Source organism: Paenibacillus typhae (genome assembly GCF_900099765.1).
GTDB lineage: Bacteria > Bacillota > Bacilli > Paenibacillales > Paenibacillaceae > Paenibacillus_AQ > Paenibacillus_AQ typhae.
Window position 1 is genome coordinate 56,254 of record NZ_FNDX01000015.1, and the last position, 55,198, is coordinate 111,451.

Annotated in this window: 41 protein-coding genes, 1 rRNA gene, 2 pseudogenes and 3 riboswitches; of the genes and pseudogenes, 32 read left to right on the forward strand and 12 right to left on the reverse strand. The window is 53.6% G+C overall.

Features of this window, described 5'->3' with window-relative positions; translation table 11 throughout:
• Positions 1–582: 582 nt before the first annotated feature.
• Complete coding sequence (locus tag BLR64_RS14520; RefSeq protein WP_090715167.1) at positions 583–1,191, reverse strand: superoxide dismutase; 609 nt, start codon at positions 1,189–1,191, stop codon at positions 583–585.
• A 597-nt stretch (positions 1,192–1,788) separates the two neighbouring features.
• Here BLR64_RS14520 and BLR64_RS14525 point away from each other — a divergent pair.
• The 5 genes and pseudogenes from BLR64_RS14525 (at position 1,789) to folE (ending at position 5,336) form a co-directional block, all read left to right on the forward strand.
• Positions 1,789–2,208: a GNAT family N-acetyltransferase gene (locus BLR64_RS14525; RefSeq protein ID WP_090715169.1), complete on the forward strand. Its 420-nt coding sequence runs from the start codon at positions 1,789–1,791 to the stop codon at positions 2,206–2,208.
• A 205-nt stretch (positions 2,209–2,413) separates the two neighbouring features.
• Positions 2,414–3,031: a signal peptidase I gene (gene lepB / locus BLR64_RS14530; protein WP_090715170.1), complete on the forward strand. Its 618-nt coding sequence runs from the start codon at positions 2,414–2,416 to the stop codon at positions 3,029–3,031.
• Positions 3,032–3,082: 51 nt separating this feature from the next.
• Positions 3,083–4,261 (forward strand): annotated as a pseudogene (queG, locus tag BLR64_RS14535) (tRNA epoxyqueuosine(34) reductase QueG); the annotation flags it as partial.
• A 174-nt stretch (positions 4,262–4,435) separates the two neighbouring features.
• Positions 4,436–4,690 carry a YneF family protein gene (locus BLR64_RS14540; RefSeq protein ID WP_068723224.1) on the forward strand — a complete coding sequence of 85 codons (255 nt, stop codon included), beginning with the start codon at positions 4,436–4,438 and terminating at the stop codon, positions 4,688–4,690.
• Positions 4,691–4,742: 52 nt separating this feature from the next.
• A complete protein-coding gene (gene folE, locus BLR64_RS14545; protein ID WP_068723229.1) occupies positions 4,743–5,336 on the forward strand; it encodes a GTP cyclohydrolase I FolE in 594 nt (197 codons plus the stop codon).
• 132 nt (positions 5,337–5,468) lie between these two features.
• On the opposite strand, the gene BLR64_RS14550 is transcribed toward folE, so the two are convergent.
• Both BLR64_RS14550 and BLR64_RS14555 read right to left on the reverse strand, forming a co-directional pair.
• A complete protein-coding gene (locus tag BLR64_RS14550) occupies positions 5,469–6,653 on the reverse strand; it encodes a Fe-Mn family superoxide dismutase (RefSeq protein ID WP_090715173.1) in 1,185 nt (394 codons plus the stop codon).
• A gap of 158 nt (positions 6,654–6,811) precedes the next feature.
• Positions 6,812–7,852 (reverse strand): alpha/beta hydrolase, encoded by a 1,041-nt coding sequence (locus BLR64_RS14555; RefSeq protein WP_090715174.1) that lies wholly within the window; start codon positions 7,850–7,852, stop codon positions 6,812–6,814.
• Between the two features lie 229 nt (positions 7,853–8,081).
• Here BLR64_RS14555 and BLR64_RS14560 point away from each other — a divergent pair, with 229 nt between their 5' ends.
• Entirely contained in the window at positions 8,082–8,825 is a 744-nt protein-coding gene (locus BLR64_RS14560; protein WP_090715176.1) for an IclR family transcriptional regulator, read from the forward strand.
• Between the two features lie 1,769 nt (positions 8,826–10,594).
• Positions 10,595–10,795, forward strand: a pseudogene (locus BLR64_RS31010) (response regulator transcription factor); the annotation flags it as partial.
• Positions 10,796–10,890: 95 nt separating this feature from the next.
• On the opposite strand, the gene acnA reads toward BLR64_RS31010, so the two are convergent.
• Positions 10,891–13,635, reverse strand: a complete 2,745-nt coding sequence (gene acnA, locus BLR64_RS14570) for an aconitate hydratase AcnA (protein WP_090715177.1) — start codon at positions 13,633–13,635, stop codon at positions 10,891–10,893.
• Between the two features lie 333 nt (positions 13,636–13,968).
• Here acnA and BLR64_RS14575 point away from each other — a divergent pair, with 333 nt between their 5' ends.
• The 8 genes from BLR64_RS14575 (at position 13,969) to def (ending at position 20,876) form a co-directional block, all read left to right on the forward strand.
• A complete protein-coding gene (locus BLR64_RS14575; RefSeq protein ID WP_090715179.1) occupies positions 13,969–14,997 on the forward strand; it encodes an amidase domain-containing protein in 1,029 nt (342 codons plus the stop codon).
• Between the two features lie 19 nt (positions 14,998–15,016).
• On the forward strand, positions 15,017–16,108 hold the full coding sequence (locus tag BLR64_RS14580; protein ID WP_090715181.1) for a D-alanine--D-alanine ligase: 1,092 nt from the start codon (positions 15,017–15,019) through the stop codon (positions 16,106–16,108).
• Positions 16,109–16,164: 56 nt separating this feature from the next.
• The gene (locus BLR64_RS14585; protein ID WP_090715183.1) at positions 16,165–16,482 is read left to right on the forward strand and encodes a hypothetical protein; all 318 of its coding nucleotides are present in this window, start codon (positions 16,165–16,167) and stop codon (positions 16,480–16,482) included.
• On the forward strand, positions 16,479–17,486 hold the full coding sequence (uvsE, locus tag BLR64_RS14590) for a UV DNA damage repair endonuclease UvsE (RefSeq protein WP_090715184.1): 1,008 nt from the start codon (positions 16,479–16,481) through the stop codon (positions 17,484–17,486). Before BLR64_RS14585 ends, uvsE begins: the two co-directional genes overlap by 4 nt.
• A 130-nt stretch (positions 17,487–17,616) precedes the next feature.
• Positions 17,617–18,501, forward strand: coding sequence for an inositol monophosphatase family protein (locus BLR64_RS14595; protein ID WP_090715186.1), 885 nt, complete (start codon positions 17,617–17,619; stop codon positions 18,499–18,501).
• 15 nt (positions 18,502–18,516) lie between these two features.
• The gene (locus BLR64_RS14600; protein WP_090715187.1) at positions 18,517–18,813 is read left to right on the forward strand and encodes a hypothetical protein; all 297 of its coding nucleotides are present in this window, start codon (positions 18,517–18,519) and stop codon (positions 18,811–18,813) included.
• Positions 18,814–18,924: 111 nt separating this feature from the next.
• Positions 18,925–20,220 (forward strand): stalk domain-containing protein, encoded by a 1,296-nt coding sequence (locus BLR64_RS14605; protein ID WP_244157710.1) that lies wholly within the window; start codon positions 18,925–18,927, stop codon positions 20,218–20,220.
• Positions 20,221–20,318: 98 nt separating this feature from the next.
• A complete protein-coding gene (gene def / locus BLR64_RS14610; RefSeq protein WP_090715235.1) occupies positions 20,319–20,876 on the forward strand; it encodes a peptide deformylase in 558 nt (185 codons plus the stop codon).
• A 70-nt stretch (positions 20,877–20,946) separates the two neighbouring features.
• Here the strand turns inward: def and BLR64_RS14615 are convergent, their stop codons facing one another.
• Positions 20,947–22,266, reverse strand: a complete 1,320-nt coding sequence (locus BLR64_RS14615) for a glutamate-1-semialdehyde 2,1-aminomutase (RefSeq protein WP_279615466.1) — start codon at positions 22,264–22,266, stop codon at positions 20,947–20,949.
• Positions 22,267–22,382: 116 nt separating this feature from the next.
• On the reverse strand, positions 22,383–23,435 hold the full coding sequence (locus tag BLR64_RS14620; RefSeq protein ID WP_090715191.1) for an LCP family protein: 1,053 nt from the start codon (positions 23,433–23,435) through the stop codon (positions 22,383–22,385).
• A 130-nt stretch (positions 23,436–23,565) separates the two neighbouring features.
• Between BLR64_RS14620 and bcp the strand changes: the two genes are divergently transcribed.
• Both bcp and BLR64_RS14630 read left to right on the forward strand, forming a co-directional pair.
• Complete coding sequence (gene bcp, locus BLR64_RS14625) at positions 23,566–24,033, forward strand: thioredoxin-dependent thiol peroxidase (RefSeq protein WP_090715192.1); 468 nt, start codon at positions 23,566–23,568, stop codon at positions 24,031–24,033.
• Positions 24,034–24,152: 119 nt separating this feature from the next.
• Positions 24,153–28,436 (forward strand): 2-hydroxyacyl-CoA dehydratase, encoded by a 4,284-nt coding sequence (locus tag BLR64_RS14630; RefSeq protein ID WP_090715193.1) that lies wholly within the window; start codon positions 24,153–24,155, stop codon positions 28,434–28,436.
• A 93-nt stretch (positions 28,437–28,529) separates the two neighbouring features.
• Here the strand turns inward: BLR64_RS14630 and BLR64_RS14635 are convergent, their stop codons facing one another.
• The gene (locus tag BLR64_RS14635; protein WP_279615467.1) at positions 28,530–29,240 is read right to left on the reverse strand and encodes a DinB family protein; all 711 of its coding nucleotides are present in this window, start codon (positions 29,238–29,240) and stop codon (positions 28,530–28,532) included.
• Between the two features lie 219 nt (positions 29,241–29,459).
• On the opposite strand from BLR64_RS14635, the gene BLR64_RS14640 reads away from it, so the two are divergent.
• Both BLR64_RS14640 and BLR64_RS14645 read left to right on the forward strand, forming a co-directional pair.
• Positions 29,460–29,912: a MarR family winged helix-turn-helix transcriptional regulator gene (locus BLR64_RS14640; protein ID WP_167360683.1), complete on the forward strand. Its 453-nt coding sequence runs from the start codon at positions 29,460–29,462 to the stop codon at positions 29,910–29,912.
• The gene (locus BLR64_RS14645) at positions 29,909–31,441 is read left to right on the forward strand and encodes a DHA2 family efflux MFS transporter permease subunit (protein ID WP_090715197.1); all 1,533 of its coding nucleotides are present in this window, start codon (positions 29,909–29,911) and stop codon (positions 31,439–31,441) included. The genes BLR64_RS14640 and BLR64_RS14645 overlap by 4 nt, the downstream gene beginning before the upstream one ends.
• Positions 31,442–31,497: 56 nt before the next feature.
• On the opposite strand, the gene BLR64_RS14650 is transcribed toward BLR64_RS14645, so the two are convergent.
• Entirely contained in the window at positions 31,498–32,454 is a 957-nt protein-coding gene (locus BLR64_RS14650; RefSeq protein ID WP_090715199.1) for a helix-turn-helix transcriptional regulator, read from the reverse strand.
• A gap of 154 nt (positions 32,455–32,608) precedes the next feature.
• On the opposite strand from BLR64_RS14650, the gene BLR64_RS14655 reads away from it, so the two are divergent.
• A complete protein-coding gene (locus BLR64_RS14655; protein WP_090715201.1) occupies positions 32,609–33,946 on the forward strand; it encodes an MFS transporter in 1,338 nt (445 codons plus the stop codon).
• Positions 33,947–34,051: 105 nt separating this feature from the next.
• Here the strand turns inward: BLR64_RS14655 and BLR64_RS14660 are convergent, their stop codons facing one another.
• Positions 34,052–34,720 carry a DedA family protein gene (locus BLR64_RS14660; protein ID WP_090715202.1) on the reverse strand — a complete coding sequence of 223 codons (669 nt, stop codon included), beginning with the start codon at positions 34,718–34,720 and terminating at the stop codon, positions 34,052–34,054.
• Positions 34,721–34,828: 108 nt separating this feature from the next.
• On the opposite strand from BLR64_RS14660, the gene BLR64_RS14665 reads away from it, so the two are divergent.
• The 4 genes from BLR64_RS14665 to guaA all read left to right on the forward strand — a co-directional run bounded on the left by BLR64_RS14665 (position 34,829) and on the right by guaA (position 41,942).
• Positions 34,829–36,220 carry a polysaccharide deacetylase family protein gene (locus BLR64_RS14665; protein ID WP_090715204.1) on the forward strand — a complete coding sequence of 464 codons (1,392 nt, stop codon included), beginning with the start codon at positions 34,829–34,831 and terminating at the stop codon, positions 36,218–36,220.
• Between the two features lie 158 nt (positions 36,221–36,378).
• Positions 36,379–37,737, forward strand: coding sequence for a DUF58 domain-containing protein (locus tag BLR64_RS14670; protein ID WP_167360684.1), 1,359 nt, complete (start codon positions 36,379–36,381; stop codon positions 37,735–37,737).
• On the forward strand, positions 37,706–40,192 hold the full coding sequence (locus BLR64_RS14675) for a transglutaminase-like domain-containing protein (RefSeq protein WP_167360685.1): 2,487 nt from the start codon (positions 37,706–37,708) through the stop codon (positions 40,190–40,192). Before BLR64_RS14670 ends, BLR64_RS14675 begins: the two co-directional genes overlap by 32 nt.
• A gap of 211 nt (positions 40,193–40,403) precedes the next feature.
• Positions 40,404–41,942: a glutamine-hydrolyzing GMP synthase gene (gene guaA, locus BLR64_RS14680; protein WP_090715208.1), complete on the forward strand. Its 1,539-nt coding sequence runs from the start codon at positions 40,404–40,406 to the stop codon at positions 41,940–41,942.
• Between the two features lie 67 nt (positions 41,943–42,009).
• Here guaA and BLR64_RS14685 read toward each other — a convergent pair whose 3' ends face one another.
• From BLR64_RS14685 to BLR64_RS14695, 3 genes are all read right to left on the reverse strand, one after another.
• Positions 42,010–42,345 (reverse strand): RidA family protein, encoded by a 336-nt coding sequence (locus tag BLR64_RS14685; RefSeq protein WP_090715210.1) that lies wholly within the window; start codon positions 42,343–42,345, stop codon positions 42,010–42,012.
• A 105-nt stretch (positions 42,346–42,450) separates the two neighbouring features.
• The gene (locus BLR64_RS14690) at positions 42,451–42,954 is read right to left on the reverse strand and encodes a hypothetical protein (protein WP_090715211.1); all 504 of its coding nucleotides are present in this window, start codon (positions 42,952–42,954) and stop codon (positions 42,451–42,453) included.
• Complete coding sequence (locus tag BLR64_RS14695; protein ID WP_090715213.1) at positions 42,944–43,147, reverse strand: helix-turn-helix transcriptional regulator; 204 nt, start codon at positions 43,145–43,147, stop codon at positions 42,944–42,946. The genes BLR64_RS14690 and BLR64_RS14695 overlap by 11 nt, the downstream gene beginning before the upstream one ends.
• A gap of 247 nt (positions 43,148–43,394) precedes the next feature.
• A riboswitch (purine riboswitch) is annotated at positions 43,395–43,494 on the forward strand.
• A gap of 125 nt (positions 43,495–43,619) precedes the next feature.
• Here BLR64_RS14695 and BLR64_RS14700 point away from each other — a divergent pair.
• The 8 genes from BLR64_RS14700 to BLR64_RS14735 form a co-directional block, all read left to right on the forward strand.
• Complete coding sequence (locus tag BLR64_RS14700) at positions 43,620–45,020, forward strand: NCS2 family permease (RefSeq protein WP_090715215.1); 1,401 nt, start codon at positions 43,620–43,622, stop codon at positions 45,018–45,020.
• A gap of 267 nt (positions 45,021–45,287) precedes the next feature.
• Complete coding sequence (locus BLR64_RS14705) at positions 45,288–47,297, forward strand: glycosyltransferase family 39 protein (protein WP_090715216.1); 2,010 nt, start codon at positions 45,288–45,290, stop codon at positions 47,295–47,297.
• A complete protein-coding gene (locus BLR64_RS14710; RefSeq protein ID WP_090715218.1) occupies positions 47,294–51,112 on the forward strand; it encodes a glycosyltransferase family 39 protein in 3,819 nt (1,272 codons plus the stop codon). The genes BLR64_RS14705 and BLR64_RS14710 overlap by 4 nt, the downstream gene beginning before the upstream one ends.
• 235 nt (positions 51,113–51,347) lie before the next feature.
• Positions 51,348–52,325 carry a glycosyltransferase family 2 protein gene (locus BLR64_RS14715; RefSeq protein WP_090715220.1) on the forward strand — a complete coding sequence of 326 codons (978 nt, stop codon included), beginning with the start codon at positions 51,348–51,350 and terminating at the stop codon, positions 52,323–52,325.
• Positions 52,315–52,716 (forward strand): GtrA family protein, encoded by a 402-nt coding sequence (locus tag BLR64_RS14720; RefSeq protein ID WP_090715222.1) that lies wholly within the window; start codon positions 52,315–52,317, stop codon positions 52,714–52,716. The genes BLR64_RS14715 and BLR64_RS14720 overlap by 11 nt, the downstream gene beginning before the upstream one ends.
• Positions 52,717–52,769: 53 nt before the next feature.
• Positions 52,770–53,417, forward strand: coding sequence for a class D sortase (locus BLR64_RS14725; protein ID WP_090715224.1), 648 nt, complete (start codon positions 52,770–52,772; stop codon positions 53,415–53,417).
• Between the two features lie 120 nt (positions 53,418–53,537).
• Positions 53,538–53,618, forward strand: a riboswitch (cyclic di-GMP riboswitch).
• 74 nt (positions 53,619–53,692) lie between these two features.
• Positions 53,693–53,773: riboswitch (cyclic di-GMP riboswitch) on the forward strand.
• A 13-nt stretch (positions 53,774–53,786) separates the two neighbouring features.
• On the forward strand, positions 53,787–54,596 hold the full coding sequence (locus tag BLR64_RS14730) for a transglutaminase-like domain-containing protein (protein WP_090715226.1): 810 nt from the start codon (positions 53,787–53,789) through the stop codon (positions 54,594–54,596).
• A 463-nt stretch (positions 54,597–55,059) separates the two neighbouring features.
• Positions 55,060–55,198: ribosomal RNA gene (locus BLR64_RS14735) — 16S ribosomal RNA — on the forward strand; the annotation flags it as partial.

The window sequence follows — 55,198 nt, forward strand, 5'->3', positions numbered from 1 at the left end:
GCCTTTATTATTATGAGTATGGGGCCCGGCAGTAGCCATCCTAAAGCTGCCGAAGAGGGTTACAGAGTATACCCCAGGATCCTTTAGGTTACCCCGGAACATCCCGCCCATTTGGGGAACGGTCAAAGGGGCTTCGCAGTTACAAAATATTCAGGTGGATTTCCGCCATCTATTTTTGTAATTTCCCGGAATTTCTGACCATTAGGTGTAAAAACGACACTTAATTTAAGCGGAATGTCCCTTTGGGCAGACAAGTGGCAGATTTAAGTGTCTTTTTTCAAACTAGAATCCCCTATCCCGGCAAATGCCACCTTAATAGGAGGTGATTTTCCACTTAGCGTAATCCGCCCCTCACCTTCGAATTGCATATATTAGTCTGGTCTGGGCCGTCAGAAGGCAAGCTGCTTATCGGGCTCCGAAAGGGATAGCTATTACCGGACTTTTAGCGGGAGGATAATGGAATTGCTGAGGAATATCAGGGCTACTTTCATGAATAGCATGCCTCACCCGAACACAAAAACGGATACCGCCCAGAAGGCAGTATCCGTTATGTTCACTCAAGCCGTTTATGCGGCAGGAGTCTTATTTTGCGCTTTCGTAGCGTTTGCCGACTTCTTCCCAGTTCACTACGTTCCAGAACGCTTTGATGTAATCAGGGCGTTTGTTCTGGTAGTTCAGGTAGTAAGCATGCTCCCATACGTCCAGACCAAGGATCGGTGTAGCACCCTCGCTGATCGGGTTGTCCTGGTTAGGAGTGCTTGTTACAGCCAGCTTGCCGTCTTTAACAACGAGCCATGCCCAGCCGCTGCCGAAACGGGTAGTAGCTGCAGTAGCGAAATCTTCTTTGAATTTATCGAAGCCGCCGAGCTCGCTGTCAATGGCTGCTGCAAGTGCACCAGTAGGAGCGCCGCCGCCGCCAGGCCCGATAACTTCCCAGAACAGGGTGTGGTTCGCGTGGCCGCCGCCGTTGTTGCGTACAGCAGTGCGGATGGCTTCAGGTACTGCGTTCAGGTCAGTGAGCAGCTCTTCGATGCTCTTGTCTTGCAGTTCAGGCGCCTTTTCCAGAGCGGCGTTCAGGTTCGTCACATAAGTGTTGTGATGTCTGTCATGGTGAATTTCCATCGTCAGAGCGTCGATGTGCGGTTCAAGTGCGTTGTTCGGGTAAGGAAGTGCCGGTAATTGAAATGCCATGGAAAAATCCCTCCTGAGTTTTATGAGAATTTGTATGATAAAGAATTTTGGCGGTCTTGACGTCAAAACCCCTTATTTCCAATACGTCTTATAGGGTATGTAACCACTACGATATTATTATTAAACCGTATCTGGAAGAAGAATGCAACATTAAACAAACATAAATGTTTAAAAAGTAACAGCCGTGACAACCTCACGGGAAGTGTAAACACTATGTTAAAGCGATAGAATAACCCGGGGGAGCCCTTTTTATACACGGTATTTTACCTTTATCAAGAAAATGTGTAAATTGTTTTAATGAAAGCGCTTGATATAAAGCGCTTTCTAAAGAAAAATGGTGATATCCCCAGAAAAGTGTGCTTTAATAGAGTTAAAAGCAGGTATTCCTCGTTTTTTGAACATTGAAGATGTGATCAGCCGTTTACATTCGGTTAATACTTCTTTGACCACGAGAAAAGCTTCTACGTTAAGATGGATCCGGCCGCTTCTTCAGATAACATCCATTACTTTTTTTTCATGCTTTTTTTCTGTGTTTATTTTTGCAGGAACTCCTTCTTTTTGTAACATCCAAGCCATAGAAAAGGGAGATTATAAAGAATGCACGTTCGTTCCTTTCAATTAAGCGACGTTACCCCTGTGACTGAATTGCTGCAGACCGCATTGTCGGAAGAATGTTTCGAGAACACGATGGAGCCTTTTTCCAGGCAGCTTTCCTGGGATTCCGATCTCATTGTAGTTGCTGAAGAAGAAGGAGAAATTGTCGGTGCGCTGATTGGTACGATTGAAAAGAATCATGGCTGTTATTTCCGCATCGCCATTCATCCCGAATACCGCCGCAGAGGAATCGGCAGAAGTCTGGTTTCGGCAATGGAGAGCAGATTCCAGGCACGCAAGGTTAGCGGTATTTACGTGGCTGTTGATGAGCACAATTCGTTTGCGTTGCCCCTGTATGAGGCTATGGGCTATAACGAGAATCAGATTTTTAAATCTGTACGCAAGCTTAGCATTGTCGGATAAGAACCTTTGCCATCCGGTATGACGTAAGCGGAAACATTTACTAGAATAGAGAACTTTAACGACTTATATGGTCTGTTCCATTATACTAAAGCATATCTCCCCGTTGTCCGTTGCAAATGGCCGGGAGATATGCTTTTCTATTGTTACGGGCTAAAGCTGCAGCGGCGGCAGTACCCTACTAATTACCGGAGCAAGAGGGTGGCATATGAACGGGGAAACCAAAGAAGAACTCATGCGCAGCCGCAAGCAAAGATACCGCTCAGTTACCCATAACGGCTCCAGAAGGACTCCGGCGCAGAGATGGGCCCGCGAGATACGGGACTGGATGGTTACTGCTGCCATTGTATTTGCTATCATGTCGCTGCTTAATATATTCGTATTCAATGTCTCGACTGTGATCGGACAGTCCATGCAGCCGACGCTGTATGAAGGCGAGAAGTTGATTATTAACAAAATCACCCTCAGCTTTGCGGATCCGGGACGGGGCGATATTGTCGTGCTTCATGATCCCAGTATCGGGCCGGACCGGAAGGAGTATCTGGTCAAGCGCGTGATCGGGGTACCCGGAGATGTTATAGAAGTAAAGGAGCATCAGCTGTATGTCAATGGCGTATTGGCTGAGGAGCCTTATATTGATACGGTAATTCAGGACTCCGATTTCCAGGCGGTAACGGTTGGGGCAGGAACCTATTTCGTAATGGGTGACAACCGCCATGCCGGAGCCAGTAAGGACAGCCGTTATTTTGGTGCTGTTCCAGAGGCCTTCATAGTCGGAAAGGCTGCTTATATCTGGTGGCCTCTTTCCAAGCTGAATGCACTATAAACTGCGCCGGCCAGACCGGCTGAATCATGATTAATAAAGGAGAAGGCGGAAATGAACATCAAAGCCCTGTCAGCATATGCCCCGCCGGCTTCCAGGTGGGAGAAGCTGAAGGCTGAAATTAAAGAGGCTGCCCCGCAGCTGGGTATTGACGATATCGGGTTCACTACGGCTGAACCCTTTCTATATTTAAAGGACATTCTTCAGGATCACCGGGACAAGGGCTATGAGTCCGGCTTTGAGGAGCAGGATCTCGAGAAACGCACCGTCCCGGCCCTGAAGAATGGTGAACCTATGTCTATTATTGCTATTGCTGTAGCGTATCCGTCCAAAATGGAGAACCCGCCCAAGTCGGAGCCCGGAGAACGGCGGGGGATTCTTGCCAGAGCCTCCTGGGGGCGGGATTATCATCTTGTTCTGCGGGAAGCGCTGGCGAAGCTTGAGGGCTTTATCCGTGAGCGCGTTCCTGATGCCGTGCTTGAGAGTATGGTCGATACAGGAGTGCTGGTTGACCGTGCGGTAGCGGAACGGGCGGGAATCGGCTTCAGCGGTAAAAACTGTGCCGTCATCTCCCCGGACTGGGGCTCATGGATTTACCTGGGGGAGATGATCACGAATATTCCCTTTCCGCCGGATACGCCTGTAGAGGACGGCTGCGGAGACTGCACCAAATGTATTGATGCCTGTCCTACGGGGGCGCTGGTCGGACCCGGGCAGCTGAATGCCCAGGCGTGCATTTCGTTTCTTACACAGACCAAAGGGTTTCTGAGTGAGGAATATATGACCAAGATCGGCAACCGCCTGTACGGATGCGATACGTGCCAGATTGTCTGCCCCAAGAACCGGGGAAAGAACTGGAACCACCGTCCGGAGCTGCAGCCTGATCCGGACATTGTCAAGCCGCTGCTGCTGCCGATCCTTGATCTCAGCAACCGGGAATTCAAGGAGAAATTCGGCATGAGCTCGGCAGCCTGGCGCGGCAAGAAGCCGATTCAGCGCAATGCGGTAATTGCATTAGGTAATTTCAAAGAAGCTGCTGCTGTTCCCAAGCTGACCGAGATTGTCCTGCGCGAGACGCGCCCGGAGATGCGCGGTACTGCTGCCTGGGCACTCGGAAAAATCGGCGGCAGGGAGGCATTGGCAGCGGTGGAGCAGGCGCTGCAGCGTGAAGAGAATATCACGGTGCGGGAAATGCTGGACCGGGCACACGGCAGACTGCTGGAGCAGTTACAGTGAAATGCAGTCACTGATCGGTGATTTGAAGTTAATTTATCTTTTTTAAAGGCTCAGCTGGTTCAACCTGGCCTATGGGATTTACCAATTGCTGTCCAGATGTTGAAATGCTATGATAGAATCGCGTGCCCAAGACGGGCAATGCCGACAATTGAGTACAGAGGTGGACTTTAGATGAATATTGCGTTGCCTATTATTACGCTTGTCGTAGGTCTGATCGGCGGATTTGCCATTGGTGTTTTCTATCTGCGCAGACAAATGACAACGATGCAGAATGATCCGGAAATGCTCCAGAAGGTCGCGAAGCAAATGGGTTATAACCTGAACAACAAGCAGATGCAGCGTGCGCAGCAGATGCTGAAGAACAATAACCAGCCGGGACGGCCTGCACCTGCAGCCAGACAGAAGCAGGGCCGCAAAGGCAGATAAAGGGTTCTCGTAATAGATGATTACAGATACGGGGACGAAAGGGGGAGGCTCTATGGGGGGCATCAAGGAATATGTGAACGGCAAGGTATCTGCGAACCGTGAACAGATCGAGTACCACGTTGCCAGAATATTGGAATTAATCGGTGAAGACACCGGCCGTGAAGGCTTGCTGGATACGCCGGCACGCGTCACGCGGATGTATGAGGAGATCTTTGGCGGTTATTCAGTAGATCCCCGCGAGGCGCTCGGCGTAACATTTGATGAGTCTCATGAAGAGCTGGTCATCGTAAAAGATATTGTCTATTACAGCCAGTGTGAGCATCATATGGCCCCTTTCTTCGGCAAGGTCCATATCGGTTACGTGCCAAGCGGACGGATTGCCGGGCTTAGCAAGCTGGCCCGTCTTGTGGAGGCTGTTAGCCGCCGCCTGCAGGTGCAGGAACGTATTACAGCGCAGATTGCAGACATTATGGCCGAAGTGCTTAGTCCGCACGGCGTGATGGTTGTGGTGGAAGGCGAACATCTGTGCATGTGCGCCCGCGGGGTGAAGAAGCCCGGCAGCAAGACGGTGACTATGGCCACAAGAGGCACCTTCCGTGAAGATGCGGCTGCACGTGCAGAATTTCTGGCCCTGATCAAAGAATAGAACGGGGCAGGCTGCAAAGCGCTCCGGATATATTGTAAGCCCGCCCGCACTTCTGTGCCGGACGGGCTTTTTGGTGTGCTTGCCGGACCGATTCTCCGGCAAATAAGCTCTGCTATTACCAGCGGGACCGGATTAAAAGGGTTGCCACATCAGCTTGCGGGCAGCGGCATAACGCTCGGAGACATACGGCCAGTTGACCACCTTCCACCAGTCTTTAATATAATCGGCGCGGTTATTCTGGTGCTTGAGATAGTAGGCATGCTCCCAGACGTCCAGCGCCAGCAGCGGGACAACATCCCATTGCGACAGATTCTGGTGCTTCTCCGCGGTCAGGATCTCCAGCCGGCGGCTGCGCGGGCTCCAGACAAGAAGGGCCCAGCCGCCGCCTTCAACCTTGTTTGCCGCCTCCGTGAACTGGGTCTTGAAGGCATCGTAGCTGCCGAAGCTGCGCTCAATCGCGTCCAGCAAGGCTCCGGTCGGCCGTCCTCCGCCTTGTGGCGACATTACGTTCCAGAAGATAGTGTGCAGATAATGGCCTGCCCCGTTAAAGGCCAGCTCCCGCTCCCAATGCTTGATCAGATCAAAATCGCCGTTCTTGCGGGCTTCTGCCAGCTTGAGCTCGGCTTTGTTCAAGCCGTCTACATAGCTCTGGTGATGCTTGTCGTGGTGGATGACCATTGTTTTCTCATCGATGTAAGGCTCCAGTGCATTATAGGCATAGGGCAGCGGCGGGAGGGTGTGGCCGCCCACCGGCACGGTGCCCGGCTCGCGCAGCTCCGGCGGCGGAGCCCCCGGGAACGATGGTGCTACAGCATGCTCGGGCTCAGCCCTGAACTGCGGCTGATACAGCTCCGGTTGATCTATAGCGGCTTCCCGCATCAGTCCGGCAACCTGTCCCGGCGCGCTCAGCGTTCCGAGTACAGCCAGGAAATACTCAGATTCGCGGATAATGTGCACAATCACAATTCCGGCAAGCGGCTGGGCATTTACCGCCCTGCTGGCTTCCCGCAAAGCGTACAGCTGGCGGATGAACTCACGGGACTGGCCGCAGGCGGTGTGGACCAGCTGCTCTGTATCGGCAGCAAGCCCGGTGTGCCCGGCAGGGCCTGGTCCAAGCGACACCTCCAGCAGACGCCGTGCGGCCTGCTCCGCTGCGCTAAAGACAACAGCCCATTCATCCAGCAGCTTGACGTAAGGGTGCTCCAGGCTGGGAACAATGCCTTTTATAACTTCGGTATGCTCCTTCTCCTGGGTTTTCCAGAAAATAATCTCTTCGAGAATGCGCACAGGCAGCAGCGGCCCGTAAATATACAGCATGGCTGGCAGACCTCCTGACTTGGGCTCAATAACGGTTCATTATATGAGTCCGGAAAAGAGAATATGAGGATTACCGCCGGTCCTGTAAGATTGCGCAAAAAACGTGCAGAGCTGTATAGATACATTTCTGCACGTTCGGTATAGGGGACCTTTGCCTGTTATTTGCTTGCTGTGGAGGTTTCGCTGCCCTCCAGTGACTGGGCCAGCTGCACATTGCCGAGAAAAGCGGAGACACGGCGCAGATACTCGCGCGGATGCTCCCGGAACAGCAGCTCATGGTGACTGTCCTCAATAATCCAGGAATCGGAGTATGGATTGCTCTGATTGGCTGCCAGCTCCTCGGCAATCGGATATGGCGCCTTGTCATCCTTCGTGCCGTGCATGAACAGGATCGGGAACGGGTAATCCTCTTTTTTCACCTTGGCGTAAGGAATCTGGTTGAGTCCGGTTCCGTTCAGCACCGGGAACAGCAGCTCCATGATCTCCAAGGAAGGCTGGCGGGGAAGATCAATATTTTGCTTGATATTATGGTACAGCGTATCCGGCTCCAGCAGGAAGGTGCTGTCCAGTATCATTGCATCGACGTCCTTTGTAACAAGCCCGGCCTGAAGCGCAGTGCCTGCGCCCATCGAGAAGCCCCATACAACAATCTCCCTGGCTCCCCGCTCCTTGGCGAAGTTAATGGCGCCGAGCAGCTGCTGGGATTCTTTTTTGCCGCCTGTAGCAATATCCTTGTTAATCTGAGAAGCGAAGCCGTAGTCGAACATGACGACGTTGAAGTTCAGGCTGTGCGCGTAGTGGGCCAGATCATACATCGGTACCCAGGTCTCCTCGCGGTTGGCGCCGTAGCCGTGGCTGAACACGATCGTCTTGGTCGAGCCTTCAGACGGAATGTACCAGCCCTGCATGGTCCGGCTGCCATCCTGTGCCGGGAAGTTCACATCCTCATATTCCAGTCCCTTGGCAATCATAGGTGTGGAATAGAGGGGGGCTACCGTGGGATTGGACAACACCCAGGCAATATAGCCGTGCAGTGCTATGAAGCAGAAGACAAAAAAGAAAAAGACCGATAATAGCAAAGCCACAATAATATGTTTGACACGGATCATCCGCAGAGAAATCTGATGCGCTGCACCTGGCTTTTGTTTATCAGGCTTGTGTGAGACCGGCGGGCCGGTACGGAGTGTGGCCAGATCCATATTTTCAACTCCCAAAAAAAGAATAATTCATATATTTAATCGTAGGTTGATGACCTTGCAAAGTCAATGAATTAGCCGCTTTTGTAATCTAAATGTAAACTGCGCCCCAGCCTTTTCCGGGCCTGTTATTATGCTGGACTTTCCCTGGAGTTTTGCTCTAAGATAGAGTTGACTATGTAGAATAATGTAACCGGGTTTCATTTAATGAAACAGGTGAGGGGAGAAGACCGTGGAGGACCGGAAACTGACTGTTCGCGCTGTTGAAAGGGCACTGGATATATTACTTTGCTTTACCCAGGAGGGCGATTTAAGCCTGACGGAAATTGCCGGAAAAATCAGCCTGCACAAGAGTACAGTGCACCGTCTGCTGACAACGCTTGAGGAAAAAGGGTTCCTGCTGCGCAATGAAGCGACGGATAAATACAGGCTCGGCATCCGGATCTGGGAGCTGTCTACCCATTTGCCGACTCTAGATGAGCCAGCGGTGCTGCTGCTTCCGGCGATGGAGCGGCTGCGTGACCGGCTCGGCGAGACTGTCAGCCTCTATCTGCGCGATGACCTTGAGCGTGTGCGTATCCAGGCTGTCCAGAGCCATCAGGCTATCCGCCGTGTGGCGCAGATCGGAGCCCGGCTGCCGCTGTCCGTAGGCGCATCCAGCAAGGTTCTTGCCGCCTACGCGCCATCGGAGGTCCAGGTGCGCCTGCTGGCGGACCCTGCCTGGCCGGAGAGCGTTGACCGCAGCCTCTATCTGGAGCAGCTCAGGGAGATCACCCGCTGCGGGTATGCGACCAGCTTTGAAGAGCGGGAGCCCGGTGCGGCCGCAGTAGCGGTGCCGATTATAGGCCGTAGCGGCAAGGTGGTCGCGGCACTGTCCCTTTCGGGACCGGTCAGCCGGCTGTCGCGGGAGACGCTGGAGGAGTATGCGGTCATTCTGGCAGAAAGTGCTGCCGAAATGGGCTTAATGATCGGCTAGCCGGGAATCGGCTCCGATCTCGGATCACCGTTATGAAAGCGGTTTATTTGGTTAAATAAACAGTAAAGCTAAGGTAAAACCGGAGTGAATTGGCAAACAAGGGCAACAGCATGCCGGCCTAAACATAAATAGTAATGAAAAATTGTATCTCCGCCCAAAATGAACTATGATAAAAAGCTATATAGAAAGTAGGAAGTGGCGATAGTTTTGCGTATTTATAAGTTCTTTGAGAATTCCGGGCAGGGGGTGATTCTATGAGCACAGGAGTACCCGATTCTTTGATGGAAGAAATACAGCAGCTGCAGGATATGTTCGCAGCTGCAATGGATCAGGCAATCATGCTCACCGACCAGGAGGGGGGCATGATTACCCGTCCGGCAGCTGCCGGCAGGCATTACAGCGAAAAGCTGGCTTCCCTGCAGGACTCATTCCGGACGAATGGCCAGGTGCTGCAGCACCTGGCAGGATTGAATGATCCAGCCGTTATGGAGTGGGTTCCGGGGCTGAATGTTGTAGTTACCCCGCTGGCAGCGGGCTGCGGGCAGGTGTACTATTTGTGGTCAGGGTTTTATATGGAGCAGGGCACACGGGAGCGGGTACTGGCGGTGTTCGAGGACCGGATGCAGGAGCATCCTGCTTATGGACAGCTGCGTGCCGGCCTTGGTGAACTGCCGGAACTCGGCCGGGAGCAGCTTGCCGGGATCAGGAAGCGCCTCGCAGTGCTCGCCAGCACCATGGGCAAGCTGCTATGCCAGGCACAGCAGGGCATGGAAGGGGCCCTGCGTCTAAAGGAAGCGGCAGCACAGCTGCAGCATGCCGGGTCGCTCCGGGAGCTGGGGACGCTGCTGCTTGATGTGGTGACGGGTCTGCCCGTCCTGTTGTCTTCGGTACTGGTGTATTTCCAGACCGGGGAGCATGCCGCTCATACATACTATGCGAGGGGCTGGGCACCGGAATCCGGAGAGGAGTACGTAAGTGATCTGGAGGCCCGTTATACTCCTCAAGCGTTCCTGTCATCGGCGATAATCCGCGAGGCCGGGACAAAGCAGATTCTGCTCGAATGTCCGCTGCTGTCCGGAAATGAATTCAAGGGAGTTCTCTCTGCCGGATTCAGGCAGCGCGGTGAGGCTGAACAGTGGATGATCCAGCTGGAAACCATCGCGGCGATGGCCGGAGCGGCCATCCGCCTGATCGAAAGGGACAGCAGATACTCCAAACAGTCTGAAGTGTTTCTTACCAATTTCCGCGAATTTCTCCAGAATAGCAATGCACAGCTGTACTATCTTTCACTTGATGCTTCGGAGCTTGCCCGTGATTTCGCACGCTATATGGGGTGCCCGGAAGCTGAGGCTGAGTTGCTGAGGCGCGCGTGTCTGCTTGCCCCGTTCCGCAGCGATCTTTTGAGTGAGTATGGTTTCTTCCACAGGGAGATTGAGCTGATTGAGCAGGTGGGCCGGCTTACTCTACAGCATCCGGCGGGTTATAAGCCGGTGCTGCCGTTAACAGCCGGGCTGCTTCTGCTTGTTCTGCAGCATATAAGCGGACAGGCGGACCGCGGGCAGCTTGCCGGTCAGCCGCATAAGTGGATTGATTCGTCCAGGTTCCTTCTGGAGCCTAATGCGACAGAAGCCGTTGAGGATGAACCGCTGTCCTCGTTCCAGCAGTTTCTGCGAAGCCGTACCGATTCCCGGCCCAAGAAACGGGTTGTAAACGGGTCAAGGCTGCTGGACAGTGCGGCGCTTACGCTTTCCAAGGAGGAATGGGGCATATCCCCGCGTGAGGAAGAGGTGCTGGAACTGATCGTACACGGCAAAACGAACAAAGAGATTGCCAGCGCCCTGTTCATCAGTGAGCATACCGTCAAAAACCATCTGAGCCGGATTTTCAATAAAATGCAGGTGACCGACCGCTCGCAGATCATTGCCCTTATTTATAAACGGATCCTGAATTCGGAACGGATTGAAATCTGACAGGTTCGATAAATAAACAGCCCCCGCTGCTTCTTCCGGAAGCGGCGGGGGCTGTTTTATGTGGTCCGGCTGAAGGGCCGGATTTTTCAAGCTGATTATTCTACAGGCAGAGCAGTTTCCGAAGCGGTAGCATCAGCCAGCATCTGGCGGAGAACCGTCTGCAGAATACCGCCATTGCGGTAGTAGTCGATATCCACAGTGCTGTCCAGGCGGGCAATAACCGGGAACTCGAACTGTGTGCCGTCTTCACGGGTAGCTGTAACAGTCAGCTCCTGCCCCGGAAGCACATAGTTGTCGAGACCGGTGATATTGAAGGTCTCGCGTCCGGTCAGCCCCATGCTGCTCCAGCCGTGGCCTTCCTGGAACTGCAGCGGCAGTACGCCCATGCCGACCAGGTTGCTGCGGTGAATCCGCTCGAAGCTCTCGGCGATAACCGCTTTGACGCCCAGCAGCAGTGTGCCTTTGGCTGCCCAGTCACGCGAGCTGCCTGTGCCGTATTCCTTGCCGGCAATAACAACCAGATTCTGGCCGGCCGACTGGTACAGCATGGAAGCATCGTAGATGGACATGACTTCTTCGCTAGGCAGGAAGGTGGTCACGCCGCCCTCTGTACCCGGAGCAACCGCGTTGCGGATACGGATGTTGGCGAATGTACCGCGCATCATCACCTCATGGTTCCCGCGGCGGGAGCCGTAGGAGTTGAAGTCAGCGCGTTCCACACCGTGGCTGCGCAGGTATTCTCCGGCAGGACCTGATGTAGAGATATTGCCGGCCGGCGAGATGTGGTCAGTAGTGACGGAATCTCCCAGCAATGCGAGAACGCGCGCATTATTAATATCCTTAATATCGCTGACTCCGTCCGCCAGATTCTCGAAGAACGGCGGATTCTGGATGTAGGTGGAGTTGTCATCCCACTCATACAGCTCGCCTTCCGGTACAGGAATCGCATTCCAGCGCTCATTGGCGGTGAACACATTCTCATATTTACGGCGGAACATTTCCGGACTGAGCGATAATCCGATTGCCTCACGGATCTCGGCAGATGTCGGCCAGATGTCTTTCAGGAAGACAGGCTCGCCCTGCGGATCATAGCCAAGCGGCTCTGTCTGCAGGTCAATGTTAACCGTACCGGCCAGGGCGTAAGCCACAACGAGCGGAGGTGAAGCCAGATAGTTGGCTTTGACCTGGGCGTGCACGCGGCCTTCAAAGTTACGGTTACCGGATATAACAGCAGCTACTGTCATATCATTGTCAGTGATGGCCTGGCTGACTTCATCCGGAAGCGGGCCGGAGTTGCCGATACAGGTAGCGCAGCCGTATCCGGCCAGATAGAAGCCCAGCGCTTCCAGCGGCTTCAGCAGATCGGCCTTCTCCAGGTATTCGGTAACGACGAGGGAGCCCGGGGTCAAGCTGCTTTTTACATAACCCGGTTTGGTCAGGCCCCGCTCTACAGCCTTCTTGGCGAGCAGCCCCGCACCGAGCATAACGCTTGGGTTGGAGGTGTTCGTACAGCTGGTAATTGCGGCGATAACAACGGCTCCTGTGCCCATCTTGCTGGTGGTTCCGTTCTTGTGCTGCACTTCAACCACTTCGGCGATCTTCTCATCGCTGAGGCCGTAGCCGCCTTTATCGACAGGCGTACGGATGATGCCTTCGAAATTCTCTTTCATGTGCGTCAGCTCTACACGGTCCTGCGGGCGTTTAGGTCCAGCCAGGGATGGAACAACAGACGCCAGATCAAGCTCGATGACATCGCTGAATTGCGGATCAGGTGTATCTGCAGTACGGAACATGCCTTGAGCCTTATAGTAATCCCCGACCAGCTCAACCAGCTCATCCGGACGCCCAGTGCTGCGCAGATAGGCCAGCGTTTCATCGTCTACAGGGAAGAAGCCGATGGTTGCCCCGTATTCGGGAGCCATATTAGCGACAGTAGCACGGTCAGCGAGGCTGATGTTAGCCAGACCCGGGCCGTAGAATTCTACGAATTTGCCGACAACGCCCTTCTTGCGCAGCATCTGGGTAACTGTCAGCGCCAGGTCGGTTGCCGTAGCACCTTCCACCAGGCTGCCGGTAAGCTTGAAGCCTACAACCTCAGGTGTGACAAAATACAGCGGCTGTCCCAGCATCCCTGCCTCAGCCTCAATCCCGCCGACACCCCAGCCGACGACGCCCAGACCGTTGATCATGGTTGTGTGGGAATCGGTGCCGACAAGGGAATCCGGATAGACTACCGTTTCACCGTCAACGGTCTTGGTGGCCGCTACGGAAGCGAGATATTCCAGATTGACCTGATGCACAATTCCGGTTGCCGGAGGAACGGCACGGAAATTGTTGAACGCGGTCTGCGCCCAGCGCAGGAAACGGTAGCGCTCTTCATTCCGTTCAAATTCAACGTTCATATTATATTCAAGCGCATCGGCTGTGCCGAATGCATCAACCATGACGGAATGGTCAATAACAAGATCTACTGGAACCAGCGGATTAATCTTCTTCGGGTCTCCGCCAGCCTTCTTGACGGTATCGCGCATGGCTGCAAGGTCAACTACCACCGGCACGCCGGTGAAATCCTGCAGCACGATGCGTGCCGGAATAAAAGGAATTTCCTTGTTGCGGTCGATGCCGCCGGACCAGCCGGCCAACTGCTTCACATGATCTTCCGTGATCGCACGCCCGTCATATTGGCGGACAGCAGCCTCCAGCAGCACTTTGATGGAAAAGGGCAGGGAGGAAATGTCGCCCGCACCTTGTTGTTCGAGGGAATTCAGATCATAGTAACGGTAAGTTTTGCCGCCTGATTCCAGGCTCTTGGACAGCGAAAAATGATCCTTGCTTGGCATATATGCGCCTCCTTGTTTCATCTGGTGAAACTCCATTTCAAATTGCTTATATTTAAAGTATAACGGTTACATAGATGAGAGTAAAGTTTTTTTTGCTGTTTTATCTGCCCGGTTTTGCATGGGCTGCAGCTGGTTTTCAGGTATTGCCGCATATGTTTTTTGTACACTATAACGGGATTTGGCCTGACATTGCAAACGGCCTCTGATAGCGTAGGGGGAAGCTGCCTGTCTGGCAGACCATTTTCCCCGCTCCGGCCTGTTTCCGCCTGTATAGCGGCTCCTTTTCGTTCATATACATAGGACAGCAGCCAAATAGGGAGAGGCGGGTATGCAATGGAGCAGGAATGGAAAAAGAGTCTGTATGCTTATGTGGATCTGTTGAATAAAGGTCGGGTCGCACCGGGATATGCGCAGGTTCAGGGCACCGTAAAGGATGCCCGTTTCCACAAAATGCAGGGCGAGCGTTCACGCCGCATTGCGCAGTGGTATGAACATCGCAGCATTACACCGCTTCGCGGTGAGACCGGGGTGCGGACGCTGCGGACTGTGCGGAAAAATCCCAGTGAGCTTGTAGCCGATGTGGCCCTGCATAGTGCACTTTATTATGAAAAGGGCGGAATCACCCACCGAGAGGATAAAATTGAATCTGAACGGCTGACCTTTGTGCGCACAGGGAGCAGCTGGGAGATCGTAAACATTGAGCGCAGCGTGCCTGAGCGCAATTCCCTGCGGAGGGCGGCTGAGGCGGAACCGGCGGTCCGGCTGTCCAAATGGGGTGAGGTGCTGCGGGCGCCGCAGCCGTCACAGCCGCTGCTTAACCGCAAGATCCTGCGCGGTACTCCCGGGGCCAGAGAGGTGAGGTACCGCCGGGAGGAAGCGGTAGCATATGCTGACCGGTGGTGGAAGGACGGCAATGCGGAGTTTGAAATTTTTGAGGTGGACTGCACCAACTATGTCTCCCAATGTCTCTTTGCAGGGGGAGCACCGATCAACTATACTGGTAAAAGAGAAACGGGCTGGTGGTACAAAGGCTACAACGGAACCCAGGAATGGTGGAGCTTCAGCTGGGCTGTGTCGGACAGTCTGGAGCGGTATTTGAGCGGACAGCGCAGCAGCGGACTCCGTGCGGAAGCCGTGGAGCGTCCGGACCAGCTAAGCCTGGGTGACGTCATCCAGTATGACTGGGACGGCAACGGCCATTACCAGCACAGTACAATTGTTACCGCTTTTGATGCGGAAGGCATGCCGCTGGTGAATGCCCGTACGGTCTCAAGCCGCCACCGTTATTGGGATTACCGTGATTCCTATGCATGGACCGACAGAACGGCCTACCGTTTTTTTCATATTAATGACTACTTATAATTCAGAAAGAGGTTAGGGCATGGGGAACACAAAATGTACCGTAGGACTGGTGTACGGGGGCAAATCCGGAGAGCATGAGGTATCGCTGCAGACGGCTTTTGCAGTCATGAACGCTTTTGACTACGATAAATATGAAATTATCCCATTTTACATTTCCAAGCAGGGGCTGTGGAAGGTCGGGGAGACGCTCGGTGCCCCATACAGCAGGATTGAGGAGCTGAAGCTGGAAGGACCGGCGGGAGACATGGGCATGGCGCTGAACACGGTTTTCAGCGGGCTGAACGGGGAAGAGAGCATAGTCGATGTCATGTTCCCGCTGCTGCATGGAACCAACGGGGAGGACGGCACCATTCAGGGGCTGTTCGAAATGGCTAACATTCCGTACATCGGAGCAGGCGTTTTGGCTTCCGCAGCGGGTATGGATAAGGTTGTAATGAAGAAGCTGTTCGGTGAAGCGGGACTTGAGCAATGCAAATATTGTTATTTCAGTGCCTCTGCATGGAAACGGAAAGGCCATGAGCTGATTGTCGGAGTGGAGGATAAACTGGGTTACCCGGTCTTTGTCAAGCCGGCCAATCTCGGTTCAAGCGTAGGTATCTCCAAAGCGTCGGATAAAGAGAGCCTGATTAAGGCTGTTGAATTCGCTCTCCGGTATGATACGAAGGTTATTATCGAGGAATTTGTGGATGCCCGTGAGGTGGAAGTAGCTGTACTTGGCAATGAAGAGCCCGAGGCATCGGTTCCGGGTGAAATCGTCTCTTCCGGTGAATATTATGACTATGCTGCCAAGTACATTGACGGCAAATCGCAGATGCTGATTCCTGCACCGCTGGACCCGGATGTGGCAGACCGCCTGCGTGAAGCGGCGCTGCAGGCTTTCCGGGCCATTGAGGGAAGCGGTATTACCCGGGCAGACTTTTTCCTGCGGAAGTCCGACGGCAAGATTCTGATTAATGAAGTGAACACAATGCCGGGCTTCACCCCTTACAGCATGTATCCGCTGCTGTGGCGGGAGACCGGCGTGTCTTACCAGACGCTTCTGGACCGGATGGTTGAGCTGGCGCTGGAACGGTATCAGCTCAGACAAAGCCTTAAATACGATAATGAATAATTTATATTAAGCGAAGCGGCGGAGGCAATCCGGCCGGGAAGGAGAATCGAATAGCAATGGGATTTCTATCGGAATTCAATTCAGTCTGCAAGTTCAAGAATGAGCAGGAGCTATACGAACTGCTGGAGTACGGGCGTACCAAGATGGTCAAGCAGGGCTTCCGCGTCTACCCGACCGGCCAGAAGGTGATTGCGTACACGCCTGAGAATGTGGCTGTGGCAATCGTGAAGATTTCCGCCTCCATCGCCGAGATTAATTTTCAGGGCAATGAGGTTACCGCAGTGGAGATGGATCTGGTGCGCAGGCTGAATGAGGAAGAATCACGGGTGCAGACTGCGCTTGCCTTCGAGATGTTCTTCGGGGAAGAAAAATGATTGTCCGTTTCGGTTATGTGGCCATGTCGACTGTCATCAAAGACTGCTCACCCTCCAAGACCATGACCATGGCAAGCTTTAACAAGCTGGCTGACCGGGAGGCCGGCCTGCGGCGCCTGGAGCAGATAGCCAGGATGAACCTGCATAACACGCTGCGCCTCCTGAAGCATAATGTCGGCTCGGAGATTAAGGTGTACCGGCTGACCTCCAAGCTGATCCCGCTCTCGACCCATCCCGACTTGCAGGACTGGAACCCTTTTACGGTGCTCGCCGGGGAGTTTGCCGAAGTCGGGGAATATATTATTAAGCACGGACTCCGGGTATCGTTTCACCCGGACCACTTCACGGTGCTGAGCACGCCCCGTCCCGAGGTGCTGGCCAGCTCCGTCCGTGACCTGCAGTATCATACGGACATGCTGGATGCCCTGGGGCTTCCGGCAACGGCCAAGAACAACATCCATATCGGCGGAGCCTACGGGGACAAGCCTGCAGCGGCAGAGCGCTTCAAAACGCATTTCGCCGGCCTGCCCTCCAGGCTGCAGGAGCGGATGACGCTGGAGAATGACGATAAGACCTTCAATGCTCCGGAGACCTTAGCCGTCTGCCGTCAGCTCGGCCTGCCGATGGTGCTTGATATTCACCACCAGTGGGTGAATAACGAAGGCGAGCTGCCATGGGAGCTCTGGCCGGACATTCTCGGCACGTGGAAGAGCAGGCTTGCCCAGACGGATGTGGGTCCGGGAGAGCTGCTCCCGCCGAAGATCCATGTCTCCAGCCCGCGCAGCCCGTCCGATCCCCGCAGCCATGCCGACGGGGTGGAGCCGGCGCCGCTGCTTGCTTTTCTGAAGCGGATTGCCGCGTATACACCTGCTGTAGATGTAATGATTGAAGCAAAACTGAAGGACGGAGCGCTGTTCGGCCTGATGGAGACAATGAAGGAGCTGGCGGAGGCCGGCAACGGAATTACCGTCCTGAACGGAGCCAGCATCAATGTTGAGCCTTAAACAAGGTTAGACTTGATAAGTGCCCTGAAATAGGGTACGTTGAATGAAACTTAAGCGGCAGGGAGTGTGCTTGCTTAACTTGCAGTGTTTCACGGGAGAGCAATCAAGTTCAAGAAAGCGGAGTGAAGAGATGAATCCTTTGAATTCTGATAAACGGAATGAACGGGAGCCCTATGTGGTAACAAGCAAGGGTTATACGGCGGCGGCGATCAACGCTGCAGCCAAAGCGGGGGAATGGATCAAGAGCAGACAGGGACAAGTGAAGGAACTGGGCAGCAAGACGTCGGCGCAGGATCTGGTAACTGAAGTTGATAAAGGTGTGGAGCAGATGATCCGGCGGCTGATCCTGACCCATTATCCCGACCATGCCATCCTCGGGGAAGAAGGGGTGACTCCCGGTGCAGATGCAGTCACTGCCGCCCTCGAAGAAGGACGCAAGCATGAACATCTGTGGATTGTCGATCCGATTGACGGGACAACCAATTTCGTGCACGGTTTTCCTTTCTACTGTGTATCTATTGCCCTGGCGATTAACGGGGAGCTGTCGGTTGGGGTTATTTATGATCCGATCCGTGACGAAATGTTCGTTGCCGAGAAGGGCAAAGGCGCTTATATGCACGGCATCCCGACCGCGGTATCCAAGGAGACGGAGCCTGGCAGCAGCCTGATTGCCATGGGCTTCCCGCCGGACCGCACCTTCGCCCAGCCGGCGAATATGGCTGGCCTGCAGCATATTCTGCCGCAGATCCGCGGCGTCCGTGCCGGAGGCTCGGCGGCCCTGCATCTGGCATATGTTGCAGCAGGCCGGGTGGACGGCTATTGGGAAGTTGGCCTTAGCCCCTGGGACTGCGCTGCAGGCGTGCTGCTGGTGCTTGAATCGGGCGGCAGGGTAACCGATACGCTCGGTAATCCCTATGACATCGGTACTCGTCATATTGTGGCAAGCAACGGGAAGATCCATGAATTTCTGGTCTCCTCGCTGCAGGAAGCGGAAGCCACGGGATTCAAGCTTTAAGGAGGCAGCTGAAAGATGGAAGATTACGATTTGGAGCGCAGGCTGAGTGAAATGCTGAGCGAAATGCTGCAGGAAGGTGAAATGGAGCAGAGTGACCGTACAGCCAGGGAGGTCCGCCAGATTTCGCCCAAATACGAAATCCGGATTCAGACTGCACATGACCCGATTGTGGAAGAAACCCTGCGGTACCGTAAAATTGCCTGTGAGCTGGATGACCGTTACGACAAATATCTGAAGCGTTCCGGCATTAATGATCATGAGCAGGATCAAGAGGGTAAGCCGGCTTCCGGTTCCGGAGGCGGGCAGCAATAGAATGATATTAAGCTATGGAGCGGGTTTCCGGTTAACGGGAACCCGCTCTTTTGCTGCAGGCCGTTCAGATGATAGAATAGAATTATAACAATGTAGAGGGGTACGATGCTGATGGCATGGAAAAAACTATGGGCCGCCGGAACAAGCGGCATGCTTCTGTTCACTCTGCTGCTTGGTGCAGGGGTTGAGCAGGCTGATGCTGCTGATACGGCGGCAGGGCAGGGAACAGGGCAGGATGTCTTTCGCATCGTGGCGTTAGGGGATTCGATCACAGCCGGTTATGAGCCGGGGATGACGGATCCGAATACGAAACCTTACGGATATGCAGAGCGGCTGCTGGAACAGGGCTGGTATCACGGCAGAAGCGCCCTGAACAATTACGGGATTCTTGGTCTGACCTCGGCCGGCTTACTTAACTATACCGGGGCTATCAAGAACGGCACCGTCATCCCGGCTGAAGGGATTCAGGCAGGCCTGCCCGATCCGCGGATCAGCCAGTTTGCACAGCTGACACCGCAGATCAAGACGGAGCTTGCGGATGCGGATCTGATTACCATTACAATCGGCGGCAATGATGTCAGCAGCCTGTTCCTGAAGGTGAAGGAGCTGGCTTCTGCCGATTTCGAAGCCCAACTGGAGCAGCGGCTGACGGCATACACCACCAATGTAAAGGCAGCACTTGAGAATATCCGGGCGGTCAGTCCTGCTGCAACCATATTGCTTGCGGATCAATACCAGCCGGCTCCCAAAATCGCCCTCGGCGCCAATTATGCCACACTGATGGGTGCCGCGGAACGGTTTACGGCAGCTGCGGATAGCGTCACTGCCAGCCTGAATACGGCGGCCGCCCCGGTAGTGACGGCTCATGTTGCTGCCCGTTTCGCCGGAGTTGAGGCATCGCTGACCCATATTATCGGTGCAGGCGCAGCAGATTTTCATCCCACCCAATTGGGCTATGAGAAGATCGCCAGAGTGTTTGCCGAGCTGGAGTGGGGAGAATACCGTACACCTTCCGCTATAGCAATGACAGGTGCAGGTGCCGCGGCGGCTCCCATGTCGATCGTTGTAAAAGGGGTAGAGCTGAATACCCCGAATAAGCCTATATTGAAGAATGGCCAGAACTTCCTGGCTTTGAAGGATATTTTGAATGCGGTAGGCGCCACGGGTAAATGGGACAACAAAACGTCCAGCGCAACCATTGTTTACGGCGGACGCACGGTCGTCATAACGATCGGGTCCAAGTTTATCAAGGTTAACGGCGTGAATCAGGCGATTGATACCCCGGCATTTCTGCAAAAAGTGGGCAAAGAGGACAAAACGTATCTGCCGCTCGCTGCACTCGCTACCGGACTTGGTTTTGATGTGAACTACAGCAGCAAGCTGCGCACGGCATTTATTAATCCATAACCGGAACATTATTCTTAGAGAATTGTTAACCAGCCAAAAGCAAAGGTGGATGAATTGCGTTGTCTAGTACAAAATTCAAGGCAGACTATATCATTACGATGGATGATATTATTCGTGAGGGCGATCCCGTGCTCCGCAGTGTGGCCGCGCCGGTAGAGCTCCCGCTTGGGGCAGAGGACCGTGAGACGCTTGCATGCATGCTGCAGTTTCTCAAGAACAGCCAGGACCCGGAGCTGTCAGCCAAATATAAGCTGCGTTCCGGCGTAGGGCTGTCTGCGAATCAGATTGGCCTGAAGAAGCGGATGTTCGTTATGTACTCGAAGGATGAAAAAGGCAGAATCGTTGAGCACGCCTGGGTTAATCCGCGGATAATCAGCCATTCGGTCTCTATGGTCTATCTGCCTGAGAGTGAAGGCTGCTTGTCCGTAGACCGGCCGGTGCACGGGTTTGTACCCCGTTATGAAACAGTGAAGGTAAAGGGCTTTGACCTGGAGGGGAAGCCGGTTACCCTGAAATTCAAAGGCTACCAGGCCATCATTATCCAGCATGAAATGGATCACCTCGACGGCGTTATGTTCTATGACCGGATTAATCAGGAGAATCCGTTCAAGCTGCCGCAGGATGTGGAAATCCGCAGCCTGTATGACCTGAAATAGGTATACAAATAACCCGCTGCCGGGCAGGCAGCGGGTTATTTGTATGGAGCAGGATATGATGGCGATCAGATTATTTGTTCTCTGCCGCCATAGCCTGGAAGGACGCTTCAGCCGCCTCCAGAGTAGCATCAATATCAGCATCCGTATGTGCCGTGGTCAGGAACCAGGCCTCGTATTTCGACGGGGCGAGGTTGATGCCGCGGTTTAGCATATGGCGGAAAAAGCTGGCGAACAGCTCGCTGTCTGTATCCTGCGCTTCGTCATAATTCGTAATCGGATGCTCGCAGAAATGGGTGGAGAACGCGCCGCGGATGCGGTTGATCGTCAGGGGGATGCCGTGGCGGCCGGCTGAGGCCTGCAGCCCTTCAGTCAGGCGGATGGCCAGGCGTTCCATTTCGTCATAGACGCCCTCTGCACTAAGCACTTCCAGACAGGCGATCCCTGCCGAGATGGAAGCCGGGTTGCCGGCCATCGTTCCGGCCTGATAGGCCGGTCCCAGCGGAGCGACCTGCTCCATTACATGCTTGCGGCCGCCGTAAGCGCCGATCGGCAGCCCGCCGCCGATGATTTTGCCCAGTGCGGTCAGGTCCGGTGTGATGTCCTCATGATTATCAAGACCGGCATAGGTTTGGGTGGAGCCGTAGTGGAAGCGGAAAGCGGTAATGACCTCATCATAAATGACGAGTGAGCCGTTATCGTGAGCCAGCTTGCACAGCCCTTCAAGGAAGCCGGGCTTCGGCATAACCATACCGAAATTGCCGACAATCGGCTCTACCATAACAGCAGCAACATCCTCGCCCCACTTCTCCAGTGCTTCGCGCAGCCCGTCAAGATCATTGAACGGAACAGTGATGACCTCCTGGGCGATGCTTCCAGGTACTCCGGCGCTGTCCGGAATGCCGAGCGTGGAAGGGCCGGAGCCGGCGGCAACCAGCACGAGGTCGGAATGGCCGTGATAGCAGCCGGCGAATTTTACGATTTTGCTGCGTTTGGTGTAGGCACGGGCCACGCGGATGGTGGTCATTACGGCCTCGGTACCGGAGTTGACGAAGCGGACTTTATCCATCGAAGGGATGGCTTCCTTGAGCATCTTGGCCAGCTTGATTTCAAGCTGGGTTGGCGTACCGTACAGAATGCCGTTCTGCGCGGCTTCCGTGATGGCTGCGGTAATATGCGGATGGGCGTGGCCGGTAATGATCGGACCATATGCCGCAAGATAATCAATGTATTCGTTGCCGTCCTCATCCCAGAAGCGGGAGCCGCTGGCGCGCTTCATGAATACAGGGGCGCCGCCGCCGACAGCCTTGAAGGAACGGGACGGGCTGTTAACCCCGCCGACAATATGCTGGAGGGCTTCCTGGTACAACTGCTCTGAATTACTGCGGTTCATTAAAATCATCCTTTCATACTGCTTGTAGGGGTGTCTTATGTAACTCTAGGCATGGGAACGGGCGAACAACGGGGAATTCCGCTGTCCGCCCGTCCTTTGGCCGAGTGGGGAACTGCTTAGTGGGCTTCTGCTGTTGCAGAAGGGCTGCTCTCAGGAGATGCCTCCGGTGTTGCCGTAGGCTCCGGTTCGGCCATTGCATCCTGCACGAACTGCTTCAGCTCTTCTTCGCTCTTGAACCCGATGACCGAAGCGCCGCCGCTGGTTCTTTCTTCGGTCAGCAGGTCCATTGGCGGGATCTGCTCGCTGCCGCCCATGGAGCTGTCATAACCGACGGTGCCCAGCTTCCACATATCATTCATGTCCAGGTTCGTATCAATGAAAGGGGTAACCTGGGACAGGATCGACGGAAGCTTGATAATGGAGGTGGTGCTGATCACCTTGTCTGCTACGGCTTTCAGGAAGCCGCGCTGGCGCTCTGTCCGGGTGAAATCGGAGGTTGCGTCATGACGGAAGCGCACATATTGCAGCGCCATACTGCCGTCGAGATGCTGGAAGCCTTTTTTGAGATCGATATCGTATTCGGGTCCATCGGCAATGGTCTTGTAGACCATGTCCTTCTCGACCTCATAATCCACACCGCCGACTGCATCAACCAGCGCTATGAAGCCCTGGAAATCTGTATAAACATAATATTGAACCGGGATGCCGAGCAGATCGCTTACGGTCTGCATCGCTACCTCGGGACCATGTGTGATTGCTGTGTTAATGCGCTCCTTGCCAAAGCCTGGAATGTCCACATAGGTGTCACGGAGAATGGAAAACACATAAAACTTCTTCTTAACCGGATCAAGAGAGGCGACCAGCATGGTATCCGAACGCGGAACCTCGCCTTTCTTCACGCCGCGTGCATCGACACCCATAAGCAAAATGTTAACAGGCTCGGTGCCTTCCCATTCAGGAGGCTGTGTAATTTCGGCTGAAGGTGTGGGGACAGCTGCGAACGGTGAATCTTCTCCGGTCTTATGCAGATTGTCCAGCTGGGTGTAAAGACTGGTAAAGTAGTAAGCGGCGCCGCCGGCAATCAGGAGAAGTATAATGGCCAGAGTCCAGAGCAGCGGTTTCTTTTTTGACTTGCCGGCTTTTGCGTGCCGGTTCTTTCTTGGAGGCATTTCGTTCTTCCTTTCGCATTCACATTCTCTACATTATAATTTCTTTTAGGAATACAAGCAATTTCGGAATATTCCACCAAAATGTTTAGCACAATCGTAAAGTAAAGCAACTGATAGGAGTGGTATACATATGACAAAACCAATCGAAATCGGACAGCAGGTCCCTGACTTTACGCTTCCAGCATCCACAGGCGGCACTATCAGCCTGAGCCAGTATCTTGGACGCAAGGTGCTGCTTTATTTTTATCCCAAAAATATGACTCCCGCCTGCACCCAGGAGGCCTGCGAATTCCGTGATGCCCATGATGAGATTTCCGCCCGGGGAGCGGTCCTGCTGGGGATCAGCCCGGACAGCCTGGCCTCACACGGCAGGTTCACAGAGAAGAACAGCCTGCCCTTTCCGTTATTGTCGGATGAAGAGCACCGGGTAAGTGAAATGTTCGGCGTGTGGCAGCTCAAAAAGCTGTACGGCAAGGAATTTATGGGGATTGTGCGCTCAACCTTCCTGATTGATGAACAGGGGAAACTGGCGGCAGAGTGGCGCAAAATCCGTGTTAAGGGCCATGTGGAAAAGGCGTTGGATGAGCTTGCGAAATAATTAAGTATGCTGGTAATGATTTGTATTTGTCTGTAACATTTTTAACAGCCTTTATAAGGCGCTCTCATGATATAGTTGCCTCATATTACTTCAAATTTGGAGCAAGGCAAGGGGATGGCATGATGATGCGTATAGGGCTTGATGTCGGATCAACTACGGCCAAATTGGTTGTTATGGAACGGAATACCATTGTTTATCAGGACTATGTCAGACATTTCAGTGATATAAAAAAAGCCGCCCTGTCCCTCCTGTCCGCTGTCCGGGACAGGTTTCCGGACAGGAAGGCGGCACTTGCTGTAAGCGGTTCCTCGGGAATGTCCTTATCCAAGCTTGGCGGAATCCCCTTTGTTCAGGAGGTCATTGCCTGCACCAAAGCGATCAGTGAGCTGATCCCGCAGTGCGACACGGCCATTGAGCTTGGCGGGGAGGATGCCAAGATTATTTATTTAAACGGCGGGATCGAGCAGCGGATGAATACGGCCTGTGCAGGAGGCACAGGGGCGTTCATCGACCAGATGGCTGCGCTGCTGCAGACGGACCCGGGCGGCCTGAATACGCTCGCTGAGAAGCATGAACGGATCTATCCGATTGCTTCCCGCTGCGGGGTGTTCGCCAAAAGTGACGTGCAGCCGCTGCTTAATGAAGGGGCGCAGCGCGAGGATATCGCCGCTTCGATCTTCCAGAGCATTGTGAACCAGACGATCAGCGGACTGGCCTGCGGCCGTCCGATCCGCGGCCGGGTGGCTTTTTTGGGCGGTCCGCTGACCTTCCTGCCTGTACTGCGGGAACTGTTCGCGAAGACGCTTGGCCTTAATGAAGGTGAGGTGCTGTTTCCGGAGCGCTCCCAGTATTTTGTGGCTATCGGCTCGGCGCTCTCGCAGGCGGAGCCGCTTGTCCTGCCGCTGGCAGACTGGATTTCCCGGATTGCCGCAGTCGATTTCAAGGCTGACCGCGCCGAGGATGCCGAGCTGCCGCCTTTGTTCGAAACGGCCGGAGATCTGGCCGAATTCCGGCAGCGCCACGGCAGGGCTGCGGTTAAGCGTGCCGAACTGGCGGATTACAGCGGACCCTGCTACCTGGGCATCGACGCAGGCTCGACAACCACCAAGCTGGTTATCACCGGCAGCGATGATCAGATTCTGTACACCTCATACGGAAGCAACAAGGGCAATCCGCTGCAGTCGGTCAGTGATGCACTGAAGGAGATCTACCGGCTGCTGCCGGCGGACTGTTATATCGCCGGCTCCTATGCGACCGGATACGGTGAAGGCCTGATTAAGGCTGCGCTGCGGACAGACGGCGGCGAGGTGGAGACGGTTGCCCATTATAAGGCAGCTTCTAAATTCATGCCTGAGGTTGATTTCATTCTTGATATCGGCGGACAGGATATGAAGTGCATCAAGATCCGCGGGGGAGCCATCGACAGCCTGATGCTGAATGAGGCCTGCTCGGCGGGCTGCGGCTCTTTTCTGGAGAGCTTCGCTTCCGCTCTGGAGCTGGGCATCGCCGAATTTGCCAAGGCTGCACTGGAATCAAGCAAGCCGGTTAACCTCGGCTCGCGCTGCACCGTATTCATGAACTCCAAAGTGAAGCAGGTACAGAAGGAAGGCGCTTCGCTGGCTGATCTTTCGGCCGGCCTGGCTTACTCGGTGATTAAGAATGCCCTGCAAAAGGTCATTAAAATCCGGAATAGCGAGGATCTGGGGCGCAATATTATTGTGCAGGGCGGAACCTTCTATAATGAGGCTGTGCTGAGGGTATTCGAGCTGCTGACCGGCAGAACAGTGGTGCGGCCGGACATTGCCGGAGTCATGGGTGCCTACGGCTGCGCCCTGCTGGCCAAGGAACAGGCCGTTCCCGGCGGAGTGAGCTCGCTGCTCGGGCCGGAGGAGCTTGAGGCCTTTACCTGTCAGGTTTCCCCGGGCCGCTGCGGATTGTGCGCCAACAACTGCGCACTGACCATCAGCCGCTTCCCGGATAAGAGCTTCCATGTGACCGGCAACCGCTGTGAACGCGGTGCAGGCGGCAAGAAGACCAGGAACACGCTGCCCAATCTGATGCAGTATAAGTATGAACGGTTTTTTGATTATGAAGGGCTGCCTGAAGAGCAGGCAGAACGTGGTGTTGTAGGCCTCCCGCGCACGATGAACATGTTCGAGAACTACCCGTTCTGGCATACCTTTTTCACCAGCTTGCGTTACCGCACGGTCCTGTCCCCCAAATCCGGCAAAAAGCTCTTCGAAAGCGGAATGGACACCATTCCTTCCGAGTCGATCTGCTATCCGGCCAAAATGGCCCATGGTCATGTGCAGAGCCTGGTCGGCAAAGGGGTAGATTTTATCTTTTATCCGGCGGTTGTCTACGAGAAGAAGGAAGACGACGCGGCGACGAACCATTTCAACTGCCCGGTGGTCGCCTCCTATCCCGAGGTCATCCGCAACAATATGGACAGCCTGAAGGAAAAGGGGGTCCCGCTGGTCAGCCCGTTCCTGACCTTTGACGATATTAATGCCCTGACCAAAGGACTGATGAAGACCTTTACCGGCATTCCGCGGGAAGAGATTGCAGCAGCTGTTCAGGCAGGGCTGGCTGAAGCGGAGCAAGCCAAAAGGGATGTGCGCACCAAGGGCGAGGAGACGCTGGTATTCCTCAGCGAGACAGGGACCAAGGGCATTCTACTATGCGGGCATCCCTATCATGCCGATCCGGAGATCAACCACGGCATTGCCGATATGATCACCGGTATGGGGCTTGCTGTGCTTACCGAGGATTCGGTCTGCCATTTGGACCGCAGTGAAGGCGACGTGGCGGTGGTTAATCAATGGACCTATCATGCGCGGATGTACCGCGCCGCCCGGCTCGCCTCGGCCCGCAAGGATCTTGAGCTGGTCCAGCTGACCTCCTTCGGCTGCGGCATCGATGCCATTACCTGCGATGCCGTGCAGGAGATCATGGAGCGGCACAACAAGGTGTATACACTGATCAAGATTGATGAGATCAGCAATCTGGGGGCAGCCCGCATCCGGCTGCGATCGCTACTGGCTGCAATACGTGAACGCGAGAAGAGCGAGGTGCAGCCGCAGCTGCTCTATAAAACTCCGGCCAATATCACCTTTACCAAAGAAATGAAGGATACCTATACCATTCTGTCGCCGCAAATGTCACCGGTGCACTTTGAATTGTTTGAACGCGTCTTCCGGGATGCCGGTTACCGGCTCAAGATACTGGAGACTACCGGACCGCAGGAGACGGAGGAAGGGCTGCGCTATGTGAACAATGACGCCTGCTATCCGGCAATTGTCACCATCGGGCAAATTCTGTCAGCGCTTAAAAGCGGTGATTATGACCTGAACCGCACAGCAGTTATCATGTCACAGACAGGCGGCGGCTGCCGGGCAACCAATTACATCTCGCTGCTGCGCAAGGCCCTCAAGGACTCCGGCCTGGGGCATGTTCCGGTTATCTCGCTCAATGCTTCAGGCATGGAAAACCAGCCCGGCTTCAAGATCAGCCTCAAGCTGGCCAACCGGCTGGTTGCCGCAGCCTGCTACGGCGATCTGATGATGCGGCTGCTGCACCGGTTCCGGCCGTACGAGCAGATTCCGGGTAGCGCCGAAGCGCTATACCGCAAGGGAATGGAGCGCTGTAAGAGCAGCCTGTCGACCTTCTCATTCCGGGAATACAAACGGCTGGTCCGGGAGATTGTCGCTGAGTTCTGCCGCCTGCCTGTGCATGATTACGAAAAGCCGAAGGTGGGCATTGTAGGCGAAATTCTGATCAAATTCCATCCGGATGCCAACAACCGGATCATTGAGATGATAGAAGCGGAGGGCGGCGAAGCGGTGATGCCGGACTTCCTGGACTTTATTTTCTACTGTATCTACAATCCGATTTACAAGGCTGAGCAGTTCGGGAAGAGCAAGAAGCTGGGCTATATCAATCCGATGCTGATCTCTTATCTGGAGATTTACCGCAGGCCGGTGAAGGTGGCGCTGGAGGAGGCGGGCCTGGCGAAGAGCCGCGAGAATATTTACGGGCTGGCCGAGAAGGCAAGCCGGCTTGTATCGGTCGGCAACCAGATGGGCGAGGGCTGGTTCCTGACGGCGGAGATGATGGATCTGCTGGACAACGGGGTGAACAACATTGTCTGCATCCAGCCGTTTGCCTGCCTGCCGAATCATATCACGGGCCGCGGAACCATCAAAGGGCTGAAGGAGCTGTACCCGGGAGCGAATATCGCGGCGATTGATTATGATGCCGGCGTCAGTGTAGTGAACCAGGCGAACCGGATCAAGCTGATGATGTCCATAGCAAGTGAGCTGGCCGGCGGCACGAAGGCCAGACAGGCGGCCGGCCGCCTGGGTAAGCCGGTTAAGCTGGGGACCTTTAGCAGCGGGGTTTGAGCCGGTTCTATGTGAAGCTAAAAGCTCGACAAAATTACACAAAAAGCGGAGCAGGAAGATTCCCTGCCCCGCTTTTTTGCTGCCTTTTTCACTCTATGGGGAAACCGGCTGCTTCTGCAGCTTCAGCTTGGCCTTCATCGCCTTGTTCAGATGCAGGAAGTTATGCCTGGTGGCCGGCATCAGCACCAGACCGGCTGCGGTTTTGCCGCCCCAGTAATCGAGCAGCCATTGCTCTGAAGCTTTGACAGCCTCCTGTTCACTGACCTGTCTAAGCCGTGATGCATCTACTTTAGCCTTCAGCTCAGCAGCGCTTAGTCCGGAAATAAGGGAACGGGTCCGCGCGGCAACGGTCAGCCTGTAGTCTTTTAATGCCTCAAAAGACAGATCCGCACTCAGTTCGGCAATCTCTGCCTCGTTCATCCCGTTGCCCGAATGGCTGGCACGCGTATTCAGTTTCTCCGCAAATCCTCCGCTGTGCAGCACCTGCTCCCTGCCTGCGACGAGAATATTCATCGTGATGTCTTCAATCCGCGCAGCGTGCCACAGATGCCAGGCGATAGAGTTCCTGCTGGCTGTTGTATGTACCGGGTAAGTGCGGAAAGCCTGCTCTGTAAGGCCGCTTAAAATTTCATCTTCATAAGTCCTTTGTCCGGAAGACTCAGCTCCCGAGGCATACAGCCAGCGGTGCTGTTCCAGAAATAACGCCACAGCCTCAAGGTGCTGATCAGGCCGGGCCAGCATTCCCGTTAGCGTCTTGTGCTTCACATTCCACATTTTCCGCTGCTCAAGATTCAACAGATTCACCGTCTTTCCATAAAATCCCTTCCCTCTTGAATTATAAATAAGAACCGGTCACAAGTAATCAAAAAAATGTGAAAGTAAAGAGGATAAATGTGTAAATGTATTCCGACAGCATCAATATTTTCAGAAAATTTCAGCAAAATGTTGACGGAGAAATACGTAAAGAGTAAAATAGTTCGTATACGAAATATTAAACAATGAATGAATAAGCGGGGGATTAGGTTGGAGGAAAAAGAACAGCAGCTGGATCATATTCTGTCTTCTTTCCGCTGCATCACCCATAATTACCAGCAGCTTTTGTGGAAGGATGCAGAAGAGCTCAATGTCACATCCACACAGCTGATGGTGCTGCGCAAGCTGGCGCTGCATCCCGATATCGGCATCACTGAGCTTGCGGATCTGCTGCACTTAGGCAACAGCGCTGCAAGCGGGGTGGTGGACCGGATGGTTAAGGCGGGCCTGCTCACACGGCAGCGCTCGGAAGCCGACAGACGGATTGTGCAGCTGGCGGTAACGGACAAGGGACAGGAAATCAGGGAGCGCAGCAAGCAGTCGATCCGAAAGCATCTGCAGCCCCTGGAGAATATTCCTGCCGAGGATGTCAAAGAACTGCTGCGTCTGCATGGGGAAATCATTAAAATCTTAGTCCAAGGGAGAGAAAATAAGTCATTATGAGTACAATACATGCTAACGCTGCGGGCGGCGCCAAGGCGATCCGCAGGGGCCCTATTATCGCCGCGCTGCTGATCGGTGCTTTTGTCGCGCTGCTGAATCAGACGCTGATGAACGTCGCCCTCCCCAAGATGATGGAGGATCTGAATATTGTGGCCAATACGGCTCAATGGCTGACAACCGGCTTCATGCTGGTGAATGGGGTATTAATCCCGATCAGCGCCTATCTGGTAGAGAAGTTTACCACCAGGCAGCTGTTTATTACGTCAATGATCCTGTTTTCGATAGGTACGCTGATTTGCGCGATCGGAACAGGCTTTGAAATGATTATGGTCGGCCGTGTCGTACAGGCGGTCGGGGCAGGCATTCTGATGCCGCTGATGAATATTGTGTTCCTGCGCATCTTCCCGATTGAAGAGCGCGGTAAGGCGATGGGGCTGATGGCAGTCGCGATGATTTTTGCCCCGGCGGTTGGACCGACACTGTCCGGCTGGGTAGTACAGAACTATTCGTGGCGCGTGCTGTTCTATATCGTACTGCCGCTGGCCATTTTCTCCACTCTGCTGGGGATGAAGGCCATGCAGAATGTAGGGCAGCTGACTTCTCCGAAGCTTGATAAAATCGGGATCATCCTGTCGACGCTCGGGTTTGGCGGACTGCTGTACGGCTTCAGTGATGCCGGAACCGACGGCTGGAAAAGTGCGACGGTTATTATCTGCCTGATTCTTGGGGCAGTGGCGCTGGTGCTGTTTGTATGGCGTGAGCTTACGACCGACAAGCCGCTGCTGGAGTTCCGGATTTTCCGTTACAATATGTATTCCCTGACTACGGTAATCAACATTATTGTAACCATGGCGATGTACGCCGGTATGATTCTGCTGCCGATTTACCTGCAGACAATCCGCGGCTTTACGCCGATGGAATCCGGTCTGATGCTGCTGCCGGGCGCCATCCTGATGGGGATTATGTCTCCGATCACCGGCATTATTTTCGACAAGATCGGGGCAAGATGGCTGGCTGTTATCGGTCTCCTGATTACCACGATTACGACTTGGGAATTCAGCCAAATCTCTGACACAACAACCTATACGCATCTGATCCTGACCTATACTGCCCGGATGTTCGGGATGTCCATGCTGATGATGCCGATTGTGACAGCCGGACTTAACCAGCTGCCGCAGCGGCTCAGCTCCCATGGCACGGCAATGTCGAATACACTGCGCACAGTCGGCGGGGCGCTCGGTATGGCTCTCTTTGTCAGCCTGATGACCAACCGCACGAAGAGCAATATTACAGATGCAATTACCAGCGGTGCTGTATCACAGACCGATAAGGCAGCGATGCTCAAGCTTACACAGGAAGCAACAATCAACGGGATTACTCATGCGTTTACGGTTGCTACCTGGGTAACGGCAGTGGCCCTGGTGCTGGCCTTGTTCATCAAGAAGACTTCACCGCAGGCAGACTTTATCAACACAGAGGAAGCTGAGGCTGGAGCCGCAGGCAGCTTTAAAACTCAAGCGGTAAAATAACCATAAAAAACGGGACACCCCGCAGCCAGCCAGGCCGCTTAGGGTATCCCGTTTTTTTATGTTTTCCCCGAGTCTCCGCATGAGCTATAAACAGCGGCAATGCCGGTGGCTATTTCGCCCAGTCTGCGCCGGATATGCTCGGGCTCCAGTACTTCGGCTAAGGGGCCAAAGCCGAGAAGGAAGCCGTAGAGCCAGTTATCTTCGGGATAATAGACGGTCACCGTATAGCCGCCGTCTCCGTCTGGATGCAGCTCGCTGTAGTCAAAATAGTCTTCCGCAAGATGCCTGCCTGCAGCCGGAAAATGCAGCACAACAGGCGTTGTGCCTGAAGGGTCAGCCCATCCGCTGCTCCAGGGCAGCTCCTTCACAGGAATGTCCTGGCGGACATAACGGCGCTCCTCCTTGACCAGAGATTTCATGCGGAGCAGCTTGAACAGCCTGAAATCACCGCGCTCTGAACAGAAGCCGTACAAGTACCATGACGGGCCTTTCAGCACCAGTGTGTAAGGCTCTACCGAACGCCGGCTTACTGCACCGCTGGCAGCAACATATTCGAATGTGACAGCTACAGATTCCTCAAGCGCCTCCTTAAGCAGCGCCAGCCGCTCTTCCAGCGGCTTCTGCATTCCCCAGGGGGAGAAATCGACAACCAGCTGTGCGGTTTTGCTGCGGAAGGCGGCGGATTGGGAGGGAGGGATGACACTGCTGATTTTTTCCATGAGCAGCGAATGCTCTCCCCCGCCATAAGAGGACACGCTCTGCAGTGCGGTAAAAATATCAGCCAGCTCATGCTCGGTCAGCAGGTTGCGGTCCAGCCGGTACCCTTCCATTAATCCGATTCCGCCGCCTGCGCCCTGGTACGTCACGACCGGGATTCCGGCACCGTTAATGCTTTCAATATCCCGGTAGATGGTGCGAACGGATACCTCGAACATATCGGCAAGCTCCTTCGCCTGGATCAGAGGACGGTTAATCAGAAGGATCACGATGGAGAGCAGGCGGTCTATTTTCACGGAAGGGCACCTCTTTATCGATAAAATTCCGGCACAGCGGTCAACAACCATTCTATATTTTACGCGGGGGAAAGAAAAGAAGGCATTGCCATCACCAATAAATTCGATTAATATCTAATTAGATATTACATTAATTAGATTGTGGGGGTTTGCGATGAACAGAAGGATTGCCGGTCCGGGCATGCGGCAGCTGAAGGGCTACTCCAGATTATTTGCTGCCGGGCTGGTCAACGGAATCGGTGACCGTTTCAGCAGTGTAGCGATGCTGGCACTCGTCCTGCAGCTGACAGGATCGGGAATGGCAGTAGGAATCTCGCTTGGAGTCAGAGTGCTGCCTTATTTGTTTATGGCTCCCCTGGGGGGACTCTTGGCAGCCAGGCTGCCGCGCAAGGCCATTATGATTGCCGTCGATCTGCTGCGTGTACCGGTCGCACTGTCCTTTCTGCTGGTGGACGGGGAGGACCGGCTGTGGCTGCTGTATGCCGGCAGTTTTATTATGGCTGCCGGAGAGGCTGTTTACAGTCCTGTACGCAAATCCTCCATTCCGCTGCTTGCTGATGCCTCCGCACTGCTGCGAATAAACGGTCTGGAGCAGCTGATGAACGGCAGCGTACTGATCCTCGGCGCCTTTATCGGCGGTGTGGTATCGCTGTGGTTTGGTCCCGATATGGCTTTTGTCATGAATGCCTTGTCCTTCCTGGCAGCGGCTATGCTTCTGTGGGGGATTTCGTTTCCGCAGACTGAGGCGGCGGGCAGGACAGGACGGAAGAAGCCTGAGGCTTCCGCAGCGTCTGCGGACAGAGAAAGAGGGAGGACAGGAGCGGCTGGTGAGTCTGTGAAGGGAAAGCAGACTGACAAAGGCCGTCTGCAGACCCTTACATTTGTGGCCCGGGGCAGTCTGGCGCTGCAGATTGTAATCGCCTATGAGCTTCTGGTGCCGGTGATCAACGGGTGGGATAATGTGCTGATCAGTGTGTATGCGGTGCAGGAGTTTCATGCCGGGGATGCCGGAGTGGGCGCGTTCTATGCAGCGCTTGGAATTGGGCTGAGCCTCAGCTTTTTTGCGGGAAGGCTGCTGACCAAGCGGCTGCTGGCAGCAGCGCTCACCGGACTTCTGCTGGAGGGAATCCTGCTGATGGCCATCAGCAGCAGCGGGAATTTCCTGCAGGCATTCTTCCTGTACATTCTGCTCGCTCTGGCCGGCGGTGCCGGCAATGCCTGTCTGGATACTTTAGTCATGCGCGAAACGCCGCCCCGGCTGCAGCCGGTTATCTTTGGCATGCTGTCCGCTGCCAGCGGCACGCTGCTTGGCCTGTCCATGCTCGGGGCAGGCTGGATGCTGGATTATGTGGAGCCAAGAATGCTCGGCTTTGCGGGCGGAGCCGGATTCGCAGCCATCGCGTTGCTGCTGGCCGGATATGCCGCCTTGCGTGCAAGAATGGGCCTTACCGTTAGCGGTACCAATAGAAGAGGGAGGGCAGGTGAAGGGTGAGAACGGTAACCTTTCAGCGGGGAACCGTGCCCGCAGGTCAACAGCCGCTGCGTATCACGGAAGTTTCCGGCGCAGGGCTGTTTTTCATACAGGGTGTGGTGTGGTTTAGCGCTCCTTGGATGTTTCTTTCAGCTTGGTCTTCAGTTCAAGCTCAGGGCTGCGCCGCAATAGCCGGACAGTCAGGATGCGCCGGTAGCGAAGCAGAACAATCAGCGCGGCAAGTAAGGCGACCCCGGAGACAATCCAGAGCGCGTACAGCTCAAACAGGTGGAAGATGCCCATCCACTGCGGGCCGAACACTTTTCCGATACCGAGAAACAGGATGACCCAGATTAGGGCCCCGCCGTAGGCGTACAAAGCGAACTTCCGGAAGGGCAGGGCGATAATGCCGGCAAAATAACCGGTAAAATGCCGGACGCCGGGAATAAAATAGCCGATGGAAATCAGGAAGCTCCCGTAACGCTCGAACCAGCGCTGTGTTTTATCCAGTTTGGCCGGCGAGAACAGGAACCATTTACCGTACCGCTGGATGAAGGGAAGCCCCGCTTTTAGCCCGATGAAATAAGTGATCGTCATGCCTGCAGTCGTCCCTGCAAACGCCACAACGACCAGAGTCAGAAAATCGAGCCTTCCGGTATAAGAGAGGAATCCGGCAAAGGCCATCGTGGTTTCCCCCGGAAAAGGCAGTGCCACAAACTCCAGCAAAAGCCCGAAGAACAATACATTATAGCCATAATTGGCGAACAGCTCCTGAATCCACTTCAGCATTTCCATAATAAAGTCACTCTCCAAAGGCAGCGCGCCTAATTCTATTTCGATGCTTGTCTTCATACAATCTACCAAACAGGTACCAAAGCCAATAGAATGCTGGAGGTAGAGAAGATGAACGGTAGCAAAAGAACTCTGATCCGCCGGATTGCCATCCGCGGGTTAATTGCTATGGCGGTTGTAATATTTGTTTTGACCGGTTGGGGCATACAGTCCTTCCCTGAGCGGAAGCCTGTCTCTATGCAGGCCGGTGTTGCCGTACCTGTTCTCTCTAAGAATAATCTTCCGGCTGCCGTGAAGCAAGATTTGAGCGCGCCGGCTGTAGTCCGTCTGAATCGTGCGGATCTGGAAACAGACGGGAAGGTGCAGGCCTCTGGGGCAGGGACGGTTCCTTCGGTACAGCAAGAGACGGCTGCAGCTGCGGTACAGAAGGTCAATAAAAAGGCAGGGCAAAAGACGGTCTACCTCACCTTCGATGACGGGCCCAGCAATGTCACACCGGCCGTGCTGGAGATTCTGCGGAAGCAGGATGTAAAGGCGACCTTTTTTGTGCTGGGGCAGCAGGCCAAAAGCCATCCTGAGCTGATCAACGCTATCTGGGAGCAGGGGCATGTCATCGGCAATCACACCTATAATCATAATTACCATGAATTATATAGCGGATTCACGGAATTCTGGAGACAGATTAAACAGACTGAAGAGGTAGTACGGGAAATAACAGGCATCCGGCCTCAGCTGGTACGTGCACCAGGCGGTACGTACGGGCATTTTGACGCTACTTATTTCGAGCTGTTAAAAGAGGCGGGATACACCGTCATGGACTGGACCGTGGACAGCGGGGATTCCAAAAGAAAGGGTGTACCGGCGGCGGAAATCCTGCAGGAGTCGGTGTCACTGAAGGGCTCCCGGATTATTCTGCTGCTTCACGACGGAGCGGGACATGGGGAGAGCGCCAAAGCGCTGCCGGACATTATTGCCCGTTATAAGGCTGCAGGCTACAGCTTCGGTGTACTGGATGCAGCTCAGGAGCCGGTACAGTTTAGGGTGTCGGCTACTGCGGCAGCGGCAGGGCGGACCAGACCGTCTGCGGCCTGGATCGCTTCGAATATTGTACCGAATGAGGGGCTGTTTGGGCCCGGAAAGCCGCTTATGCTGGAGGTCGGCAAACTGGAGGTAAAGCTGGATCCGGGGGAATTCAGGATCAGCAATGGCCAGTATATAGTTCCGCTAAGGGCCGTAATTGAGCGGTTGGGAGGCCGTGTCGGCTGGGATACGGTGAGCCGGAGCGGCAGCGTGTACTGGAACGGCCGTGAGGTGAATGCGGATGCTGCGAATAAGCGCCTTACCCTCACTTCGGGTGATGGAACGCTTATAACGAGAAATTCGGATATAGAGCTGATCGGTTCATCCCTGTGGCTTCCGCTGCGTGATCTGCTGGAGGAGGCGGGCCACCCTCTGCTGGAGGTTAGGGTAACGGAGGAGGAGCGGCGGGTAAAGGCCCTTTGAGCATATGACCATCAAAAAAATAACCGCCCCTGATGCCGAATGGGCATCAGGGGTTTGGGCACCCTTTTACGTGGGAAGAATAGATAATAGTAGGCTCTTGTATGCTGCACTGCCGCATTCACCGGAGCTAGTCTATGACCACAAAGGAAGGGTGCCGATTGTCCTCTTCATCACTAATGGAGCCAACCCCCGAAAAGCGTTCATCTGACGTCCAGGGACTGTTGCTTCGCCGGAGCCGCAGTATTGCTGCGGAGTGGCTCCGCATGCTGGCTGTTACCCTTGTTCTCGGAATCCTATATGTTTGGCGGGGCGGAGCCTCGCTTCTGTTTCTGCTCGTTGCCAGCGGACTGCTGATGGGCGGCGGGCTGCTGCTGCAGGCCTTCGGGCCGCGGCGGTTTGAAATTACGCGCAGCATAACCCCGAGCCGTCCGGTAGCCGGGGACAGCCTGCTTGTCGAAGTGCAGGTCAGCTTCTCGACCCGGCTTCCGGTTCCCTGGATGATTCTTACCGATTATTGGGGCGGAGGTTGGCACCGGGAGCTGCTGTTCCCCGGTTTCCGGCGCTCTTTCCGGTATTCCTACAGGCTTAACGAGGTGCCCCGGGGAATTCACCGGTTGTACGGCAGCCGGGTCAGCTGGGGGGATCCGGCAGGCCTGTTCACCGGGGAGACCCGGCTGGAAGCCCGGGAGAGCCTGAAGGTGCTTCCAAAACCGCTCTACATCAGAGCAGGACTGCCGGAGAGCAGCCGCAGCGCCGGAGAAATGCTGCCGAAGCGGGGGCGCAGCAGCGGGGAGTCGGCGGATATCCGCCATTATATACCGGGTGATCCGCTGAACCGGATCCACTGGAAGAGCAGTGCAAGCAAAGGTACGCTCCAGAGCCGGGTGCCGGAGAAAGAAGAAGGGCGGATGTCCTGCATCGTGCTGGCCAATTGTCCGGGGAATTATGAAATACCCTTCAGCGCCTTGTCGCCGCGCAGCCAGCGAGAGAAGGGAAATCCGGCCTTTGAGCGGGCGGTATCCGCAGCGATGGGGCTGATGCTGTCCGCTGAGCGCACCGGGGGGTATGTCCAGCTGTTTACCGGAGGCTGGCCAGAAGGAATGGCCAGATATGAGGGGCTGGGTAAAATCCCCTCCAGGGTACAGGATATGCTTACGGAAATTACGCCCGGCGGAACACGGAGCCTCGCCCGGCTCCTGGAGGATGCTTCGCAGCACTGGATTCCGGGTATGACGGTGGCTGTCATTACCGGCCGGCTGGAGGAGGAAGCCGCCCGGATACTTGCCCGGTTCCTGGTGCAGGGAGTGAAGGTGGAGCTGTATTATGTGTGGGATCAGCCTTCCCCGCAGCCTGAAAGTGCTGCTGCGGGAGACTTCAGGCCGCAAGCGGCAGGAACCATCGGCGGCAGTCTGGTCCGGCTGGGCGCAAGGCTATACTGCCTGGATCCATCGGCTGCGCCTGAATGGAAGAAGGAGGGGGAGACTCATGCATTTCCGGGGAAGCCCACACTGGGGTAGTCCGCTGCAGGGGGGAACCGGGATCACCACGCCTTCCCCTCACGGCTCCGCCTGGGAGGGAGAGGGCCTGAGGGCAGTCCCTGCTCCCGCATACCGCCCGGATGTACAACCAACCGAGAACAGCCAGACCGGTAACGGGGACAGCAATCCTCTCTACTACCGTCTGCTGTTCTCTTTGGCTATTATGGGCATGTTCATCAGCTGGCTGCTGCCGCTGCATCAGTCCATTACGGCAGCGGATACAGTGGAGCTGCTGGAGCTGCTGATGCTGTCCGCGGGGGGACTGCTCCTGTGGGGCAGCTTCCGGGTGCCTGCCATGCTGCAGTTCTGTGTACAATTTATCCTCATTGCCCTGACCTGGTACTCCGCCTGTGACAGACAGGAAGGCCCGAACTGGCTTGGTGCTTACGTATTGGGGATTCCTGCGGATGCTGCGCGGCTCTTTACAGGCAGGGTGTCAGAGCTAAGCGAGGACAGCCGACTGCTTATTCTGGTTCTGGGCTGGGGCCTGCTGGTTGCTTCCGTACAGCAGCTGGCGCTGTACAGAGGGTCCACTATTTTGTTTACAGCCGTCACTGCAGGCTATCTGCTGGTGCTTGATATTATTTTTGGAATTCATACAACAGGCTGCATAGTAGCGGCGGCAGTGCTTACGCTCTGGATGCGGGGACTGGCCGGCCTGCAACAGCTCAAAGAGCAGACGGATCAGCAAGGGCTGCCGTATTCCCGCTGGGCAGGATTTACGCTGCTCGCAGCCTTCCTGCTGGCGGCAGCGGCCTGGACGGGCGGCTGGCTGTACGGGCCCCGCCCGGCTGCACCCGTAACCCTGCAGCCGGTGCTGGAGCAGCTGAGGCATTGGGCTGAAGGGGGGATTTCAAGCCGTACAGGGATGGAAACGTCTTCTGCCGTTACTGCGGGGACTACCGGGTATGGAACCGGTGAAGGTGAGCTTGGCGCGCCGCTGACTCCGGGCACAGCGCCTGTTTTTACAGCAGCCGTCAGCCGTCCGGTATACTGGCGGGGCGAAAGCCTTGCCTATTACGACGGCCGCCACTGGATCCGGGAAGGGATTATGTATGAGCCGCTTAATCTGACGGCACTTCCTTCGGCTGAGATGTCTGCTGCCCTGGCTGCGGATTCCTCATCCGGCAACCGGACGCTGGTTCAGCGGATTGAGCTTGCCGCCCCTGTATCCGGCGGGCTGCCGCTGTTCAGTGCAGGCACGCCGGCTGATGTCGGGCAGGTGGAACTGACGGATGGAAGCAGGCTCGGTTATGTACTGACGAATCCGGAGAAGGACCGCTTCCGTCTGCCGGTAACCTCCGGCGCGGCCGCAATCCAAGCCTATGAGGTTCAATCGCTGCTGCCTGAAAGTGATCCGGAAGCGCTGCGCAGGCTGAACGGACAAGATCCGCCGGCTATTGCCGGCCAATATCTGCAGCTGCCGGCAGAGCTTCCCGGACGGGTCACCGCACTTGCTGCAGAGCTAATGTCCGGGGCGGAGAACCGGTACGATGCCGCCGAAGCGGTGCGCAGCTATCTCAGCAGCAGCTACCCGTACACCCTGGATACCCGGATTCCGCCGGCAGAGGCAGATTTCGTGGATGATTTCCTGTTCACTGCGAAGCAGGGCTACTGCGTTCATTTTGCTTCGGCGATGACGGTCCTGCTCCGCAGCAGCGGAATTCCGGCCCGCTATGTGCAGGGCTACGGGCCCGGCACTCCCGAGCGCGGGCGCTATCTGATCACCCAGGCGGATGCCCATGCCTGGGTTGAAGTGTACTTCCCCGGCGCGGGGTGGGTCGCTTTCGACCCTACGCCGGGGGCTGGGTTGGCCGCCGCTGGTCCGGCGGCGGCTGCTGCAGCGGCGCTGGCCCCCGCGCCGCAGAAAGACCCTGCGTCCGCGCGCAGCCCCGCGGACGGCCTGCCCGCCCTGCCGCAGGCGGGCGGGACCCCGGCGCCGCCCGCTGCATCGGCGGCGCTTGTGCTCGCCGCCGCCTGGCGCTGGCGGCGGAGCCTGGCCCTGCTGCCGGCGCTGCGCCGCGGCAGCAGGGGCCGGGAGCGGCAGCTGCGCGCAGCCGTGCTGGCCTGGCGGGGCCTGGCGGCGCGGTACGGGGCGCCGCCGCCGGGGCTGACGGCCAGGGAGTACGCCGCCTCCCTGGCCATTGAGGACACGCGGCTGCGCGCCGCGGTCCGGCAGTTTGTATGCCAGTGGGAAGCCCTGGCATACAGCGCCGCGCCGCCACCCGTCCCCGCATCCCCTGACACACAGCGTCCCGGTTCCGCATTATCCGCTGGCCCGGCATACCGCAGCCCGCTAACACGCTCCGCCGCCTTACCGGGTAGCGGTCCGGCATGCGAAAGCCTGCATGCTCCCGATCCTTCTGCGCCGCAGGAGGAAGAAGCTGCCGATTTTATCAGCTGGTGTCTGGTGATTACCTTCCGGCTGGCGTAATCTGCAAGCTTCAGCCCTTGGCATTTGAACGCCGGGGGAGTGTGCCTGGACAGCTTTCCCAGCAGGGCGCTTCGGATGTTCCTTATCGGTAAAGCTCCTTGCTGCTGCTGGACTTTACCGCCCAAAAGCATATAAAATGCCTGTCCTCCTTTCCTTGACGGTGAGAATTAACCATGAGTATAATGAATCCAATAATCAAGGGAGGCACGTAATGAACAAGCCAAATGAAATTATCGTCGTTCTCGATTTTGGAGGACAGTATAACCAACTTATCGCGCGCAGAATCCGGGACCTGGGGGTATACAGCGAGCTTCTGCCGTACAATACACCAGTAGAGAAGATTAAGGCACTTTCACCTAAGGGGATTGTTTTCTCCGGTGGGCCAAGCAGTGTATATGCCGAAGATGCGCCGCATGTAGATCCGGCTGTATATGAGCTGGGCCTGCCGATTTTCGGGATTTGCTACGGCATGCAGCTGATGGCACAGCAGCAGGGCGGCAAAGTAGAACGTGCAGCCAAGCGCGAATACGGCAAGGCGGACGTAGACTTCCAGCCTGGCTCGGTGCTTGCTGCAGGTCTTGACGGCAGCCAGACCGTATGGATGAGCCATGGTGACCACGTAGTTGAGCTTCCGGGCGGATTTAAGCTGGATGCCGGTACAGAGAGCGCTCCGATCGCGGCAATGAGCAATGACGAGAAGAAGTTTTATGCCGTGCAGTTCCATCCGGAGGTGCGCCACTCTGTGAACGGTAATGAGATGATCTCGAATTTCCTGTATGAAGTGTGCGGCTGCGAAGGCAACTGGACAATGGAGTCCTTTATCGAGGATGCCGTTAAGGATATCCAGGATAAAGTCGGCGACAAGAAAGTGCTGTGCGCACTAAGCGGCGGTGTAGATTCCTCCGTTGTAGCCATGCTGATTCACCGGGCAATCGGCGATCAGCTGACCTGTATGTTTATCGACCACGGCCTGCTCCGCAAAGGTGAAGCCGAGAGTGTAATGGAAACCTTTGTCGGCAAATTTGATATTAATGTGATCAAGATCGACGCACGCGACCGCTTCCTCGGCAAGCTGGCCGGCGTATCCGATCCTGAGCAGAAGCGCAAGATCATCGGCAACGAGTTCATCTACTGCTTCGACGAAGAATCGGCCAAGCTGGGCGACTTTGCCTTCCTGGCTCAAGGTACGCTGTACACAGATATCGTAGAGAGCGGTACTGCAACTGCCCAGACCATCAAATCGCATCACAATGTCGGCGGTCTGCCGGAAGACATGAAGTTCAGCCTGATCGAGCCGCTGAATACCCTGTTCAAGGACGAGGTCCGCAAGCTGGGTGAAGAGCTGGGTATGCCTCATGCGATTGTATGGCGCCAGCCGTTCCCGGGTCCGGGACTTGCTATCCGTGTACTGGGTGAAGTTACGGAGGAGAAGCTGCAGATCGTTCGTGATTCCGACTACATTCTGCGTGAGGAAATTGCCAAAGCCGGTCTGGACCGCGAAATCTGGCAGTATTTCACTGCACTTCCGAACATGAAGAGCGTGGGTGTTATGGGGGATGAGCGTACTTATTCCTACACCGTAGGTATCCGCGCGGTTACTTCCATCGACGGTATGACTGCAGACTGGGCCCGTATCCCATGGGATGTGCTTGAGAAAATCTCCGTCCGCATCGTTAACGAAGTGGACAACGTGAACCGGATCGTCTACGACGTGACTTCCAAGCCGCCAGCAACCATCGAGTGGGAATAGATCAAAAAGAGCTGAAAGCCCAGGTATTTATTGGGTTTTCAGCTCTTTTTTAAGTTTACTAAGAGATTTATAACGACACTGCAGCATCCATTTCTACCTTGAATAAGGGATCAATTAGACTTGAAACCACAACCAGTGTCATTGCTGGCTTAGTGTCCTTTAAGTAATTGGATAATTTGCTCCTAACGGCATATAAGTATTCTCTATCCGTAATGTAAATGTTCATTTTTGCAATGTTCGATATTTCAGCATTGTTTTCCGTAAGTATTGCATCTATTTTTGCAATTACTATATCTAATTGATCTTCAATCAGGTCAGGAATACTTTCTTCTATTTGAGGAGTTTGACCTGATATTAAAAGTAGCGGCCGATTAACAATAATGCTGTTTTGATATATAGCCATAAAGGGTGCTCCCTTCCAGAAAATATAATATATTTTATCATAAATCTCTTAATTGATATGCTATTCAGATAAGTATGTATGTATTTTCAGGCCGGCTGCGCTAGCTTATTTTTTTAACATTTCTTTTTTGAAAAAGTAGGTAACGACACCAAAGGCTGCACCGCTGATAAACCAGATAAGAGGGGAGAACCAATGGATTTCCAGCTCTTCACCGGCCAAAGCCGGAAGCAGGAACTCCATCAGGATTAACATGGTAAAGCCCCACTGGATACCTGCAAGGGTAAATTTTTTCCGCAATCCTGTAATGATTTTCTTATAATCTGCTTCTATGTCATACTCGGTTTCTGCAATTCCGGTTTTTCGGAGTCTGAACAAGATATTGTAGGATACGAGCTGGTTCACTATAAATAAAGCAATAGTGCCAAAGGTAAAGGTGCGGTTTATCGTATCGACAATCAAACTAATCAGCATAAGACCGGTTGTCAAGTAAAAGGCATGCATACAGGCACCGGCAAGTATCTTATAAATTTCCCCCTGCTGATATTCATCCCTCTCGTCCAGATAGCCGATAAAGGGCTTCAGCATTCTTTTCTCCAAATTACTCAGCATGATGATTAACCTCCCAGAAAAGTGTGTTCAGATCAGTGTCCAGAGCCTTGGCCAGCTTAATGCACAAATCCAGTGACGGATTGTACTTGTCATTTTCGATCAGGTTCACCGTCTGCCTGGCTACTCCGATCTCTTTGGACAGGGCAAGCTGTGACAAGCCGGACAGCTTTCTGTATTCTGCAACCCTGTTCATAAGCCCCTCCTCAGAAGTCATATATATGTGACTTTATTTGTGTTGTCATCTTAGCTGCATTTTTTTAGGATGTCAATTATATATGACAAAAGAAATGGGAAAGATAAATTAGATGTCAGAAAAAACGCAGCTCCACCTTTCACCACATTCATAAAAACGCCTCATTTACGAACAATAACCAAAACATTACGTCCAATGTTCGTATTTACCATTGACAAGTCATGTGAGTTCCACCTAAAATAAATAAGCGTTGAGCAACAAAATTATTCGTATAATTCCGGGAATTGGCCTGGAAGTTTCTACGAGGTCACCGTAATGACCTGGCTACGATTAAAAAGAGCGATTCCATAAGAACCTTCGGCCGTGAGGCTGGAGGGAGATGAGGGACCTTCTCTTTTTTCGGGCCGGTGTCGATCAGATGCCGGCTTTTCTGTGGGCTCATACACAACATACACCTTAGGGGGAGAAACAATTGAACCGCTTTTTCAAATTGAAAGAAAACGGCACTACCGTACGTACAGAGATCATGGCCGGTATAACTACCTTTATGGCAATGGCCTACATCCTGTCGGTTAACCCGGGTACGCTGACTGCTTTTGGCCGCATCGACATGGGCTGGTATTCCGTATTCCTGGCAACAGCGCTGGCAGCAGGTATTTTCACGATTGCCATGGGTTTGTTCATTAACTTCCCGGTTGCGCTGGCACCTGGTATGGGCCTTAATGCATATTTTGCTTCCGTAGTACTCGCTTCACAGACGACCGACCACCCGTTCACCTGGCAGATGGGTCTGACCGCCGTATTCATTTCCGGTCTGATCTTCATTCTCCTTACGGTTACCCGAGTCCGGCAGATATTGCTTACCGCAATTCCGGACAGCCTCAAGCATGCGATTACCGTCGGTATCGGTCTTTTCATCACCATTATCGGCCTCAAGAACAGCGGTCTGATGACAATCGGCGTTGAAGCCGGCAGCGACATTCCTGCTAACAAATTTACAGACGTTCTGTCCTTCGAGACAGTCATTCATATGGGCAGCCTGGAAAACACCAATGTCCAGCTCGTTATTATCGGCCTTCTGCTGATCGCTATTCTGATGGTGCTGCAGGTACGCGGCGCAATCCTGTTCGGTATTCTTGGTACAACGCTTGTGGCTATTCTGATGGGTGCCGTTGATTTCGGTTCGCTGAGCAGCCCGCAAACCCCTTGGGTTCCGGATTTCACCCAGCTGAACTTCATGGAATTTGACTGGGACGGCATCATGCACACCGGTATCGTATCCGCAATCGCCACCTTTACTTTTGTAGAGCTGTTTGATACTTTCGGCACACTGGTAGGTACTGCTGAACGTGCAGGCATTATGAAGAACAAAGAAGAAGGCAAGAGACGTGTGGGTAACGCAATGTTCGTAGATGCGATCGCTGTAACAGGCGGTGCAATGCTCGGTACTTCCACTACTACTGCTTATGTAGAAAGTGCTGCCGGTGTGGCTGAAGGCGGACGTACAGGTCTTACTGCCGTAACAACAGGTGTTTGCTTCTTGCTTGCACTATTCCTTGCTCCGGTAGTTGCTCTGATTCCAGGTTCGGCTACTGCTGCTGCCCTGATCGTTGTCGGTGTGCTTATGGCCCAGTCGATCCGCGAAATTGATTTTCAGGATATGGTTTACGCTATTCCGGCCTTCCTGACCTTCGCGATTATGCCTTTTACTTACAACATTGCTAACGGGATTTCGTTCGGTATTGTTACTTATGTAATCCTGGCTTGTGTAGCCAACCTGGCCGGCAAAAAGAAATATGATATCCACTGGATGATGTGGGTACTGGCGGTTCTGATCGTTATGCGTTATGTATTCTTCGGCAGCGCAGGCTAAGCACAACTCCATTTAATAGAACAACATGACAGCTCCTTCAGGGATGAGGGGGCTGTCTTTTTGTAAATATAAGGATTTATATGTTTTACGCTATAAATCATCCTTATATTTCTCGCAGAAACGGCTACCGTCCTGTTTAGGACGGCTAAGCCGTTTCTACTTGTTATTCCGGCTTTCCGGCTCTTTTTGGCTATTCCTAAACAAAGCGCGGCTGCGGTCTTTCCATCATCCAGTATTTAGATTATATTGTTGAAGAGGTGATGTAAGTTGTCCGGCATCCTAAACAGAATTGTTAATTCCTGCAAAAATAACCCCTGGCCGCTGCTGCTGTTCGTGCTCGGGGCAATTGTCAGGATAGTGTACATAGGTTCGGTTCCGCCCGGTCTGAACCAGGATGAGGCTTCTATCGGTTATGATGCTTACGCTATTCTGCATTATGGAATAGACCGTAACGGTGTTCATCTGCCTGTTCATCTGATTGCCTGGGGCAGCGGGCAAAACGCTTTATATGCCTATCTGTCCATGCCGTTTATCCTGTTGTTCGGATTGACTCCGCTGTCGGTGAGGGCGCTGAGTGTGATCATGGGACTTGCCGGAATGGCTTTCTTCTATTTAATTATGAAACGGATTTTTCCCTCCAGAGCGGCAGGCATAGCTGCCATGTTCTTTATAGCCATTAACCCGTGGCATATTATGATGTCGAGGTGGGCGCTGGAATCCAATTTATTTCCGACTTTGATTTTGATTGCGGTATACTTCCTTATGCGTTCGGTTCAATCTGCCGATTCCCGCTGGACTTATGCTTTTACCGCTGTACTGGCTTTATCTTTATATGCATACGGAACGGCCTATTTCTTTGTTCCTGTGTTTGCTGCGGGGACGGCAATTCTTCTATTATATTGCAGGGTGCTTAAAGTGCGGACGCTAGCGTGGAATGCTCTGCTATTTGTATTGCTGTCCCTGCCCATATTATTATTTATAGTAATTAATCATTATGAGGGCCTGCAGGCAATCGCTACGCCGCTGTTATCTGTCCCGAAGCTTACCATGCCGCGGGTGGAGCAAATCTCCTCCGTTTTTGGCGGAGCGCTGCTACAGACGGCTGCGGGGAATTTCCGTGAATTCCTGTCTATTATCTGGAGCGGAAGTGACGGTCTGCCATGGAACTCTTTATCCTGGTACGGCTATGCCTATCCGCTTGCGCTGCCGTTTGCGCTCATCGGGCTTATTGTCATGGCAAGTACGGCCTGGAGGAACCGGCGCAAGGGAGCGGAGCAGGGAATTATTCTGCTCTGGCTGCTGTCAGCAGTACTTATGGCCTTTATCACCACCGTGAATATTAACCGGATTAACATTGTTTTTATTCCGCTGGTTATGCTCTCGGCGGCAGGCTTCATCTGGCTCTATTCCCGTATAAAAATGGTTGCCATTCTTTCTGCTGCTGCCTTTACAGTCATGTTTGGCTTGTTTATCAGCGAATATTTCGGGGAATATCCGGACAGAATCGGCCCGAGCTTTTACGAATCTGCCGGAGAGGCGATACAGTATGCTTCCGGGCATACCGCCGGAAATATTTACGTAACAGACGAAATCAATATGCCCTATATCTTCGTCCTGTTTTATGAGAGAATCAGCCCCCATGACTTCCTGGATTCGGTCGTTTACTCTAATCCCGGCGGTGCATTTCAGCAAGTCACAGCGTTTGGCAGATACAGATTCGGCAGATATGATGTACTGGAAGGAAATTCAGCATATGTTGTCAGCAATCACACAGGGGTACCAGCAGCAGCTGCAGGCGATTATACCGTGAAGCGGTTTGCTAACTATACGGTAATAATTACCGGCGATTATGCTGCAGAGGAAGTTCCCTTGAGTACGGGAGTGAATCATGAATTGATTAACGGAGGGTTTGAGGAAGGTCCGGCCGGCTGGGAATTTTCAGCGGGAACGGGAGTTGCCGGCAATAATCCGTACTCGGGGAGCCTGCTAGCCTATCTGGATGCAGGGGCGGACAAAACCGTAAGCCAGTCTTTCACGGTTCAGTCGGAGCAGGGAGATTACACGTTAACCCTAATGGCAAGTGCAGGGGGCAGCGGAGGAAAGGTCGGATTGCTCGTGAACGGCAGCCTGCAGGCTGAAGCGGAGCTGGCAGCGGGAGATGCGTACCATGAGGTAAGGCTTCCGGCTGCGGCTCTTAAACAGGGAGAGCAGGCAGAAATTATTATAACCGGCGGGAACGGCTGGATTAACATTGATGAGGTGAGGTTGGAACGATGAAAAATCTACGCACGGCCGCAGTCTTTATATTCATGCTGCTGATGTTCGTACTTCCGGTAACCAGTATTTATGCAGAGGGGAACCTGCTGCAAAATCCGGGATTTGAAGACGGGGAGGACGGGGCACCGGCAGGCTGGACGAAGGATGCCTGGATCGCCGGAGACGGCTCGGGGATTCTCTCTGTTCAGTCTGAGGAGGTACATTCCGGCAGCAAAGCCGCTGTTATTGAGAACCTTGAGCCGAATCATCTGAAATGGATTCAGACTATTACTGTAACGCCGGGCAGCTACTACAAGATTTCCGGATACATCAAAGTTGCCAGCATTGCCGGTGAAGGCTTCGGCGCGAATGTCTTTCCGGTCGGCATCGGCGGCGGATACCCGGCTACAACAGATACGGGCGGGGACTGGCAGTACCTGGAGTTTTTTGGCCAGACCGGAAGCGAGCAGACCGAGCTTGCCGTCGGAGCGGCCCTTGGCGGCTACGCCAACCTTATTCAAGGGAAAGCCTATTTCGATGACCTGTCTGTAGAAAAGCTGGAGGCTCTTCCCGAAGGGGCAGGCTTCATTTCACTGGACAGCGGAGCGGCTGTCCCTGCCGATAACAGTGGTGCAGAAGCTGTACCCCACAAAGTCTCACCGGCCAAAATCCTGCTGATTTCAGCCGTATTCAGTGTGTTTTTTGCCCTTCTGTATAACAGGGGACTGCGCAGCAACAAACTGCTGGCCCAGCCGGATGTCGTGTACACGAGATGGCTGTATGTCGCATTCGCAGGTGCTTTTATTCTGCGGATCTGGATTGGCGTCACAGCACAGGGCTACGAGAATGATATGAATACCTTCATTGCCTGGGGGCAGCGCCTCGTTGACAAGGGACCAGGCGGATTCTATGAAAAAGGCTACTTTGCGGACTATCCGCCCGGTTACCTGTACATATTATATCTGCTGAGCGCCATCCGCGGCCTCTTTGGCCTGACGCATGGCTCAGCGGGAGAAATGCTGCTCTTCAAAATGCCGGCGATCCTCTCGGATCTGGTGCTCGCAGGCCTTATTTACAAGATTGGACGCAAGAAGCTCGGCGGCGGACTGGCCATCGGCCTGATGCTGCTCTACTTGTTCAATCCGGCAGTATTAATGGATTCATCTGCCTGGGGACAGGCAGATTCCTTCTTTATGATTTTCCTGCTGCTCAGCATTATGGGGGCGGCGGACAAAACCTTTGTCCGCTCAGCGGTCTTCTTCGCCATTGCCGTACTGGTCAAACCGCAGGCACTGATCTTTACCCCTGTCCTGATGTTTGCCTTCTATCATCACCGGGCCTGGAAGCAGCTTGCTATAGGTGCGCTGTACGGGCTGGGGATCTTTGCCCTGCTGGCAGCCCCGTTCTTCTGGAACAACGGCGGCTTCATCGGGCTGATTAATTTGTATAAGAGCACTTTATCGTCCTACCCGTACTCCACCGTAAATGCGTTTAACCTGTACGCACTAACAGGCCCGATGTGGTCGGCTATGGATGTGACATGGCTGGGTATTCCTTACCGCGTCTGGGGTTTTATTTTCATCCTGGCCGCTGTAGCAGCCGCAACCTTTTATTCATTCCGCAAGGACCGCAAGGACCTGTCCAAATCATATTTTATCGCTATTGTGCTGATTGCCGTCGTATTTGTACTGGGCACCAAAATGCATGAGCGTTATATCTATCCGGCCCTTATTCTCTCTCTGTTCAGTTATATGGAGAGTAAGGACCGCCGGTTCCTGACGCTGTTCCTGGGCTTTACGCTGACGCAATATATCAATGTCGGCTATACACTGGCTCATCTCAATGCCGGCGGCAATCCGCCGACGGACGGTATTGTACTGGTTACGTCGATTGCCAATCTCGGTTTGCTGGTCTATACGCTGTATACCGGGTATATGGTATATATCCGCAAACAGACCAAGCCGCTGGCACCGCCGGATACTGATGCTGAGAAGTATGCTGCCGATCTGGCGCTTGCTGAAGGAATCCGTCCGCTGGAGACCAAAGGGAAGGCCCGGTTCAGGCTGCAGCGTAAAGACTGGATCTGGATGCTGGCCATTACAGCAGTCTATACAGCTATTGCTCTCGTGAATCTCGGTTCAACCAAGGCCCCGGAAACGTTGTGGGAGCCTGCGGCCAGCGGTGAGAGCTTTTATGTCGATCTCGGCCAGAGCAGACAGCTGGAGCGTGTGAATATATTCGGAGGTGTAGGCACAGGCAAGTTCAAGCTGGAGTTCAGTGAGACCCCTGATGTCTGGGGCAGCCCGCTGGATATAAGCGAGGATGTGGGCAATGTCTTCATTTGGAAAAGCCAGCCGTTAAATGTAGCGGCAAGGTATGTGAAGCTGACCGTTACCGAGCCGGGCTTTACCTTGAATGAAATAGCCTTCTATGAACAGGGGGGCGGCACAGCCACGCTTCCTGTTGCCGGTGTGACGCCGGGTGCCGGGGCGGCAGCCAAGAGAGGCGAGCCTGCCAATCTGTTCGACGAGCAGTCGCTGGTTCCGGAACATTCGAATTTCATGAACAGCACCTATTTTGACGAAATTTATCATGCCCGGACTGCGTATGAGCATTTCCACGGGATCGTTGCCTATGAAAATACCCATCCGCCGCTCGGTAAAATCCTGATCGGAGTAGGCATGGAGCTGTTTGGCGTTAATCCGTTCGGCTGGCGCATCATCGGTACCCTGTTCGGGGTTGCGATGCTGCCGCTTATCTATATGATGGGCCTGCGGCTGTTCGGCAGAACCCGGTACGCCGCTTTGTCCGCGGGGCTCTTCGCTCTGGATTTCATGCATTTTACCCAGACGCGCATCTCTACGATCGACGTATACGGCGTATTCTTCATCATGCTGATGTTCTATTTCATGCAGCGCTATTTTACAATGAATTTCTATCGTGTTCCGCTGCGCAAGACCCTGGTGCCGCTGTTCTGGTCAGGCCTTTTCTTCGGAATCGGAGTTGCCTCCAAATGGATTGTGCTGTATGGCGGTGCCGGACTGGCGGTTATGCTCGCATTGTCCCTGTTTGACCGCTATAAGGAATACCGGGCAGCCGGGCGCATGCTTGCGGAAGGCAAGCTCGGTGATCAGGAGATTAAGACATCCTGCCGGACAGCCGACAGCTCCTTCTGGAAGAACACGATCATTACATTGGCCAGCTGCGTTGTGTTCTTTGTGATTATTCCTGCTGTAATATACAGCCTGTCCTTTATACCGGTGCTGTCCGTTACGGCAGAAGGTTATACTATTAAAGGACTTATTGATGCCCAAAAAAATATGTTTAACTACCACAGCCAACTGGTAGCTACGCATCCGTTCTCCTCCTCCTGGTGGGAATGGCCGTTTATGAAACGTCCGGTATGGTTCTTCAGCGGAGGAGAAGGGCTGCCTGAGGGCCGGGTGAGCAGTATTGTTACTATCGGCAATCCGCTGATCTGGTGGACCGGGATATTTGCGATGCTCGGCACGGTATGGCTTACAATCAAGCGCAAGGAGAAGAGTCTGTATATGCTGTGGATCGCCTTTTTCTCACAGTATGTGCCATGGATGCTCGTTCCGCGCGAGACGTTCCTGTATCACTATTTTGCAATGGTGCCGTTCATAATCCTGGCTATTGTTTATGTAATGAAGCTGCTGGACAGCAAGTTTCCCGGGGCTTCCAAAATCCGTTATGCTTATGTGGCCGCAGCTGCCATACTCTTCATTATGTTCTATCCGGTACTGTCCGGAATGCAGGTCAGTGCCGATTATGTAAATATTGTGCTGCGCTGGTTCCCTTCCTGGGTATTCTAGGGGGCCAGCCCATGCTCACAAAACTAGGCGTATGCTTCCGAAGCGAGTTTTATTGCGAAGTATTCCAATGAAGTAAAGCTCCATAAAACTAGGCGTATGCTTTCGAAGCGAGTTTTGTACGAAGTAATACGAGGAAGCCCATGCTCACAAAACTAGGCGTATGCTTCCGAAGCGAGTTTTATTGCGAAGTATTCCAATGAAGTAAAGCTCCATAAAACTTTTAGGAGGAACAAAGGTGAAAGCCAGATACAGTGTAGTTGTCCCGATGTACAATGAGGAGGAAGTCATTCAGCATACGTACGAGCGCCTAAAGAAGGTTATGGACGAATGCGGTGATTCCTACGAGCTGGTCTTCGTCAATGATGGCAGCCGTGACCGTACAGCTGAGATTATGCGCGGGATCAGCAGCCGTGACGAGCATGTTAAGCTGATCGACTTCTCGCGCAATTTCGGACATCAGGTCGCGATTACCGCCGGGATGGACTATGCTGAGGGGCAGGCGGTAGTGGTCATCGATGCCGACCTTCAGGACCCGCCGGAGGTTATTTTGCAGATGATCGCGAAATGGAAGGAAGGCTACGAGGTTGTTTACGCCAAGCGGCTTAAACGCCATGGGGAGACGCTGTTCAAGAAGGTAACCGCCAAGCTCTTTTACCGTCTGCTGAGCAGCATGACGAGCGTGGAAATTCCGACCGATACAGGCGATTTCCGGCTGATTGACCGCAAGGTCTGCGATGTCCTCAGGGGACTGAAGGAAAAGAACCGTTACGTCCGGGGGCTGGTAAGCTGGGTAGGCTTCCGCCAGACGATGGTTGAATATGTGCGGGAGGAGCGTTTTGCCGGCGAAACCAAATATCCGCTGAAGAAAATGGTCCGGTTCGCGCTGGACGGCATCACCTCCTTTTCCCATAAACCACTCAAAATAGCATCCTATGTCGGCTTCTTTCTGGCCTTTTCCAGCTTCTTATATCTCTTCTTCATCTTGTTTCAGAAGCTGTTCACGACGTGGGCGGTTCCCGGCTGGACCTCAATTGTCGGCGTCAATCTGCTGTTTAACGGTATCGTGCTGATGCTGCTTGGGGTAATAGGTGAATATATTGGACGGATCTATGATGAATCCAAAGACCGGCCGCTGTATATTGTACGGGAAACCAGAGGATACGAGGACGGAGAATATCCGGACATACGGGAAGGCAAGCGTTATGAAAAGTAACAGGCTGAATGCTGGATTTATCCAGTTCCTAAAGTTCAACGCCGTAGGGTTGCTTAATACCTTGATAGATTTTGCAGTATTTACACTGCTGCATTCACTGGGCATGATGAACGCTCCGGCTCAGGTTATTTCTTATAGTGCAGGGACAGCGAACAGCTTTTTCTGGAATAAAAAAGTGACCTTTCGTGACCGGGCAACAGCCCAGCGAGACTCCGGAAGGCTGCAGCTGGTGAAGTTTATCGTTCTTAATCTGGCCGTGCTGGGTATTTCGGTACTGCTCATGCACTTTCTGACGGACAGCTTCGGTATTCAGGTGCTGATTGCCAAGGTGCTTGTTACGTTCGTAACGGTAATTATCAACTTTTTCGGAAGCCGGATGTGGGTGTTCTAGGTAAAGAACAGGACAGGGAACGCTCTGTCCGCAACGAAGCGAGGGAGATGTTCATGCGCAAATTATCTTATTTGATTATACTGGCGGGCGTCCTTATTATGCTGTATCCCAAAGCAAGCGAGTGGTACAACGACAGACAGCAGGCTAAATTGCTGGAGGAGGCTGAACAAGCCTATAGCGAACTGGCACCAACAGCCGGACCAGATCTGCAAAAGCCCTATGCGGAGGTGACCCAGCTGCTGGCTGAGGAGTCGGGGCAGGAGGAGGTACAGCCTTCTGCAGAGCCCGCTGAAGAAATTGCAGTAGGCGGCAAAATCACCGGAATCATTGAGATTGACCGGATTGATCTGAAGCTTCCTGTTCTTGAAGGTGCGACAAAGGCGAATATGAAGCACGCTGCCGCCCATATGAAGGAGACCGCTCCGCTGGGTGAGGTAGGCAATGCGGCTATAGCCGCCCACAGATCCAGAACAGCCGGCAGGCTTTTTAACAGGCTGAATGAAGTGAAGATCGGGGACACCATCAAAATCAAGACGAGCGCAGAGGAGTATCAGTACGAAGTATATGATATTTCTATAGTAGAGCCGACGGATGTGTCAGTGCTGAACGGCAATGGTAAAGATAAAATCCTTACTCTAATCACCTGTGATCCGCTGGTTAACCCGACTCACCGGCTGATTATTCATGCTAAACTCTCTTAAAAACAGACAAAAAGGGATTCAGCGCGAATTAACGAAAATTTTATTGAAAAATGCTGAAATTCTAGTAAAATAGGTCTTGTATCTGGGCGAAAATATGGTAGTATATAACTATAAAAGCACACACGATAACGGCAAACCTATCGAAAGGTAGGGACGCAAAGCTAAAGGGCCTTCCCGTAAGGATGGCAGCCAGCTACCGAATGAAGGGCTTTTTTTGTTGGCTATTCAATCCAAAATCTAGTAATTATGGTAGATTAAGAGATAGATAAAGCTGCAAACGATAATGGCAAACCTATCGAAAGGTAGGGACGCAAAGCTAGAGGGCCTTCCCGTAAGGATGGCAGCCAGCTACCGAAGGGAGTTTTATCCATGAAAAAAATTTATTTCATGCTGTTAACATTGTTCGTAGTTGTCACTTCCGTTCAGACAAGCACAGCTTCAGCTGCAACTGCAGACTCAAGCTGGTTGAATACATCAAAGCTCGATCAAGGTGTTGTTGCAGTATCCTATGATGTACCTGCTGACAAGCGTATCAAGGTTATGATCACCAAAGACGGCAACAGCTACACTTACAATCTCTATGCTTCCCAGTCGACAGAATCCTTCCCGCTGCAACAAGGCAACGGCACTTATAAAGTATCTGTTCTTGAGAACACAACCGGTAACAAATATAAAGTGGTATCTTCCGAAGATGTTGAGCTTAAACTCAGCGATGCCAACGCCGTATACTTGAGCTCCGTACAGAACGTGAAATGGACCTCTTCCGATAAAGCAGTAGTGAAAGCTAAACAGCTTACAAAAGGCTTGACTACAGATGAAGCTAAGGTAAAAGCGATCTATAACTACATCGTAGCAAATGTTAAGTATGACAATGCATTGGCTGCTAATGTAACACCGGATTATATTCCTAACAACGACAATACACTGCTCTCCAAAAAAGGCATCTGCTATGACTATGCTTCCTTGTTCGCTACTATGCTGCGCAGTGAAGGCATTCCAACAAAGCTTGTAATGGGTAACACCAGCTATGTATCGACCTATCATGCTTGGAATGAAGTTCTGCTTAACGGCAAATGGGTAACAATTGATACTACAGTTGACGCAGGCCTGGCTAAGAACAACAAAGACGTTGGGCTGACTAAAGTTGCGAGCAAATATAGCGCTGCTAAATTCTACTAAGAACGAAAATAATACGGTAATATGGAGACAACCTGCTAATATAATTTAGCAGGTTGTCTTTTTTTAAATTAAGGGGTTGCTTTTTGTCAGTGATGTGGGGTATTATAGGTAAGCGTTGTTAGAGCGCGTCAAAGTTTGACTGAAATGGATTGAAAAATGTATTTCAAAAAAAAGCTTGCGCTTCTGAAACAAACGTGATATTATATAAGAGTTGCTGCTGACGAGAACATCGACAGTGACGACGAGCTTGATCTTTGAAAACTGAACAACGAGTGAGTATCGGAATTCACTTCGGTGATTCCAAAACTGATGATTTTCACAGCGTCTTGTACGCTTTAGAAATTCATCTTGAGAATGTAAATTCTCGTCAGATGTTTCAAAATGAGCGAATCGCTCTTTTCGATAGTTTTCGGATGGTTATTTCCACGAAGTGATTCAAGTGAAGTAACCGCCCGGAAAAACCTTATTGGAGAGTTTGATCCTGGCTCAGGACGAACGCTGGCGGCGTGCCTAATACATGCAAGTCGAGCGGAGTTTATCCTTCGGGATAAGCTTAGCGGCGGACGGGTGAGTAACACGTAGGCAACCTGCCCCTTAGCCTG

Bases quoted from the DNA above. Each gene is read 5' to 3' on its own strand.
- BLR64_RS14525 (WP_090715169.1), top strand. From the start codon at position 1,789: ATGCACGTTCGTTCCTTTCAATTAAGCGACGTTACCCCTGTGACTGAA.
- BLR64_RS14550 (WP_090715173.1), bottom strand. From the start codon at position 6,653: ATGCTGTATATTTACGGGCCGCTGCTGCCTGTGCGCATTCTCGAAGAG.
- BLR64_RS14725 (WP_090715224.1), top strand. From the start codon at position 52,770: ATGCGCAAATTATCTTATTTGATTATACTGGCGGGCGTCCTTATTATG.
- guaA (WP_090715208.1), top strand. From the start codon at position 40,404: ATGAACAAGCCAAATGAAATTATCGTCGTTCTCGATTTTGGAGGACAG.
- BLR64_RS14660 (WP_090715202.1), bottom strand. From the start codon at position 34,720: ATGGAAATGCTGAAGTGGATTCAGGAGCTGTTCGCCAATTATGGCTAT.
- BLR64_RS14695 (WP_090715213.1), bottom strand. From the start codon at position 43,147: ATGAACAGGGTTGCAGAATACAGAAAGCTGTCCGGCTTGTCACAGCTT.
- folE (WP_068723229.1), top strand. From the start codon at position 4,743: ATGGGGGGCATCAAGGAATATGTGAACGGCAAGGTATCTGCGAACCGT.
- uvsE (WP_090715184.1), top strand. From the start codon at position 16,479: ATGATTGTCCGTTTCGGTTATGTGGCCATGTCGACTGTCATCAAAGAC.
- BLR64_RS14520 (WP_090715167.1), bottom strand. From the start codon at position 1,191: ATGGCATTTCAATTACCGGCACTTCCTTACCCGAACAACGCACTTGAA.
- def (WP_090715235.1), top strand. From the start codon at position 20,319: ATGGATGATATTATTCGTGAGGGCGATCCCGTGCTCCGCAGTGTGGCC.
- BLR64_RS14690 (WP_090715211.1), bottom strand. From the start codon at position 42,954: ATGCTGAGTAATTTGGAGAAAAGAATGCTGAAGCCCTTTATCGGCTAT.
- BLR64_RS14580 (WP_090715181.1), top strand. From the start codon at position 15,017: ATGGGGAACACAAAATGTACCGTAGGACTGGTGTACGGGGGCAAATCC.
- BLR64_RS14710 (WP_090715218.1), top strand. From the start codon at position 47,294: ATGAAAAATCTACGCACGGCCGCAGTCTTTATATTCATGCTGCTGATG.
- BLR64_RS14605 (WP_244157710.1), top strand. From the start codon at position 18,925: ATGGCATGGAAAAAACTATGGGCCGCCGGAACAAGCGGCATGCTTCTG.
- lepB (WP_090715170.1), top strand. From the start codon at position 2,414: ATGAACGGGGAAACCAAAGAAGAACTCATGCGCAGCCGCAAGCAAAGA.
- BLR64_RS14620 (WP_090715191.1), bottom strand. From the start codon at position 23,435: ATGCCTCCAAGAAAGAACCGGCACGCAAAAGCCGGCAAGTCAAAAAAG.
- BLR64_RS14655 (WP_090715201.1), top strand. From the start codon at position 32,609: ATGAACAGAAGGATTGCCGGTCCGGGCATGCGGCAGCTGAAGGGCTAC.
- BLR64_RS14665 (WP_090715204.1), top strand. From the start codon at position 34,829: ATGAACGGTAGCAAAAGAACTCTGATCCGCCGGATTGCCATCCGCGGG.
- BLR64_RS14585 (WP_090715183.1), top strand. From the start codon at position 16,165: ATGGGATTTCTATCGGAATTCAATTCAGTCTGCAAGTTCAAGAATGAG.
- BLR64_RS14645 (WP_090715197.1), top strand. From the start codon at position 29,909: ATGAGTACAATACATGCTAACGCTGCGGGCGGCGCCAAGGCGATCCGC.
- BLR64_RS14685 (WP_090715210.1), bottom strand. From the start codon at position 42,345: ATGGCTATATATCAAAACAGCATTATTGTTAATCGGCCGCTACTTTTA.
- BLR64_RS14615 (WP_279615466.1), bottom strand. From the start codon at position 22,266: ATGAACCGCAGTAATTCAGAGCAGTTGTACCAGGAAGCCCTCCAGCAT.
- BLR64_RS14555 (WP_090715174.1), bottom strand. From the start codon at position 7,852: ATGGATCTGGCCACACTCCGTACCGGCCCGCCGGTCTCACACAAGCCT.
- bcp (WP_090715192.1), top strand. From the start codon at position 23,566: ATGACAAAACCAATCGAAATCGGACAGCAGGTCCCTGACTTTACGCTT.
- acnA (WP_090715177.1), bottom strand. From the start codon at position 13,635: ATGCCAAGCAAGGATCATTTTTCGCTGTCCAAGAGCCTGGAATCAGGC.
- BLR64_RS14730 (WP_090715226.1), top strand. From the start codon at position 53,787: ATGAAAAAAATTTATTTCATGCTGTTAACATTGTTCGTAGTTGTCACT.
- BLR64_RS14575 (WP_090715179.1), top strand. From the start codon at position 13,969: ATGGAGCAGGAATGGAAAAAGAGTCTGTATGCTTATGTGGATCTGTTG.
- BLR64_RS14720 (WP_090715222.1), top strand. From the start codon at position 52,315: ATGAAAAGTAACAGGCTGAATGCTGGATTTATCCAGTTCCTAAAGTTC.
- BLR64_RS14595 (WP_090715186.1), top strand. From the start codon at position 17,617: ATGAATCCTTTGAATTCTGATAAACGGAATGAACGGGAGCCCTATGTG.
- BLR64_RS14540 (WP_068723224.1), top strand. From the start codon at position 4,436: ATGAATATTGCGTTGCCTATTATTACGCTTGTCGTAGGTCTGATCGGC.
- BLR64_RS14675 (WP_167360685.1), top strand. From the start codon at position 37,706: ATGCATTTCCGGGGAAGCCCACACTGGGGTAGTCCGCTGCAGGGGGGA.
- BLR64_RS14600 (WP_090715187.1), top strand. From the start codon at position 18,517: ATGGAAGATTACGATTTGGAGCGCAGGCTGAGTGAAATGCTGAGCGAA.
- BLR64_RS14630 (WP_090715193.1), top strand. From the start codon at position 24,153: ATGATGATGCGTATAGGGCTTGATGTCGGATCAACTACGGCCAAATTG.